Source organism: Giesbergeria giesbergeri (assembly GCF_054779375.1).
Map to the genome: position 1 here is coordinate 1 of NZ_BAAGYJ010000003.1, position 56,735 is coordinate 56,735.

The 56,735-nt window shown below is 58.2% G+C and carries 52 protein-coding genes and 2 tRNA genes (1 of these 54 running past the window's edge); 29 read left to right on the forward strand and 25 right to left on the reverse strand.

Going from position 1 to position 56,735, the window contains the following annotated elements:
* Positions 1-153: 153 nt before the first annotated feature.
* A complete protein-coding gene (locus ACYVB2_RS07975) occupies positions 154-2,091 on the reverse strand; it encodes a GGDEF domain-containing protein (protein WP_382432156.1) in 1,938 nt (645 codons plus the stop codon).
* Positions 2,092-2,458: 367 nt separating this feature from the next.
* On the opposite strand from ACYVB2_RS07975, the gene ACYVB2_RS07980 reads away from it, so the two are divergent.
* Complete coding sequence (locus tag ACYVB2_RS07980; protein WP_382432154.1) at positions 2,459-2,710, forward strand: hypothetical protein; 252 nt, start codon at positions 2,459-2,461, stop codon at positions 2,708-2,710.
* Positions 2,688-3,095 carry a bacteriohemerythrin gene (locus ACYVB2_RS07985; protein WP_382432152.1) on the forward strand — a complete coding sequence of 136 codons (408 nt, stop codon included), beginning with the start codon at positions 2,688-2,690 and terminating at the stop codon, positions 3,093-3,095. The genes ACYVB2_RS07980 and ACYVB2_RS07985 overlap by 23 nt, the downstream gene beginning before the upstream one ends.
* Here the strand turns inward: ACYVB2_RS07985 and ACYVB2_RS07990 are convergent.
* The 3 genes from ACYVB2_RS07990 to ACYVB2_RS08000 form a co-directional block, all read right to left on the reverse strand.
* Positions 3,088-3,522 carry a bacteriohemerythrin gene (locus ACYVB2_RS07990; protein WP_460536026.1) on the reverse strand — a complete coding sequence of 145 codons (435 nt, stop codon included), beginning with the start codon at positions 3,520-3,522 and terminating at the stop codon, positions 3,088-3,090. The two genes, ACYVB2_RS07985 and ACYVB2_RS07990, sit on opposite strands and share 8 nt — an antisense overlap.
* Positions 3,523-3,555: 33 nt before the next feature.
* Positions 3,556-5,151: a methyl-accepting chemotaxis protein gene (locus ACYVB2_RS07995; RefSeq protein ID WP_382432148.1), complete on the reverse strand. Its 1,596-nt coding sequence runs from the start codon at positions 5,149-5,151 to the stop codon at positions 3,556-3,558.
* A gap of 146 nt (positions 5,152-5,297) precedes the next feature.
* Positions 5,298-6,374 carry a DUF533 domain-containing protein gene (locus ACYVB2_RS08000; protein WP_382432146.1) on the reverse strand — a complete coding sequence of 359 codons (1,077 nt, stop codon included), beginning with the start codon at positions 6,372-6,374 and terminating at the stop codon, positions 5,298-5,300.
* A gap of 139 nt (positions 6,375-6,513) precedes the next feature.
* Between ACYVB2_RS08000 and ACYVB2_RS08005 the strand changes: the two genes are divergently transcribed.
* Both ACYVB2_RS08005 and mnmA read left to right on the forward strand, forming a co-directional pair.
* The gene (locus ACYVB2_RS08005) at positions 6,514-7,023 is read left to right on the forward strand and encodes an NUDIX hydrolase (RefSeq protein ID WP_382432144.1); all 510 of its coding nucleotides are present in this window, start codon (positions 6,514-6,516) and stop codon (positions 7,021-7,023) included.
* Positions 7,020-8,135: a tRNA 2-thiouridine(34) synthase MnmA gene (mnmA, locus tag ACYVB2_RS08010; RefSeq protein ID WP_382432142.1), complete on the forward strand. Its 1,116-nt coding sequence runs from the start codon at positions 7,020-7,022 to the stop codon at positions 8,133-8,135. Before ACYVB2_RS08005 ends, mnmA begins: the two co-directional genes overlap by 4 nt.
* Positions 8,136-8,146: 11 nt before the next feature.
* Here the strand turns inward: mnmA and ssb are convergent, their stop codons facing one another.
* Both ssb and ACYVB2_RS08020 read right to left on the reverse strand, forming a co-directional pair.
* Entirely contained in the window at positions 8,147-8,692 is a 546-nt protein-coding gene (ssb, locus tag ACYVB2_RS08015; protein ID WP_382432140.1) for a single-stranded DNA-binding protein, read from the reverse strand.
* 101 nt (positions 8,693-8,793) lie between these two features.
* Entirely contained in the window at positions 8,794-9,972 is a 1,179-nt protein-coding gene (locus ACYVB2_RS08020) for an MFS transporter (RefSeq protein ID WP_382432164.1), read from the reverse strand.
* Positions 9,973-10,182: 210 nt separating this feature from the next.
* Between ACYVB2_RS08020 and uvrA the strand changes: the two genes are divergently transcribed.
* The 7 genes from uvrA (at position 10,183) to ACYVB2_RS08055 (ending at position 19,529) form a co-directional block, all read left to right on the forward strand.
* Entirely contained in the window at positions 10,183-13,116 is a 2,934-nt protein-coding gene (gene uvrA, locus ACYVB2_RS08025) for an excinuclease ABC subunit UvrA (protein ID WP_382432138.1), read from the forward strand.
* A 453-nt stretch (positions 13,117-13,569) separates the two neighbouring features.
* Positions 13,570-14,697, forward strand: coding sequence for a homoserine O-succinyltransferase MetX (metX, locus tag ACYVB2_RS08030; protein ID WP_382432136.1), 1,128 nt, complete (start codon positions 13,570-13,572; stop codon positions 14,695-14,697).
* Complete coding sequence (gene metW, locus ACYVB2_RS08035) at positions 14,694-15,284, forward strand: methionine biosynthesis protein MetW (protein WP_382432134.1); 591 nt, start codon at positions 14,694-14,696, stop codon at positions 15,282-15,284. Before metX ends, metW begins: the two co-directional genes overlap by 4 nt.
* A 16-nt stretch (positions 15,285-15,300) precedes the next feature.
* Entirely contained in the window at positions 15,301-16,125 is an 825-nt protein-coding gene (gene pyrF / locus ACYVB2_RS08040) for an orotidine-5'-phosphate decarboxylase (protein WP_382432133.1), read from the forward strand.
* A gap of 21 nt (positions 16,126-16,146) precedes the next feature.
* Positions 16,147-18,123: a methyl-accepting chemotaxis protein gene (locus ACYVB2_RS08045; RefSeq protein WP_382432131.1), complete on the forward strand. Its 1,977-nt coding sequence runs from the start codon at positions 16,147-16,149 to the stop codon at positions 18,121-18,123.
* Between the two features lie 166 nt (positions 18,124-18,289).
* Positions 18,290-18,661 (forward strand): RNA recognition motif domain-containing protein, encoded by a 372-nt coding sequence (locus ACYVB2_RS08050; RefSeq protein ID WP_382432129.1) that lies wholly within the window; start codon positions 18,290-18,292, stop codon positions 18,659-18,661.
* A gap of 274 nt (positions 18,662-18,935) precedes the next feature.
* Positions 18,936-19,529, forward strand: coding sequence for an RNA recognition motif domain-containing protein (locus ACYVB2_RS08055; RefSeq protein ID WP_382432127.1), 594 nt, complete (start codon positions 18,936-18,938; stop codon positions 19,527-19,529).
* A 111-nt stretch (positions 19,530-19,640) separates the two neighbouring features.
* On the opposite strand, the gene lptC is transcribed toward ACYVB2_RS08055, so the two are convergent.
* The 3 genes from lptC to ACYVB2_RS08070 are packed head-to-tail and all read right to left on the reverse strand — an operon-like array spanning position 19,641 to position 21,805.
* The gene (gene lptC, locus ACYVB2_RS08060) at positions 19,641-20,246 is read right to left on the reverse strand and encodes an LPS export ABC transporter periplasmic protein LptC (protein ID WP_382432125.1); all 606 of its coding nucleotides are present in this window, start codon (positions 20,244-20,246) and stop codon (positions 19,641-19,643) included.
* A complete protein-coding gene (locus ACYVB2_RS08065) occupies positions 20,243-20,791 on the reverse strand; it encodes a KdsC family phosphatase (protein ID WP_382432123.1) in 549 nt (182 codons plus the stop codon). The genes lptC and ACYVB2_RS08065 overlap by 4 nt, the downstream gene beginning before the upstream one ends.
* Before the next feature lie 12 nt (positions 20,792-20,803).
* Positions 20,804-21,805: a KpsF/GutQ family sugar-phosphate isomerase gene (locus ACYVB2_RS08070; protein WP_382432121.1), complete on the reverse strand. Its 1,002-nt coding sequence runs from the start codon at positions 21,803-21,805 to the stop codon at positions 20,804-20,806.
* Between the two features lie 47 nt (positions 21,806-21,852).
* Here ACYVB2_RS08070 and ACYVB2_RS08075 point away from each other — a divergent pair, with 47 nt between their 5' ends.
* Entirely contained in the window at positions 21,853-23,838 is a 1,986-nt protein-coding gene (locus tag ACYVB2_RS08075; RefSeq protein WP_382432119.1) for a monovalent cation:proton antiporter-2 (CPA2) family protein, read from the forward strand.
* 21 nt (positions 23,839-23,859) lie between these two features.
* Here ACYVB2_RS08075 and ACYVB2_RS08080 read toward each other — a convergent pair whose 3' ends face one another.
* The 9 genes from ACYVB2_RS08080 to ACYVB2_RS08120 all read right to left on the reverse strand — a co-directional run bounded on the left by ACYVB2_RS08080 (position 23,860) and on the right by ACYVB2_RS08120 (position 35,147).
* Positions 23,860-24,738 carry a hypothetical protein gene (locus ACYVB2_RS08080; protein ID WP_382432117.1) on the reverse strand — a complete coding sequence of 293 codons (879 nt, stop codon included), beginning with the start codon at positions 24,736-24,738 and terminating at the stop codon, positions 23,860-23,862.
* Between the two features lie 117 nt (positions 24,739-24,855).
* Complete coding sequence (locus tag ACYVB2_RS08085) at positions 24,856-25,347, reverse strand: Crp/Fnr family transcriptional regulator (protein WP_382432115.1); 492 nt, start codon at positions 25,345-25,347, stop codon at positions 24,856-24,858.
* 186 nt (positions 25,348-25,533) lie between these two features.
* Complete coding sequence (locus ACYVB2_RS08090) at positions 25,534-26,307, reverse strand: ferredoxin--NADP reductase (RefSeq protein ID WP_382432113.1); 774 nt, start codon at positions 26,305-26,307, stop codon at positions 25,534-25,536.
* A 144-nt stretch (positions 26,308-26,451) separates the two neighbouring features.
* Positions 26,452-26,568: a VF530 family DNA-binding protein gene (locus ACYVB2_RS08095; protein ID WP_382432111.1), complete on the reverse strand. Its 117-nt coding sequence runs from the start codon at positions 26,566-26,568 to the stop codon at positions 26,452-26,454.
* A 171-nt stretch (positions 26,569-26,739) separates the two neighbouring features.
* Positions 26,740-27,705 carry a hypothetical protein gene (locus tag ACYVB2_RS08100; RefSeq protein ID WP_382432109.1) on the reverse strand — a complete coding sequence of 322 codons (966 nt, stop codon included), beginning with the start codon at positions 27,703-27,705 and terminating at the stop codon, positions 26,740-26,742.
* Position 27,706: 1 nt separating this feature from the next.
* Positions 27,707-29,839: a DNA methyltransferase gene (locus ACYVB2_RS08105; protein ID WP_382432107.1), complete on the reverse strand. Its 2,133-nt coding sequence runs from the start codon at positions 29,837-29,839 to the stop codon at positions 27,707-27,709.
* A 736-nt stretch (positions 29,840-30,575) separates the two neighbouring features.
* Positions 30,576-31,343, reverse strand: a complete 768-nt coding sequence (gene rsmA, locus ACYVB2_RS08110) for a 16S rRNA (adenine(1518)-N(6)/adenine(1519)-N(6))-dimethyltransferase RsmA (RefSeq protein ID WP_382432105.1) — start codon at positions 31,341-31,343, stop codon at positions 30,576-30,578.
* Positions 31,344-31,357: 14 nt separating this feature from the next.
* Positions 31,358-32,749 (reverse strand): peptidylprolyl isomerase, encoded by a 1,392-nt coding sequence (locus ACYVB2_RS08115; protein ID WP_382432103.1) that lies wholly within the window; start codon positions 32,747-32,749, stop codon positions 31,358-31,360.
* A gap of 13 nt (positions 32,750-32,762) precedes the next feature.
* A complete protein-coding gene (locus ACYVB2_RS08120; RefSeq protein ID WP_382432162.1) occupies positions 32,763-35,147 on the reverse strand; it encodes an LPS-assembly protein LptD in 2,385 nt (794 codons plus the stop codon).
* A gap of 243 nt (positions 35,148-35,390) precedes the next feature.
* On the opposite strand from ACYVB2_RS08120, the gene ACYVB2_RS08125 reads away from it, so the two are divergent.
* From ACYVB2_RS08125 to ACYVB2_RS08165, 9 genes are all read left to right on the forward strand, one after another.
* Positions 35,391-35,663 (forward strand): hypothetical protein, encoded by a 273-nt coding sequence (locus ACYVB2_RS08125; RefSeq protein WP_382432101.1) that lies wholly within the window; start codon positions 35,391-35,393, stop codon positions 35,661-35,663.
* A 50-nt stretch (positions 35,664-35,713) separates the two neighbouring features.
* The gene (locus tag ACYVB2_RS08130; RefSeq protein WP_382432099.1) at positions 35,714-36,838 is read left to right on the forward strand and encodes an aminoglycoside phosphotransferase family protein; all 1,125 of its coding nucleotides are present in this window, start codon (positions 35,714-35,716) and stop codon (positions 36,836-36,838) included.
* A gap of 15 nt (positions 36,839-36,853) precedes the next feature.
* Positions 36,854-37,594: a 16S rRNA (uracil(1498)-N(3))-methyltransferase gene (locus tag ACYVB2_RS08135; RefSeq protein WP_382432097.1), complete on the forward strand. Its 741-nt coding sequence runs from the start codon at positions 36,854-36,856 to the stop codon at positions 37,592-37,594.
* A gap of 124 nt (positions 37,595-37,718) precedes the next feature.
* The gene (locus ACYVB2_RS08140) at positions 37,719-38,090 is read left to right on the forward strand and encodes a hypothetical protein (RefSeq protein WP_382432095.1); all 372 of its coding nucleotides are present in this window, start codon (positions 37,719-37,721) and stop codon (positions 38,088-38,090) included.
* Positions 38,091-38,174: 84 nt separating this feature from the next.
* Complete coding sequence (locus tag ACYVB2_RS08145; RefSeq protein ID WP_382432093.1) at positions 38,175-39,842, forward strand: COG3014 family protein; 1,668 nt, start codon at positions 38,175-38,177, stop codon at positions 39,840-39,842.
* Positions 39,843-39,868: 26 nt separating this feature from the next.
* A complete protein-coding gene (locus ACYVB2_RS08150; protein ID WP_382432091.1) occupies positions 39,869-40,267 on the forward strand; it encodes a YcfL family protein in 399 nt (132 codons plus the stop codon).
* A gap of 37 nt (positions 40,268-40,304) precedes the next feature.
* Entirely contained in the window at positions 40,305-40,910 is a 606-nt protein-coding gene (lpoB, locus tag ACYVB2_RS08155; RefSeq protein ID WP_382432089.1) for a penicillin-binding protein activator LpoB, read from the forward strand.
* An 11-nt stretch (positions 40,911-40,921) separates the two neighbouring features.
* Positions 40,922-41,815, forward strand: coding sequence for a hypothetical protein (locus ACYVB2_RS08160; protein WP_382432088.1), 894 nt, complete (start codon positions 40,922-40,924; stop codon positions 41,813-41,815).
* Positions 41,816-41,847: 32 nt separating this feature from the next.
* Positions 41,848-42,825, forward strand: a complete 978-nt coding sequence (locus tag ACYVB2_RS08165) for an alpha/beta hydrolase (protein ID WP_460536049.1) — start codon at positions 41,848-41,850, stop codon at positions 42,823-42,825.
* 20 nt (positions 42,826-42,845) lie between these two features.
* Here ACYVB2_RS08165 and ACYVB2_RS08170 read toward each other — a convergent pair whose 3' ends face one another.
* A complete protein-coding gene (locus ACYVB2_RS08170) occupies positions 42,846-42,995 on the reverse strand; it encodes a DUF3149 domain-containing protein (RefSeq protein ID WP_382432084.1) in 150 nt (49 codons plus the stop codon).
* A 142-nt stretch (positions 42,996-43,137) separates the two neighbouring features.
* On the opposite strand from ACYVB2_RS08170, the gene ACYVB2_RS08175 reads away from it, so the two are divergent.
* The 3 genes from ACYVB2_RS08175 to ACYVB2_RS08185 all read left to right on the forward strand — a co-directional run bounded on the left by ACYVB2_RS08175 (position 43,138) and on the right by ACYVB2_RS08185 (position 44,698).
* Positions 43,138-44,424 carry an MFS transporter gene (locus ACYVB2_RS08175; RefSeq protein WP_460536054.1) on the forward strand — a complete coding sequence of 429 codons (1,287 nt, stop codon included), beginning with the start codon at positions 43,138-43,140 and terminating at the stop codon, positions 44,422-44,424.
* Positions 44,425-44,524: 100 nt separating this feature from the next.
* Positions 44,525-44,600: transfer RNA gene (locus tag ACYVB2_RS08180), tRNA-Gly, on the forward strand.
* A 23-nt stretch (positions 44,601-44,623) separates the two neighbouring features.
* Positions 44,624-44,698 (forward strand) — tRNA-Thr (locus ACYVB2_RS08185).
* Position 44,699: 1 nt separating this feature from the next.
* On the opposite strand, the gene ACYVB2_RS08190 is transcribed toward ACYVB2_RS08185, so the two are convergent.
* Genes ACYVB2_RS08190 through ACYVB2_RS08200 form a run of 3 tightly spaced genes read right to left on the reverse strand, consistent with a single transcriptional unit; the run spans position 44,700 to position 46,962 of the window.
* Positions 44,700-45,113, reverse strand: coding sequence for a hypothetical protein (locus tag ACYVB2_RS08190; protein WP_382432080.1), 414 nt, complete (start codon positions 45,111-45,113; stop codon positions 44,700-44,702).
* Positions 45,110-45,487: a PH domain-containing protein gene (locus tag ACYVB2_RS08195; protein ID WP_382432078.1), complete on the reverse strand. Its 378-nt coding sequence runs from the start codon at positions 45,485-45,487 to the stop codon at positions 45,110-45,112. The genes ACYVB2_RS08190 and ACYVB2_RS08195 overlap by 4 nt, the downstream gene beginning before the upstream one ends.
* 44 nt (positions 45,488-45,531) lie before the next feature.
* Positions 45,532-46,962 (reverse strand): FAD-binding oxidoreductase, encoded by a 1,431-nt coding sequence (locus tag ACYVB2_RS08200; RefSeq protein ID WP_460536058.1) that lies wholly within the window; start codon positions 46,960-46,962, stop codon positions 45,532-45,534.
* Positions 46,963-47,110: 148 nt separating this feature from the next.
* Between ACYVB2_RS08200 and ACYVB2_RS08205 the strand changes: the two genes are divergently transcribed.
* From ACYVB2_RS08205 to ACYVB2_RS08225, 5 genes are all read left to right on the forward strand, one after another.
* Complete coding sequence (locus tag ACYVB2_RS08205; RefSeq protein ID WP_382432160.1) at positions 47,111-47,683, forward strand: cob(I)yrinic acid a,c-diamide adenosyltransferase; 573 nt, start codon at positions 47,111-47,113, stop codon at positions 47,681-47,683.
* Positions 47,680-49,239: a methyl-accepting chemotaxis protein gene (locus tag ACYVB2_RS08210; protein WP_382432074.1), complete on the forward strand. Its 1,560-nt coding sequence runs from the start codon at positions 47,680-47,682 to the stop codon at positions 49,237-49,239. Before ACYVB2_RS08205 ends, ACYVB2_RS08210 begins: the two co-directional genes overlap by 4 nt.
* Positions 49,240-49,340: 101 nt before the next feature.
* Positions 49,341-50,966 (forward strand): polyphosphate:AMP phosphotransferase, encoded by a 1,626-nt coding sequence (gene pap / locus ACYVB2_RS08215; RefSeq protein ID WP_382432072.1) that lies wholly within the window; start codon positions 49,341-49,343, stop codon positions 50,964-50,966.
* Between the two features lie 99 nt (positions 50,967-51,065).
* Positions 51,066-51,671: a glutathione transferase GstA gene (gene gstA / locus ACYVB2_RS08220; protein ID WP_382432070.1), complete on the forward strand. Its 606-nt coding sequence runs from the start codon at positions 51,066-51,068 to the stop codon at positions 51,669-51,671.
* Positions 51,672-51,706: 35 nt separating this feature from the next.
* Complete coding sequence (locus tag ACYVB2_RS08225) at positions 51,707-52,828, forward strand: alkene reductase (RefSeq protein WP_382432068.1); 1,122 nt, start codon at positions 51,707-51,709, stop codon at positions 52,826-52,828.
* Positions 52,829-52,849: 21 nt separating this feature from the next.
* On the opposite strand, the gene ACYVB2_RS08230 is transcribed toward ACYVB2_RS08225, so the two are convergent.
* From ACYVB2_RS08230 to ACYVB2_RS08240, 3 genes are all read right to left on the reverse strand, one after another.
* Entirely contained in the window at positions 52,850-53,221 is a 372-nt protein-coding gene (locus tag ACYVB2_RS08230; RefSeq protein ID WP_382432066.1) for a hypothetical protein, read from the reverse strand.
* Positions 53,222-53,516: 295 nt separating this feature from the next.
* Positions 53,517-55,190, reverse strand: a complete 1,674-nt coding sequence (locus ACYVB2_RS08235; protein WP_382432064.1) for a methyl-accepting chemotaxis protein — start codon at positions 55,188-55,190, stop codon at positions 53,517-53,519.
* 132 nt (positions 55,191-55,322) lie between these two features.
* Positions 55,323-56,735 carry the 3' portion of a heavy metal translocating P-type ATPase gene (locus ACYVB2_RS08240; protein ID WP_382432062.1) on the reverse strand. It continues 858 nt past the right edge of the window, so 1,413 of the gene's 2,271 nt are visible here — the last part of the coding sequence; its start codon lies off the right edge, out of view — the gene reads right to left on this strand; its stop codon occupies positions 55,323-55,325.

The window sequence follows — 56,735 nt, forward strand, 5'->3', positions numbered from 1 at the left end:
ATATCAGAAGTTTTTATCTCCTGTCAAAGCATGGGGTTTTTAATTCCCGCCACCTTGAAATCCTTGCCGCTTACTTAGCACGCTTGGTATCAAACATTGCTTAGTAGCGAAGCCTCGAATTCTACATTAGTTTTTTGCACTGTTGCAAGTGCTTTAAACAAAAAGTGAATTTTCTTTGGCGGCAACACCGTCAGAGGCCGCAATATGGACTTGGTTGCGCCCTGCAGTTTTGGCTGCATACAGTGCCACATCCGCACTGCGGAGCATTTGCTCAAGGGTGGTGGTGCTGGAATGGCGCAACGCTACGCCAATCGACACAGTGAAGTGCAACAAACCACCATCATCTAGAGCGACACGGGCATCTGCCAATGCAGTGCGCAAACGTTCAGCAATTTCTTTTGCAATCTCTAAAGGGGTGTCAGGCAGCAAAATAGCAAATTCTTCTCCCCCCAACCGGGCCAGCACATCGGTATCACGCAATTGCTGAGCCAAGGTACGGGCCATCACCACCAACACTTTGTCTCCTGCGGCATGGCCATAGGTGTCGTTGACTTGTTTGAAGTGGTCGATGTCAATCATGCAAACAACTACTGGGCGATGATGACGGGTGGCCCGAGAAAGCTCACGCACACCTAACTCGAAGAAATGACGCCGATTGCACAGGCCTGTCAGACCATCGGTGTTGGCTTTGCGTTCTAAAGCTTTTTGCAGGCGCTGGATTTCTGTCATGTCTACACAAACAGTGCGACTGGACAGAAATTCGCCCTGTGGACTCATTTCGGCGGTGGCGTTGAGCAAAACAGGCAGGATGCTACCGTCCTTGCGCACCATATCTAGGGCGATATCGCGCAGCTGTCCGGAGACTTTGAGTCGGGTGAAGAGTTTTTTGAAATGGGCGGCACTGGCGGGGGTGAGCAAATCGGTCAGACGCAAACGGTTTTGTACTTCAGCGCGTTCGTAGCCAAGCCAGCCCAGTTCCGTGAGGTTCATGCGAATGATGTACCCGTGGGTATCTAAGGAGTGATAGCCACAAGGTGCCTGATCGTAGAGGGCGGCAATCTCTTGGGCATCTTGTTGTTCGCGGGCACGCTCCACATTGGCATACACCTTGCGTTCAGCCAAGATCCAACTGACGAAAACCAATATAGCCAACAGCACCCCCACTAGGGGGCCATGACTGCGCCAAAGGAAAGGGGTGTCTTCCAAGAAGTCTTGAGGAACCAGAATGACCGATCTCCAGTGGTAGCCTCCCGGTTGGCTGGCCATGACGGTCATGCCTTGGTGGTGCAATACGGCAGCGGGTGGCAAAGGAGAGGCTTCGAATTCCAATGGATGGATGGCATCGAACAGAAATAAGCCTTGGGCTGTCTGTACGGCCCCTGTGCGCTGACGCGACATGGCGGCCCAAACACTTGGATATTGCTGGGCAAAATTGCTTTGTGCCAATGGTATTGCGCTGCCCATGAGGAACGATCCGGGACTGAGCCACTCCCCGGTCGGCCCCACCAACATGGCCTGATGAAAAGGGTTACGGGCCATCACCTTGGCAAAGGCATCCAGCAGTTCGCTGATCTGAAACTCCAGTTGCAGGATACCTGCCTGGCGCTGGCGGCTGTTGAACACGGGCGTGCTGATGCGCAGCACCGTGGCAGGATTGGCACCCGAGGCGGCAACCTGTGATAGGTGGTTCTGCTGCAACAGCGCCACCCGCTCTACCTGTACCAAGGGCTGGCCTTGCAGGTTCTGCACTTGTAGATCGACATAACGCCCATAGTTGCGCACCACTTGTTCCAATGCCAGGGTCAACCGTTGGTGGTGCAATGGATTGGGTTGGTCGAGGAAGTCGGTAAGCACAGCAGAGGTACTGATCACGCCCAGATCACCAGCGACCTCTAAAAACTCTTTATGCACCATGTGGTCGGCGATGCTCAGATAGCCTTGCTCTCTGGCCTCGATCACCTCGACCCGGCTGCGCAGGTAGTTTTCATGCAAAGGCCAGCCCAGCGCCAGTAAAACGCTGATGGCCACGACCAGATATGCTCCAGCCAAACGCAGGACTTGGCGTTTGAAAGCATCTGTTTTTGCACTCATGGGATGTGTGTCCCGAAATCAAAACATGCCAAATTGGCTCCATCTACCTCCAGACAAGACATCAATGCCTTGCAATGGTGTGGTTGTTTCAGGCAAGCAAGATGCTTGCCCACCTGTGCTGACGGTAGTGGCATGGCACCGTGAGGCTCCCACTAAACCTCCCTGGAGCACTCCATGCAATGGTTGTGGCCTGTGTTGTCTGGCTGAACCTTGTCCGCTGGGCATCTGGGTGTCTGGACGACGTACAGGGGCGTGCCGTGCCTTGCTCTGGGATGATGCCTTAAGACGCTACCAATGTGGATTGTTGACAGACCCAACAAGGATTACGGGGTGGCGGCATCCTTGGCTACTGCACTGGTGCCGCCGCTTGGCCCAACGCTGGATTGCTGCTGGCACCGGCTGTGATGCCGATATTGAATGGGAAACAATTTCATCTACTGGGACAATCGAATCCAAAGCCCCAAGTGATAACGCAACAGAAACGACAAACAGATCACAAACAGGTACTAATCCAGACGATAGAACGGTGGCTTCTCCGTTTACCATGCCAAAGAAACAGGCAGGAGTAGGCCTGTCCCTATCGAAGGAGAAGCCGGATGACATTCATGCCGTGGAATGATGCGATTGCTGTGGGCATCCAAGAGGTAGATGAGCAGCATCGCTGGCTGGTGGACTTGATCAACGAGTTGCACGATGCATTGACTGCAGAGACCCCTGACAGGGCTGCTGTTGGTCATGTGCTGGAAGGGCTGATGGACTACACCATGAACCACTTCATCATGGAGGAGGAATGGTTTGAGCGACACGCCTACCCAGATATCGGGGCACACAAGGCACAACACAACCGTTTTACTGGCACCATCATGAACGCACTGACCGATTTTGAAGACGGTCAGCATGTGCCTTATGAACTGATGGAGTTTTTGAAGCACTGGCTGTTGGAGCACATCATGCGCACCGATAAGGCTTATGTGCCGTTCTTGCAGGCCCAGGGCATTACCTGAGGGCACGCACCATTGTTGTGGTGGTGCGGCGTTTTTGTTCTAGGAAAGTGCGCAACTCCTTGTCGTTGCGCCGGATGTGCAGCGACAGCCAATCGCGCAAGGCTGTGGATAACTCCGAGGCTACTGTGATGCTGCCTCCTTGGTGCTTGCGTTGAAGTCGCCGCAGCTGGGCTACAAACAATGCGCGGCCCTGTTTGTGACGCTCCAAATCTGGAAATTTGGCCTGTTCCATCTGCTGCTCTTCATGGCGCAGGTGTTCTTCTGTGTCGGCAATGATCTGCGCCAGCAATGCTTCCACGATTTCGTTGCCACGCCCTTCGCTGGTGGCTGTATGCAATGTGTTGACCTGTTCCACCAGTTTGCGATGGTCCTCGTCAATGGGGCCATTGTCGATGACCATGTCATCGGCCCAGACAAAATAAGCCATTTTGGTCTCCTCTTGGGTGGTGCGCAACAGCCATCAACGCTGTAGCACCAGTGACTCGGAGGGTACACCACCCAAACGGAAGACGCTGGCAGTATGAACCAGTGTATGGGCCTGTTGCTCTAGGGCTTGGGCAGCAGCGGCTGCTTCTTCCACCAGCGCCGCATTTTGCTGTGTGACCTGATCCATCTGCACCATAGCTTGGTTGATTTGATCGATGCCTTGGGTCTGATCCTGACTGGCCATACTGATCTCACGCATGATGTCGGCCACCCGGCGCACACTCACCACGATCTCATCCATCGTGCTGCCCGCTTGTTCCACCAGCGTACACCCCGCACTCACGTTCCCCACCGACGCCTCTATCAAATCCTTGATCTCTCGTGCCGCCGTCGCCGACCTCCCCGCCAAATTCCTCACCTCGCTCGCCACCACCGCAAAACCCCTGCCCTGCTCTCCCGCCCGCGCCGCCTCTACCGCTGCGTTCAACGCCAAAATATTGGTCTGGAAGGCAATGCCGTCAATCACTCCAATAATGTCGGCTATCTTGCGTGAGGAGTCATTGATCGCCTCCATCGTGTGAACCACTTGGGCGACCACAGCCCCACCTTTGACCGCCACCTGCGCCGCCGATTCAGCCAAGGTGTTGGCGTGTTTTCCACTATCAAAGTTTTGTTTGACGGTGCTGGCCAGCTCTTGCATGGACGCAGCCGTTTGCTGTAGGGCACTGGCCTGCTCTTCGGTACGCGAGGAGAGGTCTTGGTTGCCAGCAGCAATCTGCCCAGTGGCAATCGCGATGGTGTCACTGCCACTGCGCACTTCAATCACTATGCGAGACAGGCCGGCGTTCATCTCTTGTAAGGCTTGGAGCAATTGCCCTGTTTCGTCAGTGGAATGCACTGTAATGTGGCTGCTCAAATCACCAGCCGCAACGGCCTGGGCTACTTTCACGGCACTGCGCAATGGCATGGTGATGGAACGTGTGATCCAAACGGCCAGTACTACCGCACTGAACAAACCGATTGCGCCCAGCCCCAACAGCAACACGCGCCCAGTATGGGCTTGGTCGCGGGCAATGGCCCCGCTTTGCACTACCAGTTGCTGCTCTAGCTTGGCCAACGCATCAACACGTTGTTGCACGGTGTTGAGCGCAGGCAGCGTATGGGTGTTCATTTCTAAGGCGGCTTCGTCCAACCGCCCGGCATCCACCAGCTCATTGAGTTTGGCCTGCGAAGTGACGTAACGCGCCCGCGCTTGCTCGGCTTCTGTCAGTAGTGCCTTGGCTGCAGGCAGCTCTACCAGCTCTTGTAGCTTTTTGAAGGCTTGCAAGAATGCCTCACGCCCAGCCAAGATGTCGGCACGCATTTTGGCCCGATGGGCAGCATCGGGGGCCGTGACAATTTCAATAGTGCGGCGGGTATTGGCTAAAGCAATGGTGCTCAGGGTGTTGGCAGCATCCGCTTTGACCCACTCGATTTCAATCAGATGACGATTGGCCTCAGCCACATCGGTCAGGCGCAACAAACCCACCACCACCATGCACAGCATCATGGTGATGAGCAAACCAAATCCGAGCGCCAGACGGGTGCCAATCAGCAGACTGCGCCTGGGTGGCGGGGATATAGGTGGCATAAGGACTTCCTTGGAAAGAGTCAAACGGAAAAGTGCAAGTCAAAAAGAGCCCGCATTTTTGCATTGCAAAACAAGATTGCACCCCTGTCCATAAACATCAAACCTGATCCAACGCACAAAAGCTGCCGATTTCTACACGCTGTATTTCAAAGACCTCGCCCCTTAACCAATGCCATGATCTGGGCGGCATCCAACGTAGATGCTTTTTGTTGAATTTGTGGTAGATACTGGGTTTGTAGTTGTTTGGCCGGGGCCAGCAGGTCTTGGTAGCTTGAGCGCAGCACATTGGTGCTCATGCTGCGTCCACCCGCGTAGTAACGCTTGGCCAACTGGCCTAAGGCATAAGTGGTAGCAAACGAAAAAGCCATGCCGGTGGCAGTGCTGCCAAGCTTACCTGCCGTTTTACCCAGTGCCTTGCCCAACATCCCCCCCATCAGTTTGCGACCAAACTGCTCCAAGTACTGCGAAGTCAGCCCCACACCAGCTGCGGCAATAAACTCTTTGATGTGACCGGTGTCCAGTTCGACACCATGTGCCTTGCCAATGGCATAGACCATTTTGATTTGCAACGGAATGATGGCCATAGAAGCCCAAGATTGGGGCAGCAACTCCAGCGCACCATTCAGGATGGCGTAATGGAGGATGCTTTTGTCCAGATCAGCCTCTGATGGCCGCACTGTAGTGACCGGCAGGGGGGCAGGAGTCGCTGCGGAGGCAACCACTGCAGCAGCAGCAGTTGCTGCTGCTGCTGCCGGAGTCTGCCATTGGGCGAACAGGCCGGTGCCTGGCAAAGGTGTATTGGCTGCCGCTGGGACAACTGCTGGTGGTGCAGGCACAGATGCCGCCCAAGCGGCCACACTGTCTGCCTGGGACTCAAAAGCCTGCACAGACTCGGCAGGTAAACCCAATTGGTGGCGCAGATCTGCCAAAAACAGTCGCTCGGCTTGGCTTTGACTGCCATCTGCATCGCAGACACACACGGCCATCTCATAAGCCAATTGGCGGTGGGCTGGATCACTCAAGGCCTGTACCGCGCCAGCCACTGACACCCGCCGCAATAGCACGTCTTGGTACAACGAGGTGAGTGGGTGAGCACCTTGGGTGTCGGAGAGAGACTCTGCCATTTGACGAATGGTCTCGCGCTCACTGTCGGCTTTATGACCATCAGCAAAAGCGGCGTACAAGGCAATGGTCAACAAGGCTCGCTGTTGTTCGGGATTCATCTGCAAAACTCCTGTGGCAATGGAACGAATCGGGATGGCTGCCATGATGACATGCCCCATAGCGCCTCAGAGACCAGACCCAGGGGAGTGGTTCCACTACACCACCGAATCACATGCGGCCCATAGCGATAATGCGCCCATGCCAAACCGCTGGAAACCCAATGTCACCGTGGCTGCCATCATCGAGCGCGACGGAAAATTCATGCTGATCGAGGAGAACACTGCCGATGGCCTGTGTTTGAACAACCCTGCCGGGCATTTAGACCCCGGAGAGTCTCCCATGGCTGCCTGCGCCCGTGAAGTGCTGGAAGAGACAGCGTACGATTTCACCCCCACAGGGCTGGTAGGGGTGTATCTGAACCGTTTTACCCGTACGCGCACCGGGCATGACATCACCTACCTGCGGTTTGCCTTTTGCGGCACGCTAGGACAGCATCATCCTGACCAACCTCTGGATGAAGGCATCGTCGGCCCCGTCTGGATGACACTGGAAGAGCTGCGGGCCAGCACCGAGCGCCACCGCAGCCCGCTGGTGCTGCAATGTATTGAAGACTATTTGGCAGGCCAGCGCCACCCGGTAGATCTGATCCATACCGATGCCAGTGTGCTCACCCACCCCCACGCACGCAACATGGAAGGCACCCCATGAGCAAGCAACGTGTGGTCGTTGGCCTGAGTGGTGGCGTGGATTCGGCCGTGACGGCCTATCTGCTGAAACAGCAAGGGCACGAGGTAGTCGGCATCTTCATGAAAAACTGGGAAGATGATGACGACAGTGAATACTGCTCGTCAAACATCGATTTTGTAGATGCAGCGGCAGTGGCCGACGTGATTGGCATTGAAATCGAGCATGTCAACTTTGCAGCAGAGTACAAAGACCGGGTTTTTGCCGAGTTTCTGCGCGAATACCAAGCAGGACGCACACCCAACCCAGATATTCTGTGCAATGCCGAGATCAAGTTCAAGTCGTTCCTAGACCACGCCATGCGGCTAGGAGCAGAAAAGATTGCCACCGGCCACTACGCCCGCGTGCGCCAAAACCAAGACACAGGGCTGTTTGAACTGCTCAAGGGACTAGACCCCAGCAAAGACCAAAGTTATTTTTTGCATAGGCTCAACCAAGCACAGTTGGCAAAGACGTGGTTTCCGGTGGGTGAACTGCACAAGACCGAGGTGCGCCGGATTGCCGAAGAGATTGGCCTGCCCAATGCCCGAAAAAAGGACTCTACGGGAATTTGCTTCATTGGTGAGCGGCCTTTCCGGGAGTTTTTGAACCGCTACATTCACCATGCACCCGGCCCTATCTGGGACGAACGGGGCCGCAAAATCGGCCAACATGTGGGCCTGAGCTTTTACACCTTGGGCCAGCGCCAAGGACTGGGCATTGGGGGCATCAAAGAACAAGGTGCCCAACGAGGTGGTGGAGAACACCAACCGTGGTTTGTCGCACGCAAAGAGCTAGACAAAAACGTACTGCGGGTGGTGCAAGGCCACGACCATCCTTGGCTTTTATCGCACCAACTGACAGCACAAGAGGCCAGCTGGACAGCAGGCCACCCCCCTGCGGCAGGCGTCTATGCCGCCAAGACACGCTACCGCCAGCAAGATACCCTCTGCTCACTAGCCCCCACCAACGCTCAACACTTTGCCTTGGACTTTACCGACGCCCAGTGGGCAGTCACGCCAGGGCAATCGGCGGTGCTGTATGACGGTGATGTCTGTTTGGGTGGTGGCGTGATTGCCACCGTCAGCACCTCTTAAACAGGTGCGTTTCAGAAGGGGATGTCATCGTCCTCGAAGTTACCACCAAAACCGGCATCTGGACGCGCAGGCGGTGCCATAGGAGCAGGAGCTGCTGGGGCAGGGCGTGCAGCCGGGGACGCCATACGGGGTGCAGCTGGTGCGGCACGACGTGGGGCATCGTAACCGCCAGCATCGCTGGCGTAACCGTCGTCTCCTTGTGGGCCAGCACCGCCCATGCCCTGACGACTGCCCAGCATCTGCATCTGGTCGGCACGAATTTCGGTACTGTATTTTTCTACGCCTGTAGGGTCAGTCCACTTACGGGTGCGCAGGGAGCCTTCCACATAGACCTGCGAACCTTTGCGCAGATACTGCCCAACGATCTCAGCCAGACGGCCATTAAAAACCACGCGGTGCCATTCGGTGTGCTCGCGGGTTTCTCCTGTTTGCTTGTCTTTCCACTTATCGGTGGTGGCGATGGTGACATTGGCCACCTGATCGCCGTTGGGGAAAGTACGCATTTCTGGGTCACGGCCCAGGTTGCCGACGATGATCACTTTGTTGATGGATGCCATGCTGCTTTACCTTGAAAGGAGAGGGTGCGCGACGCGCCAAACGGCTGATTGTGCCGCATAAGGCTTCTGTTCCAACCGTCGTTTTCCGTGCACAGCCTACCTTACTCTGGCACCCGCCCCACAAGACGCAAAGGCCAAGTCCACAACAGCCACAGCAGCGTTAACACAGTGGTGACTGTAAACAACAAAGCAGCTCCTCCACCTTTGAGCAAAACTCCACCCAGCACTCCACCAGCAAACAAGCCCAAGGATTGCAGCGTGTTGTACACCCCTAATGCTGCACCACGCATCTGTGCCGGTGCCATGCGTGATACCAGACTGGGCTGGCTGGCCTCCAAAGCGTTAAAGCCACAAAAGAACACCAACAACAACCCACCCAACACCCACAGCGAAGGCATCTGGACACTGGCAGCCATCCAGCCTAGCCCAACCTGCACCAACAGCACCAGAGCAATCGCGCCCAACAAAGCCGCACGCAGATGGCCACGCCGCTCCAACGCGAACAAGCCCCCCAGAAACAAAAAGGACACCAACACCGCAGGCAAATACACTTGCCAATGCAACCCTTTGGCCAATCCTGCCTGCACCAGCAAGGCAGGCACCGCCACCCACATAGCCATCTGTACCGTGTGCAGTGCAAAAACACCCAAATTCAGACGCAACAACGCAGGGTGTTGCCAAACATCGACCAGACGGCCACGGGCAGCCTCTTGGTGCTGTACTGGCTCCGGCGGCACCCACCAAACCACAATAGCCACACCACACAGTGCCAAAGCACCAGTGAGACCAAATAAACCCCCCAGGCCTATCTGGGAGGCCAACAGGGGAGCCAACACCAGAGCCAGTGCAAACATCAGGGCGATCCCTCCCCCGATCAATGCCATCGCTTTGGTGCGAACCACATCACGGGTCTGATCGGCCAACAAGGCCGTGACAGCCGCTGACACGGCACCTGCCCCCTGAAACGCTCTGCCCCACAACAAGCCCATCAGGCTATCGGCCCCAGCCGCCCAAAAACTGCCCACCGCAAACACCAGCAGGCCCAACACGATGATGCGCTTGCGACCAAAACGGTCCGATGCCATACCCAAGGGCAATTGCAGACAAGCTTGCGTCAAGCCATAGATGCCCATCGCCAACCCGACCAGTGCAGGGTCATCGCCACCGGGGTAATGGCGCGCTTCAATCGCAAACACGGGCAGCACCAAAAACAGGCCCAACATACGCAAGGCAAAAATCAGTGCCAGCGAGACACTAGAGCGGCGCTCCAGTGCCGTCATCAAGGCACGCACCGGCTTGTCCGAAGCCGCTACAGAGGGAGAAGAAGAAGGAGAAGAAGACACAGTGGGTTCTCAGACGCGGGCAGCACACCCGGCACGACAGACAACAGCCGCCAAAGGGGGTGATTGTGCGCGAAGCGCCGATTGGATGCCTTGGGCCTATGGGCTGTCCCTATCATGGTCAGCTTTGGTCCGCCTGCCACATCTACCGTGAACGCACTTTCCCTCCCCCCCTCAGACAACCCTGCTTTTCCCACTGAAGAAGGCCGCCCACTGGCGGCTGCCCTGGCCCGGCACCACTGCATCAGCATCCGAGGGGCGCGCACGCACAACCTAAAAAACCTTGATCTCGACATCCCGCGTGAACAATTGGTGGTCATCACCGGGCTCTCAGGCTCAGGCAAATCGAGTCTGGCTTTCGACACCCTCTATGCCGAAGGCCAGCGCCGTTATGTGGAAAGCCTGTCTACCTATGCCCGCCAATTTTTAGGGAGGCTAGACAAGCCTGATGTGGACTGGATTGAGGGACTGTCTCCTGCCATCGCCATCGAACAAAAAGCCACCAGCCACAATCCACGCTCCACGGTGGGTACGGTGACAGAAATCCACGATTACCTGCGCCTACTCTATGCACGGGCCGGCACCCCCCACTGCCCTGAGCACGGTCAGGCACTGACAGCACAAACCATCAGCCAAATGGTAGACACCCTGCTGGCACTACCCGCAGACACCCGCTTGATGGTGCTGGCCCCCATAGCACGCCAGCGCAAAGGCGAATTCACCGAACTGTTCAAAGAGATGCAGGCCCGCGGCTATGTCCGCTTTCGGGTGGATGGGCAGATTTACACGCACGAGCAATTGCCCCCGCTGAAAAAAACAGAGAAACACGATGTGGATGTGGTGATCGACCGGCTCAAGGTGCGCCCCGAAGTGCAGCAACGGCTGGCCGAGAGCTTGGAGACCGCGCTGCGTGTGGCCGGCCCAGATGCCAGCGGACAAGTGCTGGCGCTGGAAATGGATACGGGCAGCGAGCACCTGTTGAGCAGCCAGTTTGCCTGTCCGGTGTGCCACTACACCCAGCCCACACTAGAGCCTCGTCTGTTCTCCTTCAATGCCCCATTAGGGGCTTGCCCAAGCTGCGATGGCATTGGCCACAGCGAAGTATTTGATGCGACACGGGTAGTGGCTTTTCCCTCTCTGAGTTTAGCCAGTGGAGCCATCCACGGTTGGGATCGGCGCAACAGCACTGGCTTTGCCTTGTTAGAGAGTTTGGCCCAACATTACGGCTTTGATCTGGAAACCCCATTTGCTGCCTTGCCAAACACCGTACAACAGGTGATCTTGTATGGCTCGGGCCATGAATCCATTGCCTTTCGATATTTTTTGGGCAGTGGCACCCACAAAGGGCAAGCCATCGTCAAGCAACATCCGTTTGAAGGCATCTTGCCCAACATGGCACGGCGCTGGCGCGACACCGACTCCAGCGCCGTGCGTGAAGAATTGGCCCGCTGGCGCAGCACCCAACCCTGCCCCGACTGCCTAGGGGCACGCTTGCGCCGCGAAGCCCGGCACGTCAAAGTGGGCCACGGCCCCCAAGCCCGAGCCATCCAAGACATCAGCCACAGCACATTGGCCGAGGCCCATGCTTGGTTTTCTGGCCTACAACTATCGGGTACCAAGGCCGAGATTGCCGCCCCGATAGTGCGCGAAATTCTGACCCGTCTGCAATTTCTCAATGATGTAGGCCTGAACTATCTCAGCCTAGGCCGCAGTGCCGAAAGCCTGAGCGGTGGCGAAGCCCAGCGTATCCGGCTGGCTTCACAAATTGGCTCGGGCCTGACGGGCGTAATGTATGTACTGGATGAACCCAGTATCGGCCTGCACCAACGAGACAACGACCGCTTGATTGCTACCTTGCAACACCTGCGCAACATTGGCAACAGCGTGATTGTGGTGGAACACGACCAAGACATGATGCGCGCGGCCGACCACATCATCGACCTGGGGCCGGGCGCTGGGATGCACGGAGGACAAGTCATGGCACAAGGCAGTTACGAGCAAGTGCGTGCCAATCCCCAATCGCCTACCGGACGCTATCTGGCAGGTACACAATCCATTCCTGTGCCCATGCGGCGTACGCCACCCAAGGCCACACAGCAATTGCGCCTCATTGGTGCTCAAGGCAACAACCTGCAAAACATCAGTGTGGATTTTCCGGTGGGCCTGCTCACCTGCGTGACAGGTGTTTCCGGCTCTGGCAAAAGCACACTGGTCAATGACACTCTGCACAAAGCCGTTGCCCGACAGCTTTATCGCGCCCACGACGAACCAGCCCCCCACGAGGCTCTCGAAGGCATGGACTACTTCGACAAAGTCATTAACGTCGATCAATCCCCCATAGGCCGCACCCCACGCAGCAACCCAGCCACCTATACCGGCCTGTTTACCCCAATCCGCGAACTGATGGCCGAAACCCACACCGCCAAAGAGCGTGGCTATGGCCCTGGGCGCTTTTCCTTCAATGTGGCCGGTGGCCGCTGCGAAGCTTGCCAAGGCGATGGCGTGGTGAAGGTCGAAATGCACTTTCTGCCCGATGTCTATGTGCCCTGCGATGTCTGCCACGGCCAACGCTACAACCGCGAAACCCTAGAAGTGCAATGGAAAGGCCGCCACATTGCACAAATTCTGGAACTCACGGTAGAAGACGCATACGCTTTCTTCAAAGACGTACCCAGCATTGCCCGCAAACTCCGCACTTTGCTAGATGTTGGTCTGAGTTATATCCGCCTCGGACAAAGCGCCACAACGCTCTCAGGCGGAGAAGCACAGCGCGTCAAGTTGGCACAAGAACTGAGCAAGCGCGACACAGGCAGAACCCTTTATATCCTGGATGAACCCACCACTGGGCTGCACTTTGCTGACATTGCCTTGCTGCTTCAGGTGTTGCACCAATTGCGTGATGCGGGCAACACCATTGTGGTGATTGAGCACAACCTCGACGTCATCAAAACCGCCGATTGGCTGATCGACATGGGGCCAGAGGGCGGAGCCGGTGGCGGCACTGTGGTCGCCACCGGCTCCCCTGAAGCCTTGGCAGCCCATCCTGACAGCCATACTGGACGCTACTTGCGCAGCTACTTGTAAGCAAATGAAACCATTTTGCCTGTGGATAACCCTGTGGAAATTTTTTGAATAACTATGCAGTTACCCACAGGGTAGTGAACTTCTCCAAAGTTGTTCATTTTTCGGACACAGGAAAACAAGGGTGGTTTCCACAGGGTTATCCACTGACTAAGTCACTGATTTATAAAGAAAAAGTTCACTTATCCACAGAAAAACGGTTCCTTCTACTACTACTACTAAATATATACATAAGAAAAAAGATAACAACCTGGGATAACTTTTGTGGGGAATTCCAGCCCCAAGACAGGCGCTACACCCCTTGTGCTTAACCCTATTGGCCTGCCAAACAAACTTGCTTTTGCTATAGTGGCCCCATGCGCCGATTTGCCACAGCTTGCGGGCGCTCTATAAATCCAGCTAAAGACAGACCGACAGCTTTGCCCGGCCCCGTTTTTAGCGTTGCCGGGCTTTTCTATGTCGTTCATCGCCACCCCTGAATTTCTGCACTTTCCACAGGCGCTGTCATTGCAAAGCGGTGCCCGTATCCGTGACTACACACTGGCTTACGAGACTTATGGCACCTTGAATGCGGAGCGTTCCAATGCCGTCTTGGTCTGTCATGCCCTGAACGCTTCGCACCACGTAGCAGGTGTCTATGCGGGTCAGGAAAAAAGCGAAGGTTGGTGGAACAACATGATTGGCCCTGGCAAGCCAGTCGATACCAATCGGTTCTTTGTCATTGGCATCAACAACCTGGGCTCTTGCTTTGGCTCCACTGGCCCCATGCATACCAACCCAGAGACAGGTCAGGTCTATGGCTCAGACTTCCCAGTGGTCACAGTGGAGGACTGGGTCAATGCCCAGGCCCGTTTGTTGGACTGCTTGGGGGTGCAGCAGTTGGCCGCCGTGCTGGGGGGTAGTTTGGGCGGTATGCAAGCATTGAGCTGGACACTGCAATACCCTGAGCGGGTGCGTCACGCGGTGGTGGTGGCCAGTGCGCCCAACCTCAATGCAGAAAACATTGCCTTCAATGAAGTGGCCCGGCGGGCCATCGTGACCGATCCAGACTTCCACGGTGGTCACTTCTACCAACACGGTGTGGTGCCCAAACGCGGGTTGCGTATCGCCCGCATGATTGGTCACATCACTTATTTGAGTGACGATGTGATGAACGAGAAGTTCGGGCGCCAATTGCGCGAGGGCTTGGAGCTGAAATACAGCACCCAAGACATCGAATTCCAGATTGAGAGCTATTTGCGCTACCAAGGTGACAAGTTCAGTGAGTACTTTGACGCCAATACCTATTTGCTCATCACCCGTGCCTTGGATTACTTTGATCCAGCCCGTGCGTTTGGTGGTGACTTGAGTCAAGCCCTGGCGCGGGCTACGGCCCAATTCTTGCTGGTGAGCTTTAGCACTGATTGGCGGTTTTCGCCACAGCGCAGCCGCGAGATCGTGAAGGCGCTGTTGGATAACCGGCGTGATGTGAGCTATGCCGAGATTGATGCCCCCCATGGGCATGATGCTTTTTTGCTGGACGATGTTCGTTACATGAACCTCATCGGCGCTTATTTCCAGCGCATTGCCAAGGAGTTTGCATGACCGAAAAAGCCACTATGCAGGCCATTGCAGCTTTGGTGCCTGCTGGTTCGCGCGTGCTCGATTTGGGTTGTGGTGATGGCGTCTTGCTCGACTACTTGCAACGTGAACGTGGCTGTAGTGGATATGGCATTGAGATCGATGATGCCAATGTGTTGGCCTGCGCGCGCCGGGGGGTCAATGTGATCCAGCTGAACCTGGAGGAGGGGCTGGCGATGTTTGCCGACAACTCGTTCGATGTCGTGCTGCAGATTGACACCCTGCCGCACCTGCGCAATGCCGAGACCATGCTGCGCGAGACCGCTCGTGTAGGGCAGGCCGGTATTGTGGCCTTTCCCAACTTTGCCCATTGGCCCAACCGGCTGTCAGTGCTGCGCGGCCGTATGCCCGTGACCCGCCGCTTGCCTTACCAGTGGTATGACACACCCAATATCCGCGTGGGTACCTATGCCGACTTTGCCGTGTTGGCACAGAAGAACCAGTTGCATATCTTGGATGCCTTTGGCTTGCAGAATGGGCAGAAGGTGCGTTTTTTACCCAATGTTCGAGCCAGCACAGCGGTATTCCATCTGCGGCGTGACGTGGGCTGAACCTTAAAATTGCACCATGACCTTCCTTGACATGCTGCACGCTGCGGCCACGCAAAACAACTCCATGCTGTGCGTGGGTTTAGACCCTGAACCCTCCCGGTTTCCTGCTGCCATGCAGGGAGACCCCCGCAAGATCTATGACTTCTGTGCGGCCATTGTGGATGCCACCGCAGATTTGGTCTGTGCCTTCAAGCCCCAGATTGCCTACTTTGCCGCCCACGGTGCAGAAGACCAGCTAGAGCGCCTGATGCAGCACATGCGCAGCCATGCGCCACAGGTGCCTATCATCTTGGATGCCAAGCGGGGTGACATTGGTTCTACCGCAGAGCAATACGCCAAAGAAGCCTTTGAACGTTATGGCGCTGATGCAGTCACGCTCTCGCCCTTTATGGGCTTGGATTCGATAGAGCCTTACCTGCGTTATCCAGGCAAGGGGGCTTTTTTACTGTGTCGTACGTCCAATCCCGGCGGGGATGATTTTCAGAACCAGCGATTAGCCAGCATCGCTGGGGAGCCCTTGTTGTACGAGCACATTGCCCGTTTGGCCCAGGGCTCTTGGAATCACAATGGTCAGCTAGGACTGGTGGTGGGGGCCACCTATCCTGCTGAGATTGAGCGGGTGCGGGCTTTGGCACCCACAGTGCCTTTGCTGATTCCTGGCGTGGGTGCCCAAGGGGGCGATGCTTTGGCCACTGTGCGTGCAGGTTGGCGCCCCAATGGCCCTATCGTAGTCAACTCCTCACGGGCCATCCTTTATGCCAGCAATGGCGCTGACTTTGCTGATGCCGCTCGCCGCGAAGCACGCAAGACGCGCGATGTGCTACAGGCGGCCCGCCCCTGAACAATCTCACCCATAACGCTTATGTCGCTGCTGCACCGTTGGAGTTTGCTCCAGAAATTCATGATTCTTGGTGCCATCGGGTTGCTGATGGGGGCCTTGCCTACCTTCTTGTATGTGGAGCATGCACTGCAAACGATTGCAGATGAGCGTATGGAAGTGACGGGCGCTCCGCCACTGATTGCACTGAACAAGGCCGTGCAATTGATGCAAATACACCGTGGCTTGTCAGCCAGTATGCTCAGCGGAGACGAAGGGCTGGGTGCTCGTCGCCCAGCGGTACGCGATGCCTTGGCTAAGGCATTGGTACAGGTGGATGAGCGTTTTGCCGCAGCAGCGATGCCGGCAGTGCATGTGGCTGCTTGGGACAAAATCAAACAAACTTGGCAGGCACTGGAGCCACAGGTGGCGGCGCGCAGCCTGACGCCACCACAAAGCACAGCACAGCACACCCAGTTAATTGCCACTGTCATGCTACTGGGTGAAGAGGTGCGTTATGTCTACAAGTTGCAGATGGATCCTGATGCAGACACCAACGCCCTGATCCAAGCCACTCTGGTGCATGCTCCGATGTTGAGTGAGAAATTGGGCATCATGCGGGCCCAGGGGTCGAGTTTTCTGGTGCAAGGGGTGTTGTCACCCGCAGGGAAAAGCACCTTGCAAGCCTTGCAGCAGCGCGCTGGAGAATTGCATGGAGAGACCTTTCGTAATTTTGATCGGGCTATGGCCGCCCATGCAGAATTTCGCCAAAAGCTGGAAGGCCCGACCCGTGATTTGAAGGCGCGCATCGATGCAACGCGCCAAATGGCAGACCAAAACTTGATCCATGCGGCCAGTTTGCAAATGCCTGCCAAGGATTATTTTGATGATTTCACCCGCACCATCGATACCTTGTTCAAGGTCAATGACTTGGCGATGGAGGCACTGGAGGTCAGGCTGCAAGAGCGCGCCGAGCGCCAGCAGTTGACCCTGCTTGGGGTGGGTGCTGTGCTGTTGTTGATATTGCTGAGCACCGTTGTGCTGGCCATTGTGTTTGTGCGTTCCATCACCCAGCCTTTGGCCCAAGCCCAAGCCTTGGCCCGTGCTGTGGCCCAAGGAGATTTGGCAGGGGCTGATCTGCCGTATGGAAGCAACGAGGTGGGCCAGTTGATTGATGCACAACAACAGATGCGTGCCAAATTGCGCCCAGTAGTTGCCCAAGTGCGCCGCAGTGCCGAGAGCTTGGCCACTGCCAGTGCCGAGATCGCTCAGGGCAACAATGACCTGTCCGCCCGTACCGAGACGCAGGCTGGAGCCTTGGAAAAGACTGCTTCATCGATGGAGCAACTCAATGCGACCGTACACCAGAATGCAGAAAGCGCCCGCCAAGCCAACCAAGTGGCTGAGAGCGCAACCCAAGTCGCTGTGAAGGGCGGGGCTGTAGTGGCCCAAGTGGTTCACACCATGGAGGCGATCAACAGCTCCTCGCGCAAGATAGCCGACATTATTGGAGTGATTGACGGCATTGCCTTCCAGACCAACATTCTGGCGTTGAACGCAGCGGTAGAGGCGGCGCGGGCGGGAGAGCAGGGCAGGGGTTTTGCGGTGGTGGCGAGCGAGGTGAGGAATTTGGCGGGGAGGTCGGCAACGGCGGCGCGAGAGATTAAGGATTTGATAGAGGCGTCGGTGGGGAATGTGAGTGCGGGGTGTACGTTGGTGGAGCAAGCGGGCAGCACGATGGACGAGATCGTGGTGAGTGTGCGCCGGGTGGCCGACATCATGGGCGCCATCAGTGCCGCGAGCCAAGAGCAGTCCACTGGGGTTTCTGAAGTCAGTACGGCCATTACGCACATGGATCAGGTCACACAGCAAAATGCCGCCTTGGTAGAAGAGATGGCCGCCGCCGCTGCTAGTTTGCGCGGTCAGGCAGAAGGTTTGGTGCAGACCGTATCTTTGTTTCGACTCGATTCATCCCACAATTCAGAGCCTGGGGTGGGCTTGCGCTTGGGTGTCGAAAAATAAATATCAGTGCACAGGAGAATTTGGCCCATAATGGCTTGGCTTTTCTGCCACAGCAGAGAAGCGGTTAAGTTAGCGGTGATTGGTCAGTTTCGCGTCTTTGAAGTCGTCACAGGTTTGTTGATTGCGTCGGGCTCCATCGCGTTTTATGTTTTTTCGGGAGTCCTTCATGGGCAACAAACTTTACGTGGGCAACCTGCCCTACTCTTTCCGCGACCAAGATCTGGAGCAAACTTTCAGCCAGTACGGTGCTGTTGCTAGCGCCAAAGTCATGATGGAGCGCGACACCGGCCGTTCCAAGGGTTTTGGCTTTGTCGAGATGGGCAGCGATGCTGAAGCCCAATCCGCCATCCAAGGCGTGCATGGTCAAAATTTTGGTGGCCGTGATCTGGTCGTCAACGAAGCCCGTCCTATGGAGCCCCGTCCCCCCCGCAGCGGTGGTTACGGCGGTGGCAATGGTGGCGGCTACGGCGGCGGTGGCCGCAGCGGTGGTGGCTACGGTGGTGGCGGCGGTTACGGCGGTGGCCGTGGCGGTTACTAATCCCCAGTCTTGACCTTTGGCTTTCGGGCCGGAAACAAGTACTTCAAAAGAGCCTTCGGGCTCTTTTTTTATGGCGTTGTTAAAAAGACACACTACAGCTTGTAAAAATCCTTGCGTTTTGCCCATTTCCCCGGGACATAATGCTACTGCGGGCGGCGCTCGTATTGGTTTTGCGGTGATCCTGTAGTGGCGGGCGCAGCGTATCCTGAGGGTGTGCTGACTGAGTTTTCGGGGCTCCATCGCGGTGTCAAAAGTGTTTTTTAGGAGTCCCTTGATGGGCAATAAACTGTATGTGGGCAACCTGCCCTATGGTGTGCGTGACGATGATCTGGCCCAGGCATTTGGCGAGTTTGGTAATGTGACCAGCGCCAAGGTGATGATGGAGCGTGATACAGGCCGTTCTAAAGGCTTTGGTTTTGTCGAAATGGGCAGCGATCCTGAAGCCCAGGCCGCCATCAATGGCATGAACGGCCAGTCTATGGGTGGGCGCAACATTGTGGTCAACGAAGCCCGTCCGATGGAGCCTCGCCCCCCCCGCAGTGGTGGTTATGGCGGTGGTGGCTATGGTGCTCGCACTGGTGGCGGTGGCTACGGTGGTGGTGGCCGTGAAGGCGGCTACGGCGGCGGTCGCGAAGGTGGCGGTGGCTACGGTGGCGGCAACCGTGAGGGTGGCTACGGCGGTGGTCGTGAAGGCGGTTATGGTGGTGGCAACCGTGAAGGCGGCTACGGCGGCGGTGGCTACGGCGCCGCCCGTGGTGGTGAGAGCGGCGGCCGCACCGAAGGGGGCTTTCGCAGTCCTTATGGCAATGGCCCCCGTGGCCGGGGTGGTCGCGATGGTGGCGGCTATGGCGGTCAGGGTGGTTATTGAGATCTAGTGAGCAGGCCCATAAGCCCAATAGGCTAAAGGGCTGCTGCACAACCAAAGGGCACGTTGTTTGCGCAACGTGCCCTTTGGTTTGTGGTCCCACGCAGGGGCGCCTTAGCGTCGTGGTGGCATCAAGGTGCCGCGCACCCGGCCTCGCAGTTGCAACACTTGCTCCAAGTGGTCGTATTCCATCGTATCGGCGGTAAATTGGTCTTGGCCCCGCGTCAGGCGCACTGGCAGGTGAGAGCGTACCCGTTCAGACTGGGGCCACAGGTGCAAAAATTCACCACGAAATTCCATGGAGGGGGAAGATGCAGCCGATGGCCCTTGCCGGGTGATGAGCGCATTGCCAAACAATTGGATTTCGGAGCCATCACCATTGCTGAGGGCCCGATCTGCACGGGCTTGTGTTTGTTGGCCTTGGAGGGTGCGGGCCTGGATGCGCACTTGGTCAATTTCCAGGGTGTCGTTGCCGGGGTAGTGTCGTGCCATCTCGCCTTGCACCTCACTCTCGAGCCGGCCTGTGGGGTCAAAGCGTTGTACAGAAAACTGGCGCATGAAATAGTCTGGCCCAGATGAGGGCACTTGGGCGGCGGCAGTGCCAGGGGCTTGTGGTGCATTGCGCACCAGCCACCAGGTGCCCAGCGCGAGCAGACCCATCAGCAGCACAGGCAGGTACATAGAGACGCTGTCCCAGCGCCGGTGCAGGGCACTGCTCATGTTTGGTAGGCTGCCAGTAGGCGGCGGTAGTGGCCGCTGGCTATGAGCAACAAGTCGCACCATTCGCGCACGGCCCCCTCTCCGCCGGGGGCGGTGGTGGTGTAGTGGGCTTGGGCGCGTACCTCGGTATGGGCTTGGGCGGGGGCGCAGGCGATGGCACAGCGGCGCATGACTGGCAGATCGGGCCAATCGTCTCCCATGGCCGCTGCTTGTGACCATTGCAGGCCCAAGGTGCTCAAAATCTCTTCTGCTGCTGGGCGCTTGTCTTCGGTGCCAAAAATGGCGTGTTCAATGCCCAAAGCCCGCAGCCGCAGCCGCAGCGGAGCAGAATCGCGGCCCGTGATCACGGCGGGGATGATGCCTGCCTGTTGCAATAACTTGAGGCCGTGGCCATCGAGCGTGTGGAACCGCTTGAGGGTTTCGCCCTGTTCGGTGATGTACAGCCCCCCATCGGTGAGCACGCCATCGACATCAAAGAATGCTACCCGCACCCCTTGGGCACGCAGCAACAATTCGGGAGCAAAAACAAGAGTAGGTGCGGACATGGCGGCCGCCTTTCAGATGACTTTGGCGCGCATCAAGTCGCCGATATGCACCATGCCTGTGAGGCAGTCTTGTGCGTTGAGTACCAGCACGCTGGTGATGCCGTGCTCCTCCATCAGCACGGCCGCATCTACGGCCAAGGCATTTTCTGTGATGGTGTGGGGGTGGGGGTGCATCAATTGGGCCGCAGTGGCACTGCGCAGGTCGGCCCCCATCTCCAAGCGGCGGCGCAGATCGCCATCGGTGAAGATGCCCAATACCTGACCATCGGTATTGACGATGGCCGAAGCGCCCAACCGTTTGGCACTCATCTCGCGCATCAGGGTGCTGAAGCTGGCTTCAGGGGCGACGCGTGGCACTTCGTCGCCGCTGCGCATGATGTCGCTGACATGGGTTAGCAGTTTGCGTCCAAGAGCGCCGCCGGGGTGTGAACGGGCAAAATCTTCGGCCCGAAAGCCTCTGGCGTCGAGCAGGGCTACGGCCAAGGCATCGCCCAGCGCCAACTGCACTGTGGTGCTGGCAGTGGGGGCCAAATTGAGCGGGCAGGCTTCGCGCTCCACTTGGGTGTCGAGTACCAGATCGGCATGTCGGGCCAGGGTGGACTGGGCTTGCCCAGTCATGGCCACGACAGTGACCCCTAGGCGCTTGAGTACGGGTAGCACGGCGTTGAGTTCGGCACTTTCACCACTGTTAGAAATTGCCAACAGCAGATCTTGTTGGGTGATCATGCCCAAATCGCCGTGGCTGGCTTCGCCAGGGTGAACAAACAGGGCGGGGGTGCCCGTAGAGGCGAGGGTCGCCGCTATCTTGCGCCCTACATGGCCGCTCTTGCCCATGCCCATCACCACGATGCGCCCGCGCGTGTGCAGCATCTGTTGCACCGCTTGGGCAAAGTGCTTATCCAGGCGCTGACCCGCCGCCCGTAGGGCAGCAGTTTCGATGTCAAAAGTTTCTCGGCCCAAGCGGAGAGCTTGGTCGGCGTCAAAGGGGCGCGGGGCGCCAGAGGCAGCTTGCATGTGCCGATTTTATCGGTCACACCCAGGGGCTGGGCTAGGATTCGCGCATGTCCTCACTTGCCTTGACTTTGCTTTATTTATTGGCCGCCGTGTTGGGGGTGGTTGTTTGCCGTAGCCTCAAACTGCCCCCCATGCTGGGTTACCTGACCGCCGGTATCTTGATTGGCCCCCATGCACTGGCCTTGGCGCAGAACTCGGAGAGTGTGCGCCATCTGGGCGAATTTGGCGTGGTGTTTTTGATGTTTTCGATTGGGCTGGAATTCAGCTTGCCTAAGCTGCGGGCGATGCAGCGCGATGTGTTTGGCTTGGGCCTGCTGCAAGTGCTGCTGACGATGGTGGCGGGCTTTGGTGGTACTTTGTTGTTGGCCCAAGGGCTTGCAGGGGTTTGGGATGTAGGCTGGCAGACGGCACTGGCGTTGGGGGGCACGCTAGCCATGAGCAGTACGGCCATTGTGGTCAAGCTGATGGCTGAACGCGCTGAGATTGAAAGTGAGCATGGTCGGCGCATCATGGGCATTTTGTTGTTCCAAGATTTGGCGGTGGTGCCACTGCTGGTGTTGATTCCGGCATTAGCGGCCTCGCCAGACAATTTGCTGCCTGCATTGGGTTGGGCTTCACTCAAGGCGGTGGTGCTGGTGACGGTACTGCTCACGGGGGGGCAGGGGCTGATGCGTTGGTGGTTAACGCTGGTGGCACGGCGCAAGAGTGATGAGCTGTTCATGCTCAATCTGTTGCTCATTACCTTGGGCCTGGCATGGCTGACTGAGCTGGCGGGGCTGAGTCTGGCGTTGGGGGCTTTTATTGCCGGGGTGTTGGTCTCAGAGACTGAATACCGACACCAAGTGGGCACTGATATTCGGCCTTTTCATGATGTGCTGCTGGGGCTGTTTTTCATCACCATTGGCATGATGCTGGACTGGCACATTCTGGTGGAGCAGTGGGCGCTGGTGTTGGGCTTGTTGGTGGTGCCGCTGTTGATCAAATTGGGCGTTATTTTGCTGCTGGCGCGGGGGATGGGGGCCACCACGGGGGTGGGGTTGCGTGCTGGGCTGTACTTGGCGCAGGCGGGGGAGTTTGGTTTTGTGCTGTTAGCCCTGATGCACGAGCATGGCCTGTTGCGCCCAGCATTGATGAATCCGATCTTGGCAGCGATGGTGTTGTCGATGTTGGCAACGCCGTTCTTGATCATGTACAGCAACCAGATTGTGATGAAGCTGGTAGCCAGTGACTGGATGCAGCAATCTATCCAAATGACACAAATTGCCCGCAAGGCCATTGATACCAGCAAGCATGTGATTATTTGTGGCTATGGCCGTTGCGGTCAGAACTTGGCGCGGATGCTGGAGCAAGAAGGGATTCCCTACATGGCGTTGGACTTAGACCCCGACCGGGTGCGCCAAGCTGCTGCAGCGGGTCATTCGGTTGTCTATGGCGATGCCACGCGCTTGCAGGCGCTGGTGGCGGCTGGGCTGGTGCGTGCCAGTGCTGTGGCTGTCACCTATTTGGATGTGCCTGCAGCATTGAAGGTGTTGGCCCATACCCGCAGTCATGCGCCCCAAGTGCCTGTGGTGGTGCGTACGCAGGATGATTTGCATCTGGATCGCTTGCTGGCAGCAGGTGCTACCGAGATCGTGCCAGAGGCCATTGAAGGCTCACTGATGTTGGCTAGCCATGCTTTGGCCTTGGTGGGGGTGCCGATGCGCCGGGTGATCCGGCGGGTGCAAGATCAGCGCGAGGCCCGCTATAACCTGCTGCGTGGGTATTTTCATGGGGCCGATGATGATACGGTGCAGGAGCGTGATCAAGAGCGCCTGTCTACCGTGACCCTGCCCCCAGGCGCTAAGACGCTGGGCCAACCGTTGGGGGAACTGGCTTTGCACGCCATGGGAGTACGGGTGGTGAGTTTGCGCCACGGCAATGGACGCATTGCCCTGCTGGCCGACACCTTGGTGTTGGCAGCGGGCGATACCTTGGTGCTGTCGGGCCACCCGTCGGCCTTGTTGGGTGCGCAGGACAAGCTGTTGCGCGGCTGAAAAGGCCGAGGCGGGAGCGGCTTAGCGCAGTTCGCCGTATTGGGTGCTGCTCAGGTCGGGGCCACGGGCATCGACAGGCATTTCGGTATCGGCAAAGCCGGTGTCGCTGACAGGCTGACGCAGTGGCCCAGAATGCACCGAGACCCCCAACGGTACATTGCTGGCGGGGCGGGCGGCCGCCGCACTGGCCAAGGCCCGTTTGAAGGCCGCCACCTCTTCGGCCTCGATGGGGTCGAATCGGGTGCCGTGGGCGGGCGTATGGACTGGTGTCACCACCGGGGGCGGAACGGCCACTGGTGGTGGGGTGACATGCACTGGCAGCTCTGGGGCGACAGGGACGGGGGCCGCAGCGGCCACCGGAACGGGGCGGGGGCGGTGTGCAGGCCGTTCGGGGGCTGTGGGAGCGGTTGGACGGCTGGGGGCTGGGGCTACAGCAGCTGCCCCAGCCTTTTGGGGCAGGCCCACTGCTACATGGTCGTTGATGCGCCAATACACCGCTGTGACGGCAATGTCGTAGCGGGCCTTGGCTGTTTGGGCAATTAAAGCCTCAATTTCACTCAGACGGGCGGTTTCGCCGCCGTATTCGCGGGCCAAGTCCATCATGATCAGGAATTGACGGCCCTTTTGGTCGAGCGACAGCACCTTGAATTTGTAGCTGGCCGAGAGCACCCCGGCACGCACCATTGCATCGCGTACGACGATATAAAGCAGCTCGCGCCGCTCCATGCGCTCATTGACGCGGTTGGCTGCATGTTCGGTGGGAGCCGGTTTGAGCAGTGGCTGACCATCGGAGCCTGGCACCAGGGGTACGGTGGCGTCAGCATTGAGCAAGCCAGCCGCATCGCTTGTGCGCGGCTTGGCCGGGGTGGATTTGCGCGTGAACCAGCTCAACAAGGACATGGCATTCTTTCTTCGGATAGCACCTGTAAAAATCCGGAAAGAGTGTACTGTGACTGCTTGGCGGTAGGAGTTCTCATTACCGTGGATTCTGCGTTATCTCAAGGCTTGCCCAAGCTTCTAGGTGGCAGCCACGCGGCGGCGGCGGTTGCCCAGCCGTTTGGACAGCACGGCGCCTGCTGCCATGCACAGGGCCAGCGCAATGGCGGGTTGGCGGTTGGACAATTCGGTAAAGCGCAGCGCAGGCAAAGCCCATAAACGGCTGGGGGCTGCGGCCTGCACGGTGGCGCTGCGTGGTCGGTGTGAGAAGAATCCCCCTTCTCCCACGATAGAGCCTGCGCCGACCATAGCCATACGCAGGCGCTGTTTGTCGTCTTCGTAATGCACACTGAGGTTGCCGCTCTCTACCAGATACAGGGTGCGGTCGAGCACACCTTTGGCAAACAGAATCTGGGAAGCCTCTAACGCATGGGGTTGCAGGTAGGCCGACAAAGTCTCCCACTGCGCGGGCGTGAGTGGGTTGCTCAGGCTGTCTTCAGCGTTGGCTTCTGCAATGGCCTTGACCAGTCCTTGCAGAGTGGGGGGATTTTGCGGAAGGTAGGTTGCGTTCATGGTGCAAAACCAAGGGGGCGAACCTTGGGCCACAAAAGTGGGTAGATGATGGATGAGATCATGCTACGTGTCGGCGGATAGGGCAATGGGCCACACCGGTGGCAGCAGTGCAAGAGAGGGCGCCATCGTGAACCATAGGGATCGGTTGGTGGGATGGCGCACAGTATCCACCCGGGGCAGGAAGGGTTATTTCTCGACGAAGGCGCGTTCGATCACAAAGTCGCCCGGCGTGGTGGTGTTGCCTTCCTTGAAGCCACGCTGTTCCATCATTTCTTTCAGGTCTGCCAGCATGGCGGGGCTACCACACAGCATGACGCGGTCGGTCTCGGGGTTGAGCGCAGGCAGGCCTATGTTTTGTGGGAAGGTGCCGTTGTTGATCAGATCAGTGATGCGGCCCTGATTGCGGAAAGGCTCGCGCGTGACAGTGGGGTAGTAAACCAGCTTGTCCTTGACGATATCGCCCAAAAACTCGTGCTCGGGCAGTTCTTTCTCAAACAGATCGTGGTAGGCCAGCTCTTCCACCTGACGTACACCGTGCACCACGATCACTTTGTCAAATCGTTCGTAGGTTTCGGGGTCGCGGGCTACCGCCAGCCAGGGGGCCAGGCCGGTGCCGGTGCCGATCAGGTACAGGTTCTTGCCAGGCAACAGGTAGTCGATCAGCAGTGTGCCGGTGGGTTTTTTGCCAACGATGATGGTATCGCCCACCTGGATGTGTTGCAGGCGTGATGTCAATGGGCCATCTTCGACCTTGATAGACAGAAACTCCAGATGTTCTTCGTAATTGGGGCTGGCGATGGAGTAGGCGCGCAGCAGGGGCTTGCCGTCTACCCGCAGGCCGATCATGGTGAAGTGGCCGTTGGAGAACCGCAAGGCAGTATCGCGGGTGGTGGTAAAGCTGAAAAGTCGGTCAGTCCAGTGGTGGACAGACAGCACGCGTTCTTCAAGAAAGGCGCTCATGGTGGATAGGCGAAAAAAGTAAGGAAACGGGCTTGTTGGTGCGGGAAAGTGTGCGAGCACAGCCGTTGGCAGGACTGTTGAACACTTTCTTCAGGGAAAACCCGTCCATTGTGACATTTCTGCTCACAACCACAGGTTAGGTGCTTATGCCTGCGGTTGGGGGTTGAGGCGTGGCTGCGCACGCAGCATGAAGAAACACAGGTTCTCGACCCTTTGGCGTGCCCAAGGCGTTCTGCGTAGAAATTTCAGGCAGGATGCCACGTTGGGGGGCTTTGAAAGCAGCGTACCGGGATGCGCTAACCCAGCTCTTGCCTACTGTAATAGCTCGAGAGTGGCCTTACCATCGCTTTGAGAGCAATGGTAACGGATTGCGGGGCTGCTATTGGGAGGTGTAGAGTTGGGAAATCTTAGAAGTGTGTGCCATCCCACGATCTAGGCAAGAGCTTTGAGCAGCAATTGGGCATGATGCTCATCGCTAACGGCTTCCCACGCAGCAAGGAGCTGTATGTGAGCTTCCTTACTGATTTCTACAGCTACTGCAAGTCCTTCTTCTTCCTCAGGTGCTTGCACAATCTTGCCAACACACTCGATGGCTTTGAGGATCGCTGTGCTCACAGTAGTGGAGTCGAGGGAACCAAGTTTGCTTCTAAGTGCCTGTGCCGTCGCTGTCGAGATCCACAAACGGATGGTTGTTGAATTGACAGGTTCACTTTGAACGCGGAAATAGTAGAGATTTTTGTCTGATGGAGGCGGTACGTCAAAGTAAGGTTGGATTTTGATGCCTGCACTGGTGGTCACGGAGTAGCGTTTCTTTTTCGTGTCTTTGTCGAATATCCAAAGGCTTTTGCTGGCCTTGCGCGAGCCTCTCACAGGTGTGATGTTCCATTCGGCAGTAAATTGTTCCGGATTGGGCGGCAGCATCCGCTCTTCGAAGTAGAGGAACTCTGTAAGGTTATCTTCCCAAATCAGCCAGCCGGTACGCATATCTGGTGTTCGGTGAGGGGCGGCCTCTTTGACACGGTTGGTGCGCTCTTGAATCAACTCTGCATATTGTTGGAACACCTCATGCATGACATCGTCAGCATGGCGCGATGTGTCTTCAATGCGAATGGAGCGCGTTGCTGCTGGATGCATCAGCGAAGTGCCACAAACAGACTGGATAGGCTTATTACGAAGCCCTGGAATACGCAGGAGCTTCATCTCTAGTCCGAGGCCTTGATGGTTAATATCGATGTGTAGGTTACTCCATCCTCCATCAGGGATATTTTTAGCCAAGCAGTAGACACGGCTCCAGTCTCCTTCTTCCAGCTTCCTCCCCATCATCGATGCTACTTGTGTGGCAAGCCATCGTTTCGCTAGTTCTTGTTCTGTGTCTGTAAATGCTTGTAAATAGGACATATTACGTCACAACCTTCTTGGTTTTGAGGATGTCAGATGCTTGGAGTCTGAACGTAGCAAAATCTAGCGTTCTGCTGTGTTGCAGGAGACTGTCAGCTAGGTATTCGCTGTAGAGCGTGCGGTAATCGAAATCAGCGTTTCGTGTGACATGTAGGTATTGCAGCATGGGAACAATGCCACTACGGCGCTCCAAAAAATCCTTCACGGAGATTACGTTCGTAACCTCGATCATTGTGGTTTTTGGGCTTGTGGCTTGGGGCTTGTGGCAATGGAGCATGAGATCAGCGCCTGCGGCGTTGTCGCTGACGAATTGCTTGAATGTACCGTGTTGTTTGTCGAAGATATCGACTCTCTCGATAATGAAACCAGCATCAATAATGGCATGCCTAATACGATTCCAGATGTTTTCGGCAGAATTCATGAAAACGAGTACGAGCCAATGACCAGGCCGTAGAACACGATAGCATTCTTGAAGGCTCTGCGTCATCAATTCTTGATATTTGCTTGCATCTTTCTTTTGAACCCGGTTAACAATTGCCTCGTTTGTGGCATCTGTATAGAATTTAAGCCACGACTCCCAAAGTATGTTCATCTCGCTGTAGTTGATATTAGCTCCAAAGGGAGGATCGGTGAAAATAAGGTCAACACAGTTATCTGGAAGAAAGGAGAGATTGGTTGCTGAACCTGTGTGGACAAGGCTACGACCCTTGTAGGACTGGGCGGTTGTCTCTAGGTGGTCAACGATGGAACGTGCTTTACGTTCGAAGGTCAGAAAAATGTTGGCTTCATTGAAAATGTAGGGGACATTAAAATTTGCGGTGTTTCCGCTACCACCCCAAAATCTGTATTCGGAGAGTTTCGTCACGCGCTGATAAAGGGATGTGAATACAAAGCCGAGGAATGCTGCGATGTTGGTGTCTTCCACTCTGTGGATCATCTGCCAAAGCTGACTCATAGCTGCAAGATTTCTAGTGGTGTAAAAATCTTTGACGTTGGTCAGGCCATGTCGCTTAGGCTGTGCGAGGTTCACGCCATCGGGCAAATCGAAGTCTGGCAGGAAGTCCGCTGCCACAAATTGATTGGCGTGTATCGATGAGATGAGTTTGAGATCGGCATCGCTGGGAGGAACCTCTGATTGAATCTTGCTACAGCACTTGTAACCCACAAGGACAGGAACTGGGGTTGTGCGGGCAAGACGTGATTTCTTGATCTGTTGCTTGCAGTGAGGGCACGGAAATTCACGCAGAAACTTGTGTTCGCGAACGGTCTCGCCATAGCTGCGGCATTCGTCCCAAAGTACGAATTCCCTACTACACTGGGTACAAATCACCTTATATGACCAGACGGTGAACAGTAGCTCAGTGTCTTTGGCACATGTGCGACACTGCGTTGTATAGAGTCTTTTTCGCAGTTCAGCCAGACTGTTGGTAACCGTCTTGGCTGCTGCTGCGAGGGCTGCTGGGTTGCATTGGGACGTGAAACGATCGGCAATGAAGCTAGCTGCTGGCGAAAGTTCATTAAGAATAACATCGTGTCCTGTCGTCAGTGCTGCAACGCCTGTCATTCCACTTCCTGCGAAGGGATCGAGTACCAACCCGCCAGCGGGCAGGTAATTTCGCAAGACTTGGGCTATGCCCTGTGGCGGTACTTTAGTGTGGTAAGTGTGGGCATCGTAGGTGTAGGTGTTTTTACCAGCGGAAACTCCATTGGCCACTGGTTGGTCAACAGTTTGTGCGGCCTCAACGTGTTCTAACAGGATTGTTCCAAGCTCCTGCTGTGCTCTGCCCCAAAATGGTCCCTGTTTAAGCCGAGAAAGCAGATACGGGCCTGGATCGTCTTGTATTGCGATTACGCCTTCGAAGGTGTTTGCTTCAGAAACTGATCGGATGCCACGTGAGGCGAATGTGCGATTTACATTGAGGCTGGTGAGGTCGATTGTGCGACCTGCTTTGATATCTGCTATCAGATGTTGTAACTGTGTGATGATATCTGCGCTAGGTTCAATGTCTCCACGTTCCCACCGAACGACCGAGAAGTAGGATGTACCGAGGTACTGTGCTAAGCGATTTTGATCGAAGCCGCTTATCTGGAAAACCGCCTCCAATATTTTTTGAATGGTAGTTTTGTTGCTCAAGAATTGATGCTCACTCTGTATTCTATGGTGATGATCCGTTGTTGCCATAGTTGAGGGTGGTATCAGCCAACGGAAAAAGCCGATTTTTAGGTGTTAATTAATTGCCTCTTTTAAGAATTGCTGTTGGCACAAGAGATGTAGAAGTAGGTGTGGTTTGATTGGATGAATATTGTATTTTATAAAATACAATTGGATAGATTGTTTTGAAGTGATATTGCTCAGTAGTGATTAATGAGGTTGATTCCCTCTTTAGTAATTTGAGGGTCAGCTGTTGGATGTTGATTGATGATGATCAGTTTGTTATATTTTCAAATAAGTAATTATTTGAATTTGTGTTTTTGGTTTTGTCTGAACATCGATTCAGATATTTCTTTGTTATTATTGTCTGGTGGTTCGTTGTTTTGACACTGTCTACACAGTGCCCAAGACCATGCTGCGTTGCAGGTGTGGCAGCAGGTATGTCATCGAAATGCAATTCCAACATACTTGATACGGTACCAGTCATTGTTCCTGTACGAAGTACCAGAACTGACCCCGATTCTCGCCATCATGTAAGAGTTTGCTTAAGGCAGGGTGTGTATGAAGGCGTTGTTGGAACAATGGCACACCCGTCTTGCTCTCATGGCCCCGAGCGGGATTGGTTGGGTAGATCAGTTATGTGACATCACAGAGCACCTATGCTGTGGCTAAAAGATGCCAATACAGGCGGTGGTCAGACCACAAGAAACTGCATCATTTATGCCACGCTGAGGCCCGCAGCCAGCGCCACATATTCGGTCACGGGGACTTCTTCGGCGCGGCGTTGCACATCGAATTGGCCTGCAAAGCCTTGTTCGTCTAGCCAGCGTCCTAGGGTGTGGCGCAGCAGTTTACGCCGTTGGCTAAAGGCTACCTGCACCAGAGTCTCCAGCAATTTGGGGCTCAGGGCCACTGGCTCGGCATAGGGCACCATGCGCACTACTGCGCTATCGACGCGCGGGGGCGGATCAAAGCTCTCGGGCGGAACAAACAGCACGTTTTCCATCGCGTAACGCCATTGCAGCATCACCGACAGGCGCCCATAGTCGCTGGTAGCAGGGGCGGCCACCATGCGGTCGATCACTTCTTTTTGTAGCATGAAGTGCTGGTCTGTGATCGCGTCCACAAAGGGCAGCAGATGAAACAGGATGGGCGTGGAGATGTTGTAAGGCAAATTGCCCACCACCCGAATTTTAGGCACGGCCAGTTGTTGGGCTACTTGGGCAAAGTCCACCTTGAGCACATCGGACTCAATCACGTGCAGCTGACCATGCAGCCGTAGGCGCAGCGCCAAGTCACGGTCAAGTTCAATCACGGTGAGGCGACCCAGGCGCTCTACCAAAGGCTGGGTGAGGGCTGCCAAACCGGGGCCGATCTCTACGACTGGCTGGCCGGGCTGTGGGTCGATGGCTTGGACGATGGCATCAATGATGCCGTGGTCAGACAGGAAGTGCTGTCCGAAGCGTTTGCGGGGTATGTGTTTCATCCAAAGCTCATCGATCAGGGCGCATCGCGGTATTCAACGTAGGCCCGTGCGCGCAGCTCCTGCGCCCACAGGTTGTAGGCCTCTTCAATTTTCTTTTCGCGCAGTGCGTAGCGGGCCATCTCGCGTTGCTCGCGTGGACTGGGCTGCACTTGGCGGCGTTCCATCAGTTGGATCAGGTGCACACCAAAGCGCGATACCAGTGGTTGGCTGATCTCGCTGGGCTGCAAGGCTTCTAGCACCGATTCAAACTCGGGCACATAGCGTCCGGGCGTCGACCAGCCCAAATCACCCCCTTGCTTGGCGCTGCCGTCTTGTGAGTGTTCACGGGCCAAGTCAGCAAAGTCTGCCTGACCGGCCAGAACGCGGCGACGGTAGTCGGCCAAGCGTTCAACGGCGGCAGCTTCGCTCAATTGTGGTGTGGCCCGCAGCAGAATGTGGCGGGCCCGGTTTTGTGTGATGGGGGGCAGCTTGCTGGTGCTGACCTTGTCGACCAGTTTGAGCACATGAAAGCCTGCTGCCGATCGCAGTGGCCCCACCACGCCACCCACTGGCAAGGTCTGCACAGCGGTGGTGAACAGTTCAGGATAGCGGTCGGCTGGGCGCAGGCCCATCAGGCCGCCTTGGGCGCGTTCTGGGCTTTCGGAGTAGCTGCGTGCCAGTGCAGCAAAGTCACCCCCGGCACGGGCCTGATCGACCACTTGCTGGGCGCGGGCTTGGAGTTGTGCCACTGCTTCGGGCGAGGCATCCTCGGGCACCGTGATCAGCACATGGCCGAGGTTGATCTCTGAGGAGGCGGCGCTTTGGCCTCCAGTTTGTTCGCGCAGGTAGGCATCGGCCTCCAGATCGGAGATGCGCACGCGCGCGTCTACTTCGCGTTCGCGCAGGCGCTGTTGCAGCAGTTGGCGGCGCAGGTCTTGGCGAAAGCGTTCGGGCGTTACGCCATCGGCGGCCAGGCGGCGGTACATCTCTTCGCGGCTGACGCTGTTTTGGCTGGCGACCATTTGTTCGGCTTGGGCCACGGCCACGTCATCGACACGAATGCCGTTTTGCTGTGCCTGTTGCAATTGGATTTTTTCTAGGATCAGGCGCTCCAGCACTTCGCGTTCTACCACCGCCAACGGAGGTGGGTTGGGTTGTCCGGCGAGTTGCTGTGCCACTCTGGCCACACGGGCCTGAACCTCGTTGTGGGTGACAGGCTCGGAGTTGACCACGGCCACAATGTAGTCGGCTTGCCGTGTGGTGGGGCTGCTCCCCGGTGCGGGTAGCAAGACGGGGGCAGACAGGGCGCGCGACAGGCTCGGGGTGTGGCTGCCGGTTGCCGCAGGACGCAAGCCCTGCGCACTGGCGCCCGAGGTGGCAAAGGTGGCCAGACAGGCAAGGCCCAGGGCAAAGACACGGTGGTTCATGGCGGAAAAAGTCTCAGTCGTAGTTGCTGAAGCGGCTGGGCGTGCTGACTTGCTCGCGCAGGTATTGGTAGCGCGGAATATTCTGCTTGAGGCTGGCCAAGGGGTTGGAGCCTAAGGTTAAGCGTGAGAAGCCCACAAATTCGAGCTGGAACAGCAGCCGGGTGTTGGTACTGGTAACGGTGCTTTGCAGGCGCTCGAGCACCACGCGGCCAATCCAGCAACAGCCGTCGTATTCCAGCCCCACAACGGTATCGACCAGCTTGCGGTCTTGCAGGCTGTAGTTCAGCCGTCCCACGCTGTACCAGCGCCCGCCGCCTTGGCCCCGGCCTGCACCCAAGTCCAGCCCTTTGTCGCCCCACAAGTCATTGAGCGGCCATTGCCAGCCTACGTCAATTTGCTCGCTGGTGCCGCGTTGGAGCCGGTAGGCAGCGTGGAGGGTGCGGTAGTGTCCGGGACTGTAGCGGGTGCCTACTGTGGTGCGGATAGATTGGCTGGTTTTGGGGTTGAACTGCACGGTGGAGTCCAACCCCCATTGTGGCGTCCATTGCACCCCGGCACCCAGCAGCAGGTCGGACAGGCGCTCGTCTAGTGGCGCCGCCCCTGGCAAAGTGACGTTTTGGTCAGAAAAGCGCAGGCGTTGGGCGATGCCAAAGCGCGCAGCCTCGGCGCCTGTGGCCGGGTCGAGCAGACGGGTGGTCACGCCCAAGGTGAGCAGGTTGTTGTCGGCCAGACGGTCGTGGCCGCCAAAGGCGTTTTCGGTGTAAATGGTGGCAAAGTTGAAGTCGTTGGCAGCGGTGTCGTACACCGGCAAGAGGCTCTGGTTGCGGTAGGGGGTGTAAGTGTAAAAAGCCCGTGGCTCCAGGGTTTGCAGGAAGTTGCGTCCTAGGTAACTGGTGTCGCGCTCAAACACTAGCCCACTGTCGAGGCTGAAGGTGGGCAGCACGCGGCTGACTGAGCGGCGGCCATCGGCCAGTGGGCTGTCAAACTGGTATTGCGTGGCGTGCAGTTGCAGCCGGGGCACTAAAAAGCCCGCTGCTGCCAGATAGGGGCGGCTGATTTGCGCCAGCGCATAGCTGCGGGTGGCATTGGGCTGGCCGGTCAGGCTGCGCTGGGCCTGAAAACGTGTGGCATCGGCCTCTACATTGACATCGAACACGCCCCACTGCGGGGGCGCATAGCGCCAGTGCAGTTGTGGCAGGCGATCGTAAGGGGGCACGATGGGGGCCGAGACGTCTTGCAAGGTCTGCCACTTGAGGGTGCGCAGTTGCAGGCCCATGTCACCACCGGCCCAAGACAAGGTGGCATCGCCTGGTAGCAGGCGCTGGGTGATTTGGGTTCCGGCACGGGCAAAGTCACGCCAGTAGTGGTCGTCACTGACACGCTCTAAATTCAGGTTCAGGCCCAGACCCCCCAGTGGAGTGGCAATACTGCCCTGGTGCTTGATGCCATAGCTCCAGCGGTGGCGATGGCGCAGCCGGTCTGAGGGCAGGAAATCCCCACGCAGCTCACCGTGGTAGTCGGGCTCCAGATAGCGGAACTCGGCCCCGGCTTGCACGCCCCGTTTGGCCATGATTGCTCCCCGCAAGGTGGCATCGCGGTTGGGGGCGATGTTCCAGTAGTAGGGCTGTTCATACTCCATGCCATTGGTGCTGTTGAGGCCAATGGTGGGGGGCAACAGGCCAGACTTGCGCTTGTCCGATAGCGGAAAACTGATGTGCGGCAGTGGCAGGATGGGCACGCCCTGAAATTCCAGCACTGCACCTTCGGCCCGTCCTACTTCTTCAGCCATGTCCAAATGAATGGTGTTGGCCCGCAGCATCCAGCCGGGCTGCCAGGTGGCCTCATCGCTGCGCTCGCAGGTGGTGTAGGTGGCCTGGCGCACAATGGCCCGGTCGCGGTCTAAAAAATCGACCCGTGCCGCTTGCCCGTGGGCGGCATTGCGCAAAAATTGGTAGCGGGCATCGTTAAAAAACCCCTCAAAGGCATTGACGTGTAGCTCCAGCAGCGTGCCTTCGTAAACATTGCCCGCCCGATTGATGCGTACTTGGCCTTGCGCTTGCAAGAAGTCCTCGGGCACGGTGTATTCCATGCGTTGGGCTCGAATCACCGTATCGGCGCGGCGCAGCTCGGCATTGCCCTCCAACACGGCTCGCACATCGGGCTGACCCTCTATGTGGTCACCCGAGACAAACGTGGGCATTTGCGCCCGCACAGCGTCTGGGATGGTTTCTTGCAACAGCGGGCTGGCGCGCAACACCAGGGGGGCAGCGGCAGATGCTGCCTCCATGTCTTGTGCCGATGCCAACAGGGGCAACGCGCACAAGGCCGCCATCAACTGCTGCACCAGTGCCGTGCGCGTACAGGGTGGGGCGTTGCGGGCAAGAGAGCGCACAGGCATTGAGGGAGTGCGAAGCAGGTCGGGCAAGGGTGTCAGTCCAGGAAAACAGCAGTGGGCATGCCCCTACGGGGGCCGCCCACCACCCGCGCCGGGCGGGCCGGGTTTGTAGGCACAGATTATCCACATGCGCAGCACCCCAACACGTCCAAAAGTGGGCGTGGCTGTTGTAGAGTCTGCGCCGAAACGGTAGAGCCACTGCCGTTGCACCTTTTCTTTCCGTTCCATCCACAAAGGAATCCCAGAATGTCAGAACGCAAGACCATTGAAAGCTGCCTCAAGAGCTACGACGGCTATATCGATTTCTGGAGCGATGATGCCGGAGATACTGAGCAGCTCTACAAGCTGCGTGATCACATCCATGATCGCTTGGGCGAACTCAACCCCACCCAACAGGCCGAGTTGCGCAAGATCGATGACAAATTGCTCAAGCTGGTCAATGACAACCGTGACAGCCAAAGCTGGGACGCCGTGATGCTGCGCAAAACCGGCGTGCTGGTCAAAGACGAGCGTTACTGACCTCCTTGGCGGGAGCCAGGGGTGGCCGGGTTTGTAGAATCCGGCCCGCCATGAGCCACCCCTCTTCCCCCCCCGCTTGCACACCTGCTGTTGCTTTGTCCTCCAGCGTGACTTGGGCCGAACCGGCCCGCCATGCTGCCTTTGTTGCTTGGTTAACGCCGCTGGTAGATTTGCACCAGTTGTTGCCCGACACCTTGCGCCCCGCCTCTGCCGATGCCAGTTTTAGGCGCTATTTGCGGCTCGACACTGCCACGGGCAGCAGTTGCATCGTGATGGATGCCCCCCCCGATAAAGAAAACTGCCAGCCCTTTGTGCAAGTGCAGGCACTGATGCAGCAGGCGGGCTTGAGCGTGCCCAACATTCTGGCTTGGGAGCAAAGCCACGGCTTTATGCTGTTGAGTGATTTGGGCCAACACACCGTTATTGAAAAGCTCCACCCCGAACACCCCCAAGACGCCTATGCTTGGTACCAGCAGGCCACCGATACGCTGCTGCAATGGCAACTGGCCTCTCGCCCCGGGGTGCTGCCCGCTTATGACGAGGCGGTGCTGCGCCGGGAGCTGGCGCTGTTTCCCGACTGGTACGTTGCTCAGCATCGGGCCTTGACGTTGGACGATAAGCAGCAAGCTCTTCTCACACAGACTTTTGATTGCATCGTGGCTGAGAATTTGTCGGTGCCCAGCGTGTTTGTCCACCGCGACTTCATGATGCGCAACCTGATGGCACCAACCACGGCAGGCGGGCCGCTGGGGGTGTTGGATTTTCAGGATGCGCTGTATGGCCCCATCACCTACGATATTGCCAGCCTGTTGCGCGATGCCTTTATCAGTTGGGAGGAGGATTTCATCCTCGACATCACGGTGCGTTATTGGGAGAAGGCGCGCAAGGCCGGGCTGTTGGGCGCCCAGAGCGCCAGCGGCTGGGGGGCTGATTTTGGCGAGTTCTACCGCAGCGTAGAGTGGATGGGTTTGCAGCGCCACCTCAAGGTGGCGGGTATTTTTGCCCGCCTGACCTTGCGCGATGGCAAGCCTAAATACTTGGCCGATGCGCCGCGCTTTATCCACTACATCCGCTCCACCACCCAGCGTTACCGCGAACTGCTGCCGTTCAGCCGCTTGATTGACCAGATTGAAGGCACCCAAGCGCCGGTAGGCTACGCCTTTGGCCGCGTCTAAGTCAAAGGAATACCTATGCCACGCTTTTACTGTCCGGTTGAGTTGCTGCCCGGTGCCGAGGTGGACTTGCCCGCTGGGGCGGCACGCCATGTGCAGGTGCTGCGCATGCAACCGGGTGATGCCATCACCTTGTTTCAGGGCGGGCTGGATGGGTCAGGTGCCGGTGGCGAGTTTGAGGCCACGGTGCTGCGCATGGGCCGCAGCGAGGTGCGGGTGCAGGTGGGCAAGCACCACCCCATCGAGCGCGAAGCCGAGCGGGCTATTCACCTGTTGGCGGGCATCACGGCCAATGAGCGCATGGACTGGTTGGTGGAGAAAGCCACGGAATTGGGCGTAGCCAGCATCACCCCGCTGCTGGCCGAACGCAGTGTGCTCAAGCTCAAGGCTGAGCGGGCCGAGAAAAAGCAGGCCCACTGGCAGGCCGTGGCGGTGGCCGCTTGCGAGCAATGCGGGCGCAATCGGGTGCCACGCATCCATGCGGCCCAATCGCTGGCCGACTGGTTAAGCCAAGGCTCCAGCACGGCCCCCGCAGAACAACGGCTGGTGCTCTCGTTGCGCACGGGCACCCAGCCACTACAGCGGGCGGTGGTAGGTGCTGGCCCCGTATGGTTTCTCTCTGGCCCTGAAGGGGGGCTCAGTCCTGCCGAAGAGACATTGGCACTGGCCCACGGTTTTGTGCCCACCACACTGGGGCCACGGGTGCTGCGTGCCGAGACGGCTCCACTGGCTGCACTGGCCGCATGGACGTTGGCTTGAGGGGCAGGCCGCGCCGCCGCGTAAATATTTGTGAATTCAACTGCACACAGCCAGCGTAGGCACTCCTAGAATGAAGCTGTAGTGGTTCCAGCAGCCGCTCGTTTCTGAAGCTAAGGAGGTTCGCATGTACAAGAACGCGATAGCAGCCATCGTTATGGCTTGGTGTGCGTCTGTTGCTGGTGCTGCGGGGGTGGAGCAAGCCCCACAGCAGGAACAAGATGAGGGCGTTACCGTAGCGCAACGCTACGATCATCCTCACCGCGATCGGTATGACCGTTACGACCGCTACGATCGATACGACCGGCGGGATTGGAGAGATCGGCCCCCACCCCACTGGGCGCGTGACCGGCCTCCACCACCACACCATGATGCCATGTGGGTGCCTGGTCATTGGGAGCGCCATCGTGGTGTAGATGAATGGGTGCCTGGTCATTGGGAACATCGTGGTCGTCGCTATCCGCACTATCCTCGTGACGGTTACCGCCCGATCCGGTAAGCCCTGGCGGCCCTGAGCCTTGGCGCCCCTGCACGCAATGCCCGCAGGGGTGTGCTCCTTCATCTTTTTGCATAAAAACTTCCCATGAAGCTCCGGCCCTTACCACACGCCCGTTTGTGGGCGGTTTTGTCGATAGCGACGGCCCTGACCGGCTGTGCCAGCCTGAAAAGCCACGATGAGCTGGCAACCGAAATGCAAACGGCGGGCCGCACAGGTGGCGTTGCAGCATCGCTGGCCCGGCTCGAATCCACAGCCACCACCGAAGACGACAAAAAAGCCCTGCTCTACAACTTGGAGCGCGGTGAGTTGCTGCGCATGCAGGGCCGCTACGAAGACAGCAACAACGCCTTTTTGTTGGCCGACACCAAGGTCAAAGACTGGGAAGAGGCTGCCAAGACCAACCCACAAAAGCTGATGGGCACCTTGGGTGCCAGCCTGATCAGTGAACGCTTTAAGGTGTATGAGGGCCAAGACTATGAAAAGGTCTGGCTCACTACCCGGTTGGCCCTCAACCGTATGGCGCTGGGCGATTTTGAGAATGCCCGTGTGGATATCAAGCGCACCCATGAGCGCGAAGCCGTGATTGCCGAGTTCCGTGCCAAAGAGATGGTAGCCGCCGAAGAGGAGGCCAAGTCCAAGGGGGCCAGCAGTGCCAGCAAGGAAATCAGCGGCTATCCCGTCGAGACCCTCAATGACCCCGAAGTATTGGCTCTGAAAAATGGCTACCAAAATGCGCTATCGCACTATTTGGCCGGGTTTTTGTACGAAGCCATCAATGAGCCGGGAATGGCGGCACCTGGCTATCGCAAGGCCATCGAGCTCAAGCCCGAAACCCGCGTGCTGGAAGAAGGTTTGCGCGGTCTGGACAGCCGCACCAGCTTTACATGGAAGCGCCGCCAAGGCATGACCGATGTGTTGTTTGTGGTGGAGGCGGGTGAGGCACCGGCGCGCAAGCCCAAAGCGTTCACCCTGCCCATCCCTATCAACCACCGCATCAACACGGTCAGTATTTCCTATCCGGTGATAGAGCCATCGCGCGATCCGTTGCTGAGCCAGTTGTCGGCTGCTGGGTACGACTTTCGGCTGGAACGGGTGGTGGATCTGAACGTCATGGCCCGGCGTGCTCTCAAGGACGAGATGCCCGGCATGGTGCTGCGCGGCTTTACCCGCGCGTTGGCCAAGGGGGTGATGCAAGACCAACTGCAAGAAAAAGGCGGAGCTTTGGCAGGCTTGCTGGGTGCCATTGCAGCTATTGCCACCGAAAAAGCCGACGACCGCATGTGGCGCATGTTGCCAGGCCGTGTTTATGTAGCACGGGGTTATTTGCCTCCCGGTAAGCACCGCGTGCGTATCAATGGCCGCGAAGTAGAAACCGAGATTGACGTGGGCGGGCAATATGCGTTGGTGCCGCTGCGTTTGCACGAGCAGCAAATTCTGGTGGGTCAGGTGGCCACCATTGGTGCCTTGGCCGCAGGCGCTGCACCAGGGCCAGTGCCCGCTCCCACCAGCACGGCTGCACCCGCCAGCCCTGTGCAGCCACCAACCAAAAAAACCTCTCTAACAACAGCACCCAACCGCCGTACGGTGGTGGCGCCTGCCGAGGCCGCGGAGCCACCGCCCGCACACAACGTGGAGCCAATGGCAGCCCCATCGCGCTCATCTGGCCGCCCACCACAGCGCACCCGCCCTTATCCGTCTTGGCCCGTTGGTACGCCTAACATGCCCGCACCGTTGCCCAGTGGGCAGCAGTGATGGCTTTTTTCTGGAGGATGTGTGTGATGAATTTCCGTTTGACACTGGCCAGTGCGGCCACGGCTTGGTTTGCCCTGATGGGCAGCGCACAGGCCCAATACCACGATCCAGCCACCCCCCCTGCGGTGGCCGATAAGGTGTTTTTGAGCAGTGATGCCAAAGGCGTGGCCGTGACAGAAATGCGCATCCAGCCCAAAAATGGCGTGCTGGTGGTGCAGGCCGATTTGCTGAATATGCGCCACAGTGAGCGCACGGTGTACTACCGGTTCCGTTGGGTCGATGGTGCGGGCAACCAGGTGGGCGATGGCGAAGCCTGGAAACAATTGCCACTGATGGGTATGGGCCGCCAAACCGTCAAGAGCGTAGCCCCCAGCAGCGAAGCCAGCGATTTCCAACTGGAAATGAACGTGGATCGCCCCCGTTGAGTGGCTGGACGGCCTGTTTTTTCACATTCTTTTCGCTATGACCTTCTCACGCTATCCCCTTTTGCTGGCCGCACTGGTTGGCACCCTGACCCTGACCGCCTGCCAGAACCCGCAGGTACCCACCATCCGTTTTGACCGTCAGGTCAACTACGGCGATGCCAAAGGCGTCGAGTTGGTAACCAACGAGTTTGGTTCTACCGACCTGCAAATGATTGCCGAGAAAATGACCGGCAGCTTGCTCGAGACGGGCATCTTTCAGGGCCGCCCCACCGTCACCATTTCTACCGTCAAAAACAAAACCAGCGAGTACATCGACACCACCAATGTGATGCACTCGATCCAGACGGCGCTGGTCAAGTCGGGCAAAGTGCGTTTTGTGCGTTCCATCAACGAGATGCAGGCCGGTGTGGATGAGCTGCAACGCCAAAACCAGAGCGGCCTGTACAAGCAAAACAGCACGGCCAAAATTGGCAACATGACCGCTGCCCGCTACAGCATGGAGGGCGAGCTGACCAGTATCGTCAAGCAAACGGCAGGCACCAAAGACGTTTACTACAAGTTCACGCTCAAGCTGTTTGATGTGGAAGAGGGCACCATTGAATGGCAGGACGAAAAAGAAATCCGCAAAACTACCCGCCGCTGAAAGGAGCATCCATGCAACGCAGAAGTACATTGGCCGCCGCAGCAGCCTGGATAGTCGGTGCTGCTTGGGTGGCTGGCCCTGCCAGCGTGCAAGCGCAGCCAGCGCCGCGCATTGCCGTCACCGATCTGGCTTACACCCCACGGGTGTCGGAATACTTTGAGGCGGGCACCGAGCAAGGCAGCTCCCATACGCGCGACACCCGCTGGAGCAGCACCACCAGCGAGCAATACAGCTCTACCTATGTGGCGGGGCGCTACAGCTATATCGAGCAGCGCCAGCTGTACTCTTTTACCAACGACATCAAGGGCGCACTGCTGCGCGGCACGGTGTTCCGGCTGGTACAAGGCAAAGCCTTTGATGCTGGCGCACCACAGCCCACCAAGGCTGAACAGGCATTGCACCAGTTGCAAACGGGACGCATGGCACGGCCCAGCCGCCAGCCCGAAGTGCGCGACATCATCGCCCGTATCAAGAAGGGCGAGTTCAACGGGGCCGACTATGTGCTGTTTGGCGCTGTCTCGAGCGTGCAGTTTCGCGATGCACTGTCGCCACTGCAAGGCACGAGCAGTGCCACGCACCAATATGGGCTAGATCTGTTGGTGGATTTTTCGCTCATCCACACCCGTACTTACGAAATCAAGGCGGCCTTCTCGGCCCAAGGTGCTGGCAACGACACCAAGATTTTGTCGAACCGGGGCGATATTGCCCCACCCAACCGGGCCAAGGTGATGCGCGAAACCTCGCAAAGTTTGGCAATGAGCGTGTATGAGCAGCTGGTAGATCAGTTGGGCTACAGCGATCCGCGTCTGTCGCGTGGTGTACGTCCACCACCCTTGTCGGATGGCGAGCCAGAACCGTATCCAGACCAGCCCCCCCCGCCTCCACCCGTGACTATTCTGCGTTGATGCCACAACAATGTCGGCTTGAGGCCCGCTGTATGCGGGCCTTGTTGTTTTTGCTGGGGCTATCTTGGTGGTGGCCCCATGCAATGGCTTGGCCTGCCTCGCACCCCACAGAACTGTCTAGACCTTTGTTGGCCCCCAGCCGTTGGCAAGAGAGTCGCTGGCCCACCACACCAGGGGAAGCAGATTTGCCCGTGCTGCACCGAGGGGCGTTGTTGCCACCGTTGCGCTATCGGGTTGTGGTATTGCCCGGCTCTGGTTGCGCAGGCATGGGTGCCATTGCACCGCGCTATTTTGCGGGGTTGCTCCATGCCGAAGTGTGGGTGTTGCACAAACCCGGCATTGAGGTGGGACATATGACACCACCGACCCAGTGCGCCCCCGCTTTTGTCCAGACCGATGCGCTGGCATGGTGGCATCGGCAGGCTCAGGCGGCGCTAGAGGGCTGGTGGCAGCGCACAGCCCACAGCCCAACAGCCACGCTGCCCACGGTGTTGGTTGGAATTTCTGAGGGGGCGGAGCTTGTACCTGCTTTGGCACCTGTGGTGCCCGGAATGGCCGCGATGGTGTTGTTGTCGGCACCGGGCTTGGACCCGCGCGAGACGGCCGTCTTGCAAGCACAACGCCTAGGCCGCTGGCCTGAATGGCAGGCCTTGGAGCGTGCGCAGGCCAGCCCGTTGCCCGATCACACCCTTTACCAAGGGCGCAGTCTGCGTTACTGGCGCGACCTTTGGCACTGGCCGTTGGAGCAGCCATTGCGCAACAGCCCGTGGCCCTTGTTGCAAGTGTGGGGTGATGCTGATGCGTTGGTGCCTGCACAGGCATTTGCCTTATGGGCGCAGCGGATGCGACAGCGCCCCGCTCCGTGGTGTGTGCGCCAGTTGCCCGGTGCCGATCATGGCTTACAACACGGTGCCCAAGATGGGGTGCAACAGCTATGGCACTGGCTTGAGCAGTGGGCACGCCAGCCCTTGGCCGGGCTGTGTGCGCCTACCACGACCCCTGCTGGGTAGGCACAGGGTTGCCAGCAGAATCACTTCTGCCGGTCGGCCTCCTTTTGGTCGGCGTCAATCTTGCGTTGCAGCACATACACAAACGCAACCCCAGCCACCACCATCATGGCAATGCCGATGATGCTCATCAGGCCATAGTCGGTAGTGAAAAGGTCGTTCAGCAGCTTCATGGGAGCCCTCCGGTTGGAATAAAAAACCATTGTATGGGCCGGAATTCTGGTGATGGCCTTGGATGACGGTGTTGATACAGGTCAACCGGGCACACCGAACCCCTGTGCTGCAAGAAAATCGCACTGCTTCTAAGATGGCTGCATGAGTACCACGTCTGCCCCCGCCCATCCCGAGGCTGCAGCCCTGCGCCAAGATATACGCACCATCAGCCTGATTGGTTTGGCCCACGGCAGTTCGCATTTTTTCCACATGCTGTTGCCGCCGCTGTTTCCGTGGCTGATCGCTGAATTTGGCTTCAGCTATGCCGAGTTGGGCTGGCTGGTCACGGTGTTTTTTGTCATCTCGGGGGTGGGGCAGGCGCTGTCGGGTTTTTTGGTCGATCGGGTGGGGGCTCGGCCTGTGCTGTTTTTTGCTTTGGGCAGCTTTATGTTGGCCGGTGTGACTGCAGCGACCGCGCAGGGCTACGCTGGGCTGGTGCTGGCAGCCGCTTTGGCGGGGTTGGGCAATGCACCGTTCCATCCGGTCGATTTCACTATTTTGAACAAGCGGGTGTCGGCGGCACGGCTGGGGCATGGCTTCTCGGTGCATGGTATTTCGGGCAACTTGGGCTGGGCCGTGGCCCCGTTGTTTATGGCCGGGCTGACCACGGCCACTGGCTCGTGGCGGCTGGCCTGCTTGTGTGGTGCGGCGCTGGCGTTGTTGGTGCTGGCGTTGTTGGTGCTGGCGGTGATGGTTTGGCAGCGAGATGCCTTGGATGACCGCCAAGGCGCTTGGGGGCATCCCAGCGGTAGCCACGCCAGTGCTGCGGCGCCAGAGCACCCGATGGCCTTTTTGCGCCTGCCATCGGTGTGGCTGTGTTTTTCATTCTTTTTCTGGAGCACCTGTGCTCTCAGTGCCATTCAGAGTTTTGCCAGTCCTGCCTTGCAGCAAATGTATGGGCTGCCCCTGAACCTGACGGCACTGGTGGTCACGGGCTACATGCTCTGTGGTGCCGCTGGCATGGTGGCGGGTGGTTTTCTGGTGGGGCGGGTAGTGCGGCTGGAAAAGACGATCTCGGTCTGTTTGGTGGCATCGGCCGTGCTGCTGGTGCTGGCAGGCACAGGCTGGCTGCCGGGCACTGCTGCCTTGGCCTTGGCGGCACTGGCAGGGCTGGGCACGGGCATTGCTGGCCCTTCACGCGACATGCTTATCAAGCGTGCAGCCCCACCGGGGGCCACAGGCCGGGTGTATGGCACGGTGTATTCGGGGCTGGATCTGGGCTTTTCGGTGGCGGCTCCCGTGTTTGGTGTTTTGCTTGATCGTGGTTTGACGGGCGGTATTTTTTATGGCTCGGCCCTGGCTTTGCTGTTGAGCGTGGCCTCTGCCACGCTGGTGGGCATGGGAATTTGGGCGCGCACTCGGCACCCGGTGGCCCCAGTGAGCCCCTGAATCGGCTATTTTTGAGTGAGGTGGCTTGCACGGTTAGTTTTTCGGAATATAATAGCGGTCTTACTTCAGTAAGCGCATGGTTTTCAAAAAACCATCATCTGCGGGATTAGCTCAGTTGGTAGAGCGATACCTTGCCAAGGTATAGGTCGAGAGTTCGAACCTCTTATCCCGCTCCAGTTTTTTCCTTTGCGTACAAGCTGCCCATGTGGCTCAGTGGTAGAGCACTCCCTTGGTAAGGGAGAGGTCGCGGGTCCGATTCCCGCCATGGGCACCAATCATGGTTTACGCAGCCAGTGCACCAGCATGGGTGCCGCGCTCAAAAATGCCAAACCAAACACCAAATAATTGCCTGATGCTGGGTTAAATTCTTGCGCAATCCGAGGCCACGGTCTGTGCATCAGCCATCGGCCCAGTGCCACATCAAACAGGGCCATGAAGGTCGCCAACCCCAGGCCTAGCGCGGCATGGTGCCAAGCGGTGTGCAAGCCCAGGCCGGGCACCATGAACCAGCAAATGGCCCCCGCCAGCAGCGATCCTGTCAGGGCGCTGCGCTGGAGTGCCCGCTCTTTACCCCAGCGGGGCACCGCCCACACGGTGCGTGCGATGCCGTGCAGGGTTTCAGCACCGGCCAATAGCACACACAGGGCCAAAATCCGCAGGGCGGTATCCCACGCCAAGCCATGGCTCATTTGAGCACATAGCTGGCCAGCACGGCCTGCACCTCGTAGATATTGAGTGTCTTGTTGAACTGCTTTTGCAGGGGAACGGGGGTGCCAGAAATCCAAATTTTGAGTTCGGCATCCAGATCAAAAGTGCCTGCGGTTTCGATGCTGAAGTGGGTAATGCTTTTGTAGGGGATGGAGTGGTGTTCAACCTTGCTCCCGGTCAATCCCTGTTTGTCTACCAGCACCAGGCGCTTATCGGTAAAAACGAAGTAATCACGGATCAATTGGTAAGCATGTTCTACCTGCTCACCGGGTGCCAGAATGCGCTCGAATTCTGCGGCAATCTTGCGGGTGTCTATTTTGGAGGCATTGCCCAATACGCCGTCAAAAAGGCCCATAGTGGTTTTCTCGCTGGTGAAGGGTGGTAGGAGGTGGCTGTGCGTTACCAACTAAAAATTTTGCCGGGGTTCAAGATATTGTGTGGGTCTAGCGCCTGTTTGATGGCCCGCATCACGGCCAACGCGGGCGTCCCTGCCTCATCGACCAAAAAGCCCATTTTGTGCAGGCCCACGCCATGCTCGCCGCTGCAAGTGCCTTGCATTTGGATGGCCCGTTGCACCAGCGACTGGTTGAGCTGTTCTGCCTGCGCACGCTCTTGGGTGCTGTCGGGATCGATCAGGTAGCCAAAGTGAAAATTGCCATCCCCCACATGACCAACTAAAAAGTACGGGATGCCGCTGGCATCGGCTTCGGCCACCGAGTCCAGCAAGCAATCGGCCAAGCGGCTGATGGGCACGCAGGTGTCGGTGGACATGGCTTTGCAGCCGGGGCGGCTGGCAATGGCGGCAAACAAGGCATTGTGCCGGGCCGTCCATAGCCGGGTGCGCTCTTCGGGGGTGGTGGCCCATTCAAAATCATTGCCACCCAAATCGCGGGCAATCTCTTGCACCGTTTGCGCCTGCTCTTGCACGCCAGCGGGGGAGCCGTGAAACTCCATCAGCAATAAGGGCTCCTCGCGCAGACTCAGTTTGGAGTAGCGATTGACCATGCGTACGCTGTGGGCGTCGATCAGTTCTACCCGGGCAATGGGCACCCCCAGCTGTATGGTCTGGATGACGGTGCGCACCGCAGCCTCAATGCTGGGAAAAGAGCAGATGGCTGCCGATACCGCCTCGGGCAGTGGATAGAGCTTGACCGTGACTTCGGTGATGATGCCCAAGGTGCCTTCGCTGCCCACCATCAGGCGCGTCAGGTCGTAGCCTGCGCTGCTTTTTTTGGCGCGTGAGCCGGTGTGGATCACGCTGCCATCGGCCATCACCACTTGCAGTGCCAGCACGTTTTCGCGCATGGTGCCGTAGCGCACGGCATTGGTGCCGCTGGCACGGGTGGCACACATGCCGCCCAAGGTGGCGTCGGCGCCGGGGTCGATGGGGAAAAACAGGCCCGTGGATTTGATGGCGTCGTTGAGCTGTTTGCGTGTCACGCCTGCTTGCACTGTCACGGTGAGGTCGTCGGCGTTGACCGACAACACTTGGTTCATGCGCGATACGTCCAGACTGATACCTCCCTGCACTGCCAGCAGGTGGCCTTCCAGCGAGCTGCCCGCACCAAACGCAATGATAGGCACGGCGTACTGCTGGGCCAGTTGCACAGCGTCGCGCACGTCCTGAGTGCTTTCGGCAAAGACTACGGCATCGGGTGGCGGCATAGCCGCATAAGCCGATTCGTCACGCCCATGCTGTTCGCGCACAGCTTGGGCTGTGGAGCATTGGGGGCCAAAGCGGGCTTTGAGTGCCTCTAGGCATGCTGTGGGCGCAGTGCGGGGAGCAAATGCAGGTGAATGGACGTGGGACGGTGCGGCAGGGCTGTGCATGGGCGAACTCTCCGGGGGAGGCGAAGAATACCACCGGGTCGATAGAGAGACTCAAAGGCCCGAGTATGGGTTTATGGGGCACTCTGGCCGACAATCCCCTATGGGCTGCCTGCGCGGTGCGGCGGCCACCGACCAGGGGAAAGAATTTATGGGCAACCGCCTGACAGAAATCGCCACACGCACCGGCGACAATGGCACGACAGGTTTGGGCAACAACCAGCGTGTCTCTAAAGACAGCCTGCGTATTCATGCATTGGGCGATGTGGACGAGCTCAACTCGCACATGGGGCTGCTGTTGTGTGAGGCACTGGCATCAGATGTGCGTGAATTGCTGATCGATGTGCAGCACCAACTGTTCAACCTGGGGGGGGAGCTGTCTATTCCTGGCTACCAGTTGCTGCAACCGCAGGCGGTGGTGCAACTGGATCAGGCACTGGCCCACTACAACGCGCAATTGCCACGTCTGTTGGAGTTCATTTTGCCCGCAGGCAACCGTGCTGCCAGCCAAGCGCATGTGTGTCGCACGGTGGCCCGCCGCGCCGAGCGGGCAGTGGTGGCCCTGGGCAATGAGGAGACCCTGTACGACACGCCCCGCCAATACCTCAATCGCCTGTCGGATCTGATGTTTGTGCTAGCACGGGTGTTGAACCGTGCAGAGGGAGGGGACGACGTCTATTGGCGCAGCAGCCGGTTAAGCCAAGATCAGGAGAACACACAATGACATGGAGCCTTGCACGGTGGCGCATTGGTTTGCGCCTGAAACTGGGTTTTGGCATATTGATGGTGATGATGTTGCTGATGGCCGCCATTGCCATCTTGCAAATGAGCCGGGTAGCCCAAGCCAATAGCCAATTGGTGGATGAAGACTGGGTCAAGGCAGAGGCCACCAGCACCATCGACACCCTGACACGGGCCAATGCCCGCCATACGATGGAGTTGGTGCTGTTTGCTGATGCTGCCCATCTGGCCCAGAGTAAGGCAAAAATTGCTGCCAACCGCCAAGCCATTGACCAGGCTCTGGCGACGCTGGAGCGTTTGGTGCAGGGCACAGAGGGCAAGGCGCTATTGGCCCGTGTGCAAGAGGCGCGGGGCCGCTATGTGCAGTCGTTCAGCCGCGTCAGTGGTTTGGTAGAGGCCGCAGAGCATTCCAAGGCACTGCAATTGCTGCAAGGCGAGACCTTACCCACTCTGGACGCACTGCAAACCGAGGTCAGCGCGCTCAACAATCTGCAAAAGCAGCGGGTGGACAATACTGGGCACTATGTGCTCAAAGAGATTGGCACCGCCCGTTGGCTGCTGTTGGCCCAAGCCTTGGCCGGGCTGGTGCTGGGCACGGTGCTGTCACTGTGGATCACGCGCTCTATTGTGGCCCCACTCAAACGGGCAGTGCAAATTGCCCAACAGGTGGCCGCTGGTAATTTGGGCAGCCCCATTGAGGTGCAGGGCCAAGACGAAACCGCCGAGTTGCTGCACGCTTTGCGCGAGATGGACGAGGGTTTGAGCAAGATTGTGGCCCAAGTGCGCAGTGGGGCGGAGAACATGGCCAGTGCCACACGGCAGATTGCTGCAGGCAATATCGACCTGTCTTCGCGCACTGAGGAAGAAGCCAGCGCACTGGAGCAAACGGTGGCCTCTATGCACGAGCTGACCAGCACAGTGCGCCAAAATTTTGAGCACAGCAAAACGGCCAACCAGATTGCCGATGCGGCGTCCAAGGTGGCTGTCAAGGGGGGGGAAGTGGTGGCACAGGTGGTCAACACGATGGATGCCATCAATGTGTCATCGCGCAAAATTGCCGACATCATCAGCGTGATCGATGGCATTGCCTTCCAAACCAATATTCTGGCGCTCAATGCAGCAGTGGAGGCGGCACGGGCGGGTGAGCAAGGGCGGGGCTTTGCGGTGGTGGCCTCTGAGGTGCGCAGTTTGGCCGGACGTGCCGCCAGTGCTGCCAAAGAGATCAAGGCGCTGATTGATGCCTCGGTGGGCAATGTCAGTGCGGGTTGTGCCCATGTGGAGCGTGCAGGGGCGACGATGGATGAAATCGTTGTCAATGTGCGCCGCGTGACCGACATCATGGGCGACATCGCCCATGCCAGTGAAGACCAAAGTGCGGGCATTGACCAAATCAACCAAGCCATGTCGCAGATGGATCAGGTCACGCAATCCAATGCGGCGCTGGTGGAGCAGGCTGCCGCTGCTGCACAGTCATTGGAGCAACAGGCGCAGAGTCTGGTGCGTGCCGTCAGCGTGTTCCAGTTGCGCGAAGACCGTTAAGGCTACCTTGACCGGGTGGTAGGTGGCTACCCGGTTCAAACTCTCTGCCCAAATGGCCCGCCAAAGGCTATATTGGTTGCTTCCCATGCTGGAGGCCCGCCATGTTTGAATCCGCAGAGATTGCGCACAAGGTCAAGAAATCGGTCTATAAAAAAGCTGTTCCGGCACTGCGGGCGGCGCTGCTGGAGGCGCAGGTCGATCTGTACGAGGGCAAAAAAATGCCGGTGGTGCTGTTGATCAGTGGCCAAGATGGCGCTGGTAAGAGCGAGACCATTAACCTGCTCTACGAGTGGATGGACCCACGCTTTCTGTCTACCTTGGCATTTTCTTTGCCCAGTGAGGAGGAGCGTGAACGCCCGCCCATGTGGCGCTATTGGCACGCGCTGCCGCCCAAAGGGCGCATTGGCATTTTTGCCGGTTCTTGGTATTCAGACACCATCCGGGAGCGAATTTTGGGCAATATCTCGTTGCAAGAGGTGGACGCCCATGCCGACCAGATCAACCGCTTTGAGGCCATGCTGGTCAACGAGGGGGCGCTGGTGCTCAAGTTCTGGTTCCACCTGACGCGTGATGCGCAAAAAAAGCGCCTCAAGGATTTGGAGAGTGACCCGCACACGGCTTGGCGTGTGACCAAGTGGAACTGGGAGCGCCTCAAGACCCACGACAAGCTCCAAGAAGTGGCGGGGCATTTTTTGCGCATGACCAACACCCCTTGGGCACCTTGGGTGGTGGTGGATGGCAGTGACGACTGCTACCGATCCCTGACCGTAGGCCAAACTTTGCTTCGGGCGATGCGTGCCCGACTCGATCGCCCCCACGCACCCAGTGCTGCGGTGACGCCATTGGTGCGGGCCGATATTGATGGGCGCAACGTGTTGTCGGTGCTAAACCAGCAATTGTCTTTGACACAAGACCACTACGAAAACGAGTTGGCTCTTTGGCAAGGGCGTTTGGCGGAGTTGTCGCGCTCGCCAGCCTTTAAGCACCGTGCGGTAGTCTGTGCCTTTGAAGGTTCGGATGCGGCGGGCAAGGGCGGTGCGATCCGGCGCGTTTGCGCTGCACTGGATGCACGGCTGTACCAAGTTGTGCCCATTGCTGCACCCACAGACGAAGAGCGTGCCCAACCACACTTGTGGCGCTTTTGGCGGCACCTGCCGCGCCACGGCCACATTACGCTGTTTGACCGCACTTGGTATGGCCGGGTGTTGGTGGAGCGGGTAGAGGGATTTTGCCAAGAGCACGATTGGTTGCGCGCTTACACCGAGATCAATGATTTTGAACACGAGTTGGCCGAGGCGGGCACCATCGTGGTCAAGTTCTGGTTGCAAATCAGCCAAGATGAGCAGTTGCGCCGCTTCAAGGAGCGCGAAGAGATCGCATTTAAGCGTTTCAAGATCACACAAGAGGACTGGCGCAACCGCGAGAAGTGGGACGCCTACCAACAGGCCGTATGCGATATGGTGGATCGCACCAGCACCGGCACTGCGCCTTGGACGCTGGTGGAGGCCAACGATAAGAAGTACGCCCGTATCAAGATTTTGCGCACCCTGTGCGAGCGGCTAGAAGCCGAACTGCAAACCCCACCCAGCAAACAGGCGGTGGTGCGGGCCAAAAAAATAGCCAAGTCTGAAAAATCGGGCAAGACGGACAAACCCCGCAAGGCGGGCAAGGACAAAAACAAGAACAAACCGGCAGCTGTGGAGTTGGAGCCGGACGAAAAAACCTGAGTGCGCCACCCCCTTTGCGGGAGCTTGCCCACAGGGCCAGCCCACAGCGCATAGCATGGTGCTTTGGATTGGATGTTTCAACCCCGGAGATTTTTTCTGATGAAGCTGTATTACTCCCCCGGTGCTTGCTCGCTCTCGCCCCATATCGTGTTGCACGAGTCGGGTTTGCCTTTTGAGGGTGTGGTGGCCAGCACCAAGACCCATCTGTTGCCCGATGGCACAGATTTTTACACCATCAACCCACTGGGTTATGTGCCGGTGTTGGAGCTGGACAATGGCGAGCGCCTGCGTGAAGGCCCAGCCATCGTGCAATACTTGGCCGATCAGGTGCCTGCCAAGCAATTGGCCCCCGCCAATGGCACGCTGGAGCGTTACCGCTTGCAAGAGTGGCTCCACTTCATTGGCACCGAAATCCACAAGGGCCACAGCCCGTTGTTTGCCCCCGGCACGCCAGAAGATTACAAGCCATTGCTGCGCGAGCGCCTGCTGTCGCGCTTTGCTTGGATCAATGAGCAACTGGCCAACAAAGACTATTTGCTCGGTGCGTTCAGCGTAGCCGATGCCTACCTGTACACCACCACCCGCTGGGGGCAGTTTGTGGGGGTGGATATCAGCGGCCTGCCCCATCTGGTGGCCTTCAAGCAGCGCATGGAGGCCCGCCCCGGTGTGCAGGCCGCCCTGCGTGCCGAGGGTTTGCTCAAATAAGCACCATTGGTGCCTGACCAAGAAAGTTTTGCCTTATGCCCACCACCTTGTTCTCTCCCACCCATGTGGGTGACATGACCCTTAGCAACCGCGTGGTTATGGCTCCCATTACCCGCAACCGGGCGCCGGGCGCTGTGCCCACGGCCATGATGGCCCAATACTACGGGCAGCGGGCCAGTGCCGGTCTGATCATCACCGAGGCCACGGCCATCAGCCCGCAGGGGCAGGGCTATGCCGATGTGCCAGGGCTATACAGCACTGAGCAACTCGATGGCTGGAAAAAAGTGACAGATGCCATCCATGATGGTGGTGGCAAGGTGGTGGTGCAGTTGTGGCATGTGGGCCGTGTATCGCATACATCGCTGCAACCGGGCAATCAGCCGCCAGTGGCCCCTTCGGCCATTGCGGCCCAGAGCAAAACTTTTGTGCTGGACCCAACCACAGGCCAAGGCCGTTTTGTGCCTACATCGACCCCGAGGGCGCTGGACCTGTCGGAGCTGCCCGGCATTGTGCATGATTACCAGAGCGCAGCGCGCAACGCGGTAGAGAGTGCAGGCTTTGATGGGGTGGAAATCCATGCTGCCAATGGCTATTTGCTGGAGCAATTCCTGAAAACGGGTGCCAACCAACGCAAGGATGACTACGGCGGCAGTATCAAGAACCGCGCCCGCCTACTGCTGGAAGTAACCCGTGCCATTGTGGAAGCGATTGGGGGTGGCAAGGTGGGCATTCGCCTGTCGCCGGTCACGCCTGCCAACGACATTGCCGATGCCGATCCGCAGCCATTGTTTGAATATGTGGTGCAGCATCTGGCCCCTTTGGGCTTGGCCTATATCCATGTGGTGGAGGGGGCCACAGGTGGCCCGCGTGAATTGCCTGACCGACCTTTCGATTACGCCGCCCTTCAGGCCGCCTATCGCCATGCGGGCGGCAAGGGGGTTTGGATGGTGAACAATGGCTACACCGGCGAGTTGGCCCAAGAGGTGGTGCGTTGCGGCCGCGCCGATCTGGTGGCGTTTGGCAAGCCATTCATCTCTAACCCTGATCTGGTGCAGCGGTTGCAGCAGCAGGCACCCTTGAATGCTTGGGACAGCAGCACGTTCTATGGTGGTGGTGCCCAAGGTTATCTGGACTATCCCACGCTGGGCAAGGCTTGACGTGGGGCGCTGCCCACCCCCTCAAGGCTCTTTGGGGAGGTAGCGTTTTTTGCCTGTGGGCAAAAGGATGTAGCGGCCCCCACGCGGGCCAACGTGTACCACCGCATGCTCAGTGATGCCTTTGGTTTTGGCCTGGGGTTGACTGGTGGGCGGGGTGGTGGCGTGGGCCGCAGGCTGCACGGCGGCTGCGGTAGCCGTGCCTGGCGGCGGGGGGGGCTTGTAGTGGGGGATGTCGGCCTTTTCTGCCTTGCCACTGGTGCAGGCATCGTCTTGGTAGCTGATCTTGCCATCTGGGGCCGTGCATTTGTTCATGGCCTGTGCCGGTGCCCCAACGGCTAACATGACCAGCACCACTGCCCGCACCAAGGCGGGCCAGAGGTGTGTGAACGACATGGTGCGGTGCCCCATTTGACATCCTTGCCGCCCTAGAGGGCGGTAATTTCTACTGCTAAAGGGCGGCGTTTCGCAGCACGAGCCCGTTTGGGTTAAACACGCTGCGTTCCCTTCCATCAAGATGACACCCGCGTGCCGCTGGCTTGGTGGGCCTCATGCGCCATTGGACGCAGCACAGGCTTGTCTTGTAGGCACAGTTGGAGGGTTGGGGTGCAGGCATTCACGCTCAGCATCATAGGCTATGCGAGACAAAAAACCACAGGCTGCGTACCAGCCTGATCGCTACCCCATCGGGTCAGGCCCGTCCTAGGCGTGGCAGATGGCCTACCGTGGCAGTAGGCAGGGCTTTGCTGGTACTGGGCCGACTGCTGGGCGGTTGCTGGCGGGGCGGTATGGTGCCCACACCGTCGGCCAGTTGAAACTGCTGCACCACTTGGGACAGGCGCTGGGCCTGCTCGCGCAGCGACTGGGCTGCGGCGGCTGACTCCTCTACCAGTGCGGCATTTTGTTGGGTCATGCGGTCGATTTCGGCCACAGAGTCATTGACTTGGCCGATGCCCGTGGATTGTTCGTGGGTGGCGGCACTGATCTCGCCAATGATGTCGCCCACCCGCTGCACGCTTTGCACCATATCGGTCATGGCCCGGCCTGCATCTTCGACATGGTGTACCCCACCATCGACGGCCTGCACGCTGGCATCAATCAGGGTTTTGATTTCTTTGGCAGCGGCAGCACTGCGCCCGGCCAGACTGCGCACCTCGGAGGCTACCACCGCAAAGCCACGCCCTTGCTCTCCGGCGCGGGCGGCCTCTACTGCTGCATTGAGGGCCAGAATATTGGTCTGGAAGGCAATGCCATCAATCACGCTGATGATGTCGGCAATCTTGCGGCTGGCGCTGGAGATGCCGTGCATGCTGTCGACGGCATGGGCCACCACGGTGCCGCCATTTCTGGCGGTGGTGGAGGCCGCTGTAGCCAGTTGGTTGGCCAATTGTGCTGACGAGGCTGTTTGCTGCACGGTGCCAGTGAGTTGCGACAGAGAGCCTACGGCCTCTTGGGCATGGTTGGCGGTTTGTTCGGTGCGGGAGGACAGGTCTTGGTTGCCCATGGCAATTTGTGCGCTGGCGGTGGCAATGTTGCCGCTGGCATCACGCACTTGGGCCACCAAGGTGCTCAGCCCTTGCTGCATGTCCAGCAAAGCACGCTCCAAGTCGGCCACTTCATCGCGGCCAGTCACGCTCAGGCGCTGGGACAAATCGCCCCCGGCAATCGCCAGTGCCAGCCGCTGGGCGCGGGCCAAGGGGCGGCAAATGGAGTGCATGTTCAGCAGTGTGGTTGGCCCCACGATCAGGATGGTCAGTATGACCACCACGGCAAACATGATCTGCGTTTGGCGGGTCAGATGGGCTTGGGCTGCCACGGCCTCGTTGGCCTCTTTTTGCAGGGCAGCTTCTAGGGAGATGCGCAGCTTGTCGGCTTCATCAAACTGTGCCAAGGCTTGGCGGCTCATGCGGTTGGCAATGGTGGCCGAGTCGTAGCCCCCGTTTTCGAGTTGGCGCACGATGGGCTCGAAGCGGTCACGGTAGGCGGCCACCGATTGCCACAGTTTGCTGGCAATGGCGTTGTCTTCGTCAGGCTCGCCCTCCTGCATCTTTTGTGTCAGTTGTTCAGTCTTTTGCAGGCTGGCTTTCCATTGGGCATGTGCCTCGCGCACCGCCTCGGGCTTTTCGTAGTTGATGATCATGTCTTTTTCGTACATGCGCACGGCACCCAGTTCTGCCCGCAATTGGCTCAGCAATTGCAGCTCGGTGTAAGACATGGCCAGAAAGCTCTCGGTCAGCACGGTGATGCGGTACATACCCAACAGGCCCGCCCCACCCAGCAAGCCCAGCAAGCCCATCACTACCACAATGGCCCCCATCATGCGAAAACGGATAGTGAAATGGCGCATGAGCGAATTGATCGTCATGGTGTGGCGTTCCTTAGGAAAATGTATCAACCCGCAATTTTTGGGGCAACTGTCAACAACTTGACAGTTTGCCATGCTAACGGAACAAATTTCCTACCTTTGTCATCGTTTTTTTATATAACCTATTGATTTCTAATGCCATTTATTGTGGTGATTTGCCTGCTCGTATGGCGTGGGGTGCCAACGCTTGAGCAGCAGTGCATTGCTGATGACGCAGACGGAACTCAGTGCCATAGCAGCCCCGGCAATGACCGGACTGAGGTAGCCCAATGCGGCCAGTGGAATGCCTGCCACGTTGTAGGCAAAGGCCCAAAACAGGTTTTGCCGTATCTTGACCACAGTGCGCCGAGAGATGTCCAACGCTGCCGCCACCAGCATGGGGTCGCCACGCATCAGGGTGATGCCCGCAGCGTGCATTGCCACATCGGTGCCATTGCCCATCGCCATACCCACATCAGCAGCGGCCAGTGCCGGGGCGTCATTGACGCCATCGCCCACCATCGCCACCACATGGCCGCCGCCTTGTAAGGCCTGCACTTGGGCGGCCTTGTCTCCGGGCAGTACGTTGGCACACACTTCGCCTGCTTCGGGGTGCAGGCCCAAGCGGCGGGCCATTGCTTCGGCGGCGGGTTGGTTGTCGCCCGAGATCATGACGGTGCGCAGCCCGCGTTGGCGCAATTGTGCCAATGCAGGCTGGGCCTCGGGTTTGGGTTGGTCACCAAAGGCCATCACGGCCTGTAGTTGCCAGCCTTGGGCGGTTTGCTGGGCCAAGGCCGATACGGTGGCACCTTCGGTTTGCAACTGCTCGGCACGGGCTGCCAAGCTGCCCAAGGCCACGCCCTGCTCTTGCATCCAACGCAGGCTGCCCAGTAGGTAGCTGTGGCCCTGCACTTGGCCTTGGCTGCCCCGGCCCGGCACACTGTGCACGGCATCGGGGGCGGGCACATCCAGCCCTTGCTGTTGGGCAGTTTGCACTACGGCACGGGCCAGTGGATGGCTGCTGCCCGTTTGCAAGCTGGCGGCAGCGCACAGCACGGCGGTGCGATCCAGATGGGGGGGCACTTCCAGCGCCGTCAGGGTGGGCTGGCCCACGGTCAGGGTGCCCGTTTTGTCAAAGGCCACGGTATCGACGCGGTGCGCCAGCTCCAGCGCCTGCGCATCTTGGATCAAGATGCCATGCTGCGCTGCCACTCCTGTGCCCGCCATGATGGCCGCTGGAGTGGCCAGCCCCAAAGCGCAGGGGCAGGCAATCACCAACACCGCCACGGCGCGAATCAGTGCGGTCTCTAGCCCTACACCAGCCCACCACCAACCCAGCAGCGTACACAGCGCAATGCCCAACACCACCGGCACAAACACGTTGGCCACTTGATCGACCAGCCGCTGGATAGGTGCTTTGGCGGCTTGGGCGTCTTCAACCAGCCGGATGATGCGCGAGAGCACGGTTTCTGAGCCCACCGCGCGCACTTGCAACACGATGCGCGCCTCGCCATTGATGGAGCCACCGGTCAGGGTATCACCCACTGCTTTAGGCACGGGCAGTGG

Bases quoted from the DNA above. Each gene is read 5' to 3' on its own strand.
- ACYVB2_RS07975 (WP_382432156.1), bottom strand. From the start codon at position 2,091: ATGAGTGCAAAAACAGATGCTTTCAAACGCCAAGTCCTGCGTTTGGCT.
- ACYVB2_RS07985 (WP_382432152.1), top strand. From the start codon at position 2,688: ATGACATTCATGCCGTGGAATGATGCGATTGCTGTGGGCATCCAAGAG.
- ACYVB2_RS07990 (WP_460536026.1), bottom strand. From the start codon at position 3,522: ATGGCTTATTTTGTCTGGGCCGATGACATGGTCATCGACAATGGCCCC.
- ACYVB2_RS07995 (WP_382432148.1), bottom strand. From the start codon at position 5,151: ATGCCACCTATATCCCCGCCACCCAGGCGCAGTCTGCTGATTGGCACC.
- ACYVB2_RS08000 (WP_382432146.1), bottom strand. From the start codon at position 6,374: ATGAATCCCGAACAACAGCGAGCCTTGTTGACCATTGCCTTGTACGCC.
- ACYVB2_RS08005 (WP_382432144.1), top strand. From the start codon at position 6,514: ATGCCAAACCGCTGGAAACCCAATGTCACCGTGGCTGCCATCATCGAG.
- mnmA (WP_382432142.1), top strand. From the start codon at position 7,020: ATGAGCAAGCAACGTGTGGTCGTTGGCCTGAGTGGTGGCGTGGATTCG.
- ssb (WP_382432140.1), bottom strand. From the start codon at position 8,692: ATGGCATCCATCAACAAAGTGATCATCGTCGGCAACCTGGGCCGTGAC.
- ACYVB2_RS08020 (WP_382432164.1), bottom strand. From the start codon at position 9,972: ATGACGGCACTGGAGCGCCGCTCTAGTGTCTCGCTGGCACTGATTTTT.
- metX (WP_382432136.1), top strand. From the start codon at position 13,570: ATGTCGTTCATCGCCACCCCTGAATTTCTGCACTTTCCACAGGCGCTG.
- metW (WP_382432134.1), top strand. From the start codon at position 14,694: ATGACCGAAAAAGCCACTATGCAGGCCATTGCAGCTTTGGTGCCTGCT.
- pyrF (WP_382432133.1), top strand. From the start codon at position 15,301: ATGACCTTCCTTGACATGCTGCACGCTGCGGCCACGCAAAACAACTCC.
- ACYVB2_RS08045 (WP_382432131.1), top strand. From the start codon at position 16,147: ATGTCGCTGCTGCACCGTTGGAGTTTGCTCCAGAAATTCATGATTCTT.
- ACYVB2_RS08050 (WP_382432129.1), top strand. From the start codon at position 18,290: ATGGGCAACAAACTTTACGTGGGCAACCTGCCCTACTCTTTCCGCGAC.
- ACYVB2_RS08055 (WP_382432127.1), top strand. From the start codon at position 18,936: ATGGGCAATAAACTGTATGTGGGCAACCTGCCCTATGGTGTGCGTGAC.
- lptC (WP_382432125.1), bottom strand. From the start codon at position 20,246: ATGAGCAGTGCCCTGCACCGGCGCTGGGACAGCGTCTCTATGTACCTG.
- ACYVB2_RS08065 (WP_382432123.1), bottom strand. From the start codon at position 20,791: ATGTCCGCACCTACTCTTGTTTTTGCTCCCGAATTGTTGCTGCGTGCC.
- ACYVB2_RS08070 (WP_382432121.1), bottom strand. From the start codon at position 21,805: ATGCAAGCTGCCTCTGGCGCCCCGCGCCCCTTTGACGCCGACCAAGCT.
- ACYVB2_RS08075 (WP_382432119.1), top strand. From the start codon at position 21,853: ATGTCCTCACTTGCCTTGACTTTGCTTTATTTATTGGCCGCCGTGTTG.
- ACYVB2_RS08080 (WP_382432117.1), bottom strand. From the start codon at position 24,738: ATGTCCTTGTTGAGCTGGTTCACGCGCAAATCCACCCCGGCCAAGCCG.
- ACYVB2_RS08085 (WP_382432115.1), bottom strand. From the start codon at position 25,347: ATGAACGCAACCTACCTTCCGCAAAATCCCCCCACTCTGCAAGGACTG.
- ACYVB2_RS08090 (WP_382432113.1), bottom strand. From the start codon at position 26,307: ATGAGCGCCTTTCTTGAAGAACGCGTGCTGTCTGTCCACCACTGGACT.
- ACYVB2_RS08100 (WP_382432109.1), bottom strand. From the start codon at position 27,705: ATGTCCTATTTACAAGCATTTACAGACACAGAACAAGAACTAGCGAAA.
- rsmA (WP_382432105.1), bottom strand. From the start codon at position 31,343: ATGAAACACATACCCCGCAAACGCTTCGGACAGCACTTCCTGTCTGAC.
- ACYVB2_RS08115 (WP_382432103.1), bottom strand. From the start codon at position 32,749: ATGAACCACCGTGTCTTTGCCCTGGGCCTTGCCTGTCTGGCCACCTTT.
- ACYVB2_RS08120 (WP_382432162.1), bottom strand. From the start codon at position 35,147: ATGCCTGTGCGCTCTCTTGCCCGCAACGCCCCACCCTGTACGCGCACG.
- ACYVB2_RS08125 (WP_382432101.1), top strand. From the start codon at position 35,391: ATGTCAGAACGCAAGACCATTGAAAGCTGCCTCAAGAGCTACGACGGC.
- ACYVB2_RS08130 (WP_382432099.1), top strand. From the start codon at position 35,714: ATGAGCCACCCCTCTTCCCCCCCCGCTTGCACACCTGCTGTTGCTTTG.
- ACYVB2_RS08135 (WP_382432097.1), top strand. From the start codon at position 36,854: ATGCCACGCTTTTACTGTCCGGTTGAGTTGCTGCCCGGTGCCGAGGTG.
- ACYVB2_RS08140 (WP_382432095.1), top strand. From the start codon at position 37,719: ATGTACAAGAACGCGATAGCAGCCATCGTTATGGCTTGGTGTGCGTCT.
- ACYVB2_RS08145 (WP_382432093.1), top strand. From the start codon at position 38,175: ATGAAGCTCCGGCCCTTACCACACGCCCGTTTGTGGGCGGTTTTGTCG.
- ACYVB2_RS08150 (WP_382432091.1), top strand. From the start codon at position 39,869: ATGAATTTCCGTTTGACACTGGCCAGTGCGGCCACGGCTTGGTTTGCC.
- lpoB (WP_382432089.1), top strand. From the start codon at position 40,305: ATGACCTTCTCACGCTATCCCCTTTTGCTGGCCGCACTGGTTGGCACC.
- ACYVB2_RS08160 (WP_382432088.1), top strand. From the start codon at position 40,922: ATGCAACGCAGAAGTACATTGGCCGCCGCAGCAGCCTGGATAGTCGGT.
- ACYVB2_RS08165 (WP_460536049.1), top strand. From the start codon at position 41,848: ATGCGGGCCTTGTTGTTTTTGCTGGGGCTATCTTGGTGGTGGCCCCAT.
- ACYVB2_RS08170 (WP_382432084.1), bottom strand. From the start codon at position 42,995: ATGAAGCTGCTGAACGACCTTTTCACTACCGACTATGGCCTGATGAGC.
- ACYVB2_RS08175 (WP_460536054.1), top strand. From the start codon at position 43,138: ATGAGTACCACGTCTGCCCCCGCCCATCCCGAGGCTGCAGCCCTGCGC.
- ACYVB2_RS08190 (WP_382432080.1), bottom strand. From the start codon at position 45,113: ATGAGCCATGGCTTGGCGTGGGATACCGCCCTGCGGATTTTGGCCCTG.
- ACYVB2_RS08195 (WP_382432078.1), bottom strand. From the start codon at position 45,487: ATGGGCCTTTTTGACGGCGTATTGGGCAATGCCTCCAAAATAGACACC.
- ACYVB2_RS08200 (WP_460536058.1), bottom strand. From the start codon at position 46,962: ATGCACAGCCCTGCCGCACCGTCCCACGTCCATTCACCTGCATTTGCT.
- ACYVB2_RS08205 (WP_382432160.1), top strand. From the start codon at position 47,111: ATGGGCAACCGCCTGACAGAAATCGCCACACGCACCGGCGACAATGGC.
- ACYVB2_RS08210 (WP_382432074.1), top strand. From the start codon at position 47,680: ATGACATGGAGCCTTGCACGGTGGCGCATTGGTTTGCGCCTGAAACTG.
- pap (WP_382432072.1), top strand. From the start codon at position 49,341: ATGTTTGAATCCGCAGAGATTGCGCACAAGGTCAAGAAATCGGTCTAT.
- gstA (WP_382432070.1), top strand. From the start codon at position 51,066: ATGAAGCTGTATTACTCCCCCGGTGCTTGCTCGCTCTCGCCCCATATC.
- ACYVB2_RS08225 (WP_382432068.1), top strand. From the start codon at position 51,707: ATGCCCACCACCTTGTTCTCTCCCACCCATGTGGGTGACATGACCCTT.
- ACYVB2_RS08230 (WP_382432066.1), bottom strand. From the start codon at position 53,221: ATGTCGTTCACACACCTCTGGCCCGCCTTGGTGCGGGCAGTGGTGCTG.
- ACYVB2_RS08235 (WP_382432064.1), bottom strand. From the start codon at position 55,190: ATGACGATCAATTCGCTCATGCGCCATTTCACTATCCGTTTTCGCATG.